Origin of the sequence: Halomicrobium zhouii (assembly GCF_900114435.1) — an archaeon.
Taxonomy (GTDB): domain Archaea; phylum Halobacteriota; class Halobacteria; order Halobacteriales; family Haloarculaceae; genus Halomicrobium; species Halomicrobium zhouii.
This window is the reverse complement of record NZ_FOZK01000001.1, coordinates 1,415,962-1,458,677: the sequence shown is the minus strand read 5'-3', so window position 1 is coordinate 1,458,677 and position 42,716 is coordinate 1,415,962. Positions and strand designations below refer to the sequence as shown.

At 66.5% G+C, this 42,716-nt stretch carries 57 protein-coding genes, 1 tRNA gene and 1 pseudogene (1 of these 59 running past the window's edge); 26 read left to right on the top strand and 33 right to left on the bottom strand.

The features are described 5' to 3' along the window. Window positions 1-654: pseudogene (locus tag BM337_RS06820) on the top strand (hypothetical protein); the annotation flags it as partial. 584 nt (window positions 655-1,238) lie between these two features. Beyond that, a complete protein-coding gene (locus tag BM337_RS06815; RefSeq protein ID WP_089815182.1) occupies window positions 1,239-1,808 on the top strand; it encodes a DUF7344 domain-containing protein in 570 nt (189 codons plus the stop codon). Between the two features lie 177 nt (window positions 1,809-1,985). Here the strand turns inward: BM337_RS06815 and secY are convergent, their stop codons facing one another. The 25 genes from secY to BM337_RS06690 form a co-directional block, all read right to left on the bottom strand. After that, window positions 1,986-3,476, bottom strand: coding sequence for a preprotein translocase subunit SecY (gene secY / locus BM337_RS06810; protein WP_089815180.1), 1,491 nt, complete (start codon window positions 3,474-3,476; stop codon window positions 1,986-1,988). A 1-nt stretch (window position 3,477) separates the two neighbouring features. Further along, window positions 3,478-3,975, bottom strand: coding sequence for an uL15m family ribosomal protein (locus BM337_RS06805; RefSeq protein ID WP_089815178.1), 498 nt, complete (start codon window positions 3,973-3,975; stop codon window positions 3,478-3,480). Further along, entirely contained in the window at window positions 3,975-4,439 is a 465-nt protein-coding gene (gene rpmD, locus BM337_RS06800) for a 50S ribosomal protein L30 (RefSeq protein ID WP_089815176.1), read from the bottom strand. The genes BM337_RS06805 and rpmD overlap by 1 nt, the downstream gene beginning before the upstream one ends. Further along, entirely contained in the window at window positions 4,439-5,071 is a 633-nt protein-coding gene (locus tag BM337_RS06795; RefSeq protein WP_089815174.1) for a 30S ribosomal protein S5, read from the bottom strand. The genes rpmD and BM337_RS06795 overlap by 1 nt, the downstream gene beginning before the upstream one ends. Beyond that, a complete protein-coding gene (locus BM337_RS06790; protein WP_089815172.1) occupies window positions 5,068-5,628 on the bottom strand; it encodes a 50S ribosomal protein L18 in 561 nt (186 codons plus the stop codon). The genes BM337_RS06795 and BM337_RS06790 overlap by 4 nt, the downstream gene beginning before the upstream one ends. Beyond that, window positions 5,628-6,077, bottom strand: a complete 450-nt coding sequence (locus BM337_RS06785) for a 50S ribosomal protein L19e (protein WP_089815170.1) — start codon at window positions 6,075-6,077, stop codon at window positions 5,628-5,630. Before BM337_RS06785 ends, BM337_RS06790 begins: the two co-directional genes overlap by 1 nt. Continuing rightward, the gene (locus BM337_RS06780) at window positions 6,077-6,829 is read right to left on the bottom strand and encodes a 50S ribosomal protein L32e (RefSeq protein ID WP_089815168.1); all 753 of its coding nucleotides are present in this window, start codon (window positions 6,827-6,829) and stop codon (window positions 6,077-6,079) included. The genes BM337_RS06785 and BM337_RS06780 overlap by 1 nt, the downstream gene beginning before the upstream one ends. Then, window positions 6,829-7,365, bottom strand: coding sequence for a 50S ribosomal protein L6 (locus tag BM337_RS06775; RefSeq protein ID WP_089815166.1), 537 nt, complete (start codon window positions 7,363-7,365; stop codon window positions 6,829-6,831). The genes BM337_RS06780 and BM337_RS06775 overlap by 1 nt, the downstream gene beginning before the upstream one ends. Window positions 7,366-7,367: 2 nt before the next feature. Beyond that, the gene (locus tag BM337_RS06770; protein WP_089815164.1) at window positions 7,368-7,760 is read right to left on the bottom strand and encodes a 30S ribosomal protein S8; all 393 of its coding nucleotides are present in this window, start codon (window positions 7,758-7,760) and stop codon (window positions 7,368-7,370) included. A 2-nt stretch (window positions 7,761-7,762) separates the two neighbouring features. After that, window positions 7,763-7,957: a 30S ribosomal protein S14 gene (locus BM337_RS06765; protein WP_089815162.1), complete on the bottom strand. Its 195-nt coding sequence runs from the start codon at window positions 7,955-7,957 to the stop codon at window positions 7,763-7,765. Beyond that, complete coding sequence (locus tag BM337_RS06760) at window positions 7,954-8,487, bottom strand: 50S ribosomal protein L5 (protein ID WP_089815160.1); 534 nt, start codon at window positions 8,485-8,487, stop codon at window positions 7,954-7,956. Before BM337_RS06760 ends, BM337_RS06765 begins: the two co-directional genes overlap by 4 nt. Beyond that, entirely contained in the window at window positions 8,480-9,187 is a 708-nt protein-coding gene (locus BM337_RS06755; protein WP_089815158.1) for a 30S ribosomal protein S4e, read from the bottom strand. Before BM337_RS06755 ends, BM337_RS06760 begins: the two co-directional genes overlap by 8 nt. Continuing rightward, window positions 9,184-9,546 carry a 50S ribosomal protein L24 gene (gene rplX, locus BM337_RS06750; RefSeq protein WP_089815156.1) on the bottom strand — a complete coding sequence of 121 codons (363 nt, stop codon included), beginning with the start codon at window positions 9,544-9,546 and terminating at the stop codon, window positions 9,184-9,186. Before rplX ends, BM337_RS06755 begins: the two co-directional genes overlap by 4 nt. Further along, window positions 9,543-9,941: a 50S ribosomal protein L14 gene (locus BM337_RS06745; protein WP_089815154.1), complete on the bottom strand. Its 399-nt coding sequence runs from the start codon at window positions 9,939-9,941 to the stop codon at window positions 9,543-9,545. The genes rplX and BM337_RS06745 overlap by 4 nt, the downstream gene beginning before the upstream one ends. Continuing rightward, the gene (locus tag BM337_RS06740) at window positions 9,941-10,267 is read right to left on the bottom strand and encodes a 30S ribosomal protein S17 (RefSeq protein WP_089815152.1); all 327 of its coding nucleotides are present in this window, start codon (window positions 10,265-10,267) and stop codon (window positions 9,941-9,943) included. The genes BM337_RS06745 and BM337_RS06740 overlap by 1 nt, the downstream gene beginning before the upstream one ends. Next, a complete protein-coding gene (locus tag BM337_RS06735; RefSeq protein WP_089815150.1) occupies window positions 10,258-10,545 on the bottom strand; it encodes a ribonuclease P protein component 1 in 288 nt (95 codons plus the stop codon). The genes BM337_RS06740 and BM337_RS06735 overlap by 10 nt, the downstream gene beginning before the upstream one ends. A gap of 73 nt (window positions 10,546-10,618) precedes the next feature. Continuing rightward, window positions 10,619-10,825: a 50S ribosomal protein L29 gene (gene rpmC, locus BM337_RS06730; RefSeq protein WP_089815148.1), complete on the bottom strand. Its 207-nt coding sequence runs from the start codon at window positions 10,823-10,825 to the stop codon at window positions 10,619-10,621. Next, window positions 10,822-11,748 carry a 30S ribosomal protein S3 gene (locus BM337_RS06725; protein WP_089815146.1) on the bottom strand — a complete coding sequence of 309 codons (927 nt, stop codon included), beginning with the start codon at window positions 11,746-11,748 and terminating at the stop codon, window positions 10,822-10,824. The genes rpmC and BM337_RS06725 overlap by 4 nt, the downstream gene beginning before the upstream one ends. Beyond that, window positions 11,748-12,215, bottom strand: coding sequence for a 50S ribosomal protein L22 (locus tag BM337_RS06720; RefSeq protein ID WP_089815144.1), 468 nt, complete (start codon window positions 12,213-12,215; stop codon window positions 11,748-11,750). Before BM337_RS06720 ends, BM337_RS06725 begins: the two co-directional genes overlap by 1 nt. 3 nt (window positions 12,216-12,218) lie before the next feature. Continuing rightward, complete coding sequence (locus BM337_RS06715) at window positions 12,219-12,641, bottom strand: 30S ribosomal protein S19 (RefSeq protein WP_089815142.1); 423 nt, start codon at window positions 12,639-12,641, stop codon at window positions 12,219-12,221. Further along, a complete protein-coding gene (locus tag BM337_RS06710; RefSeq protein WP_089815139.1) occupies window positions 12,638-13,360 on the bottom strand; it encodes a 50S ribosomal protein L2 in 723 nt (240 codons plus the stop codon). The genes BM337_RS06715 and BM337_RS06710 overlap by 4 nt, the downstream gene beginning before the upstream one ends. Window positions 13,361-13,362: 2 nt before the next feature. Beyond that, window positions 13,363-13,620, bottom strand: coding sequence for a 50S ribosomal protein L23 (locus BM337_RS06705; RefSeq protein WP_089815138.1), 258 nt, complete (start codon window positions 13,618-13,620; stop codon window positions 13,363-13,365). After that, the gene (gene rpl4p, locus BM337_RS06700) at window positions 13,617-14,360 is read right to left on the bottom strand and encodes a 50S ribosomal protein L4 (RefSeq protein ID WP_089815136.1); all 744 of its coding nucleotides are present in this window, start codon (window positions 14,358-14,360) and stop codon (window positions 13,617-13,619) included. Before rpl4p ends, BM337_RS06705 begins: the two co-directional genes overlap by 4 nt. A gap of 3 nt (window positions 14,361-14,363) precedes the next feature. Continuing rightward, window positions 14,364-15,380, bottom strand: a complete 1,017-nt coding sequence (gene rpl3p, locus BM337_RS06695) for a 50S ribosomal protein L3 (RefSeq protein ID WP_089815134.1) — start codon at window positions 15,378-15,380, stop codon at window positions 14,364-14,366. Between the two features lie 7 nt (window positions 15,381-15,387). After that, the gene (locus BM337_RS06690) at window positions 15,388-16,230 is read right to left on the bottom strand and encodes a putative RNA uridine N3 methyltransferase (RefSeq protein ID WP_089815132.1); all 843 of its coding nucleotides are present in this window, start codon (window positions 16,228-16,230) and stop codon (window positions 15,388-15,390) included. 286 nt (window positions 16,231-16,516) lie between these two features. Here BM337_RS06690 and BM337_RS06685 point away from each other — a divergent pair. The 7 genes from BM337_RS06685 to BM337_RS06655 all read left to right on the top strand — a co-directional run bounded on the left by BM337_RS06685 (window position 16,517) and on the right by BM337_RS06655 (window position 21,441). Then, window positions 16,517-16,587: transfer RNA gene (locus tag BM337_RS06685), tRNA-Gly, on the top strand. A gap of 472 nt (window positions 16,588-17,059) precedes the next feature. Continuing rightward, entirely contained in the window at window positions 17,060-18,211 is a 1,152-nt protein-coding gene (locus BM337_RS06680; RefSeq protein ID WP_394327762.1) for an ABC transporter substrate-binding protein, read from the top strand. 62 nt (window positions 18,212-18,273) lie between these two features. After that, complete coding sequence (locus BM337_RS06675; protein ID WP_089815128.1) at window positions 18,274-18,600, top strand: MTH1187 family thiamine-binding protein; 327 nt, start codon at window positions 18,274-18,276, stop codon at window positions 18,598-18,600. A 75-nt stretch (window positions 18,601-18,675) separates the two neighbouring features. After that, window positions 18,676-18,900: a DUF6199 family natural product biosynthesis protein gene (locus BM337_RS06670; RefSeq protein WP_089815126.1), complete on the top strand. Its 225-nt coding sequence runs from the start codon at window positions 18,676-18,678 to the stop codon at window positions 18,898-18,900. A gap of 98 nt (window positions 18,901-18,998) precedes the next feature. After that, a complete protein-coding gene (mch, locus tag BM337_RS06665) occupies window positions 18,999-19,931 on the top strand; it encodes a methenyltetrahydromethanopterin cyclohydrolase (RefSeq protein ID WP_089815123.1) in 933 nt (310 codons plus the stop codon). A 26-nt stretch (window positions 19,932-19,957) separates the two neighbouring features. Beyond that, window positions 19,958-20,446 (top strand): double winged helix-containing putative transcriptional regulator, encoded by a 489-nt coding sequence (locus BM337_RS06660; protein WP_089815121.1) that lies wholly within the window; start codon window positions 19,958-19,960, stop codon window positions 20,444-20,446. A 317-nt stretch (window positions 20,447-20,763) separates the two neighbouring features. Further along, on the top strand, window positions 20,764-21,441 hold the full coding sequence (locus tag BM337_RS06655) for an HAD family hydrolase (protein WP_089815119.1): 678 nt from the start codon (window positions 20,764-20,766) through the stop codon (window positions 21,439-21,441). Window positions 21,442-21,465: 24 nt separating this feature from the next. Here BM337_RS06655 and BM337_RS06650 read toward each other — a convergent pair whose 3' ends face one another. Further along, window positions 21,466-22,482, bottom strand: coding sequence for an NAD-dependent epimerase/dehydratase family protein (locus tag BM337_RS06650; RefSeq protein WP_089815117.1), 1,017 nt, complete (start codon window positions 22,480-22,482; stop codon window positions 21,466-21,468). Between the two features lie 88 nt (window positions 22,483-22,570). On the opposite strand from BM337_RS06650, the gene BM337_RS06645 reads away from it, so the two are divergent. The 3 genes from BM337_RS06645 (at window position 22,571) to BM337_RS06635 (ending at window position 24,158) form a co-directional block, all read left to right on the top strand. Continuing rightward, a complete protein-coding gene (locus BM337_RS06645; protein WP_089815115.1) occupies window positions 22,571-23,227 on the top strand; it encodes a helix-turn-helix domain-containing protein in 657 nt (218 codons plus the stop codon). Window positions 23,228-23,318: 91 nt separating this feature from the next. After that, window positions 23,319-23,591 (top strand): hypothetical protein, encoded by a 273-nt coding sequence (locus BM337_RS06640; protein WP_089815113.1) that lies wholly within the window; start codon window positions 23,319-23,321, stop codon window positions 23,589-23,591. Between the two features lie 132 nt (window positions 23,592-23,723). Then, on the top strand, window positions 23,724-24,158 hold the full coding sequence (locus BM337_RS06635; protein ID WP_089815111.1) for a hypothetical protein: 435 nt from the start codon (window positions 23,724-23,726) through the stop codon (window positions 24,156-24,158). Here BM337_RS06635 and BM337_RS06630 read toward each other — a convergent pair. Then, window positions 24,142-25,794: a GTPBP1 family GTP-binding protein gene (locus BM337_RS06630; protein WP_089815109.1), complete on the bottom strand. Its 1,653-nt coding sequence runs from the start codon at window positions 25,792-25,794 to the stop codon at window positions 24,142-24,144. The two genes, BM337_RS06635 and BM337_RS06630, sit on opposite strands and share 17 nt — an antisense overlap. A gap of 268 nt (window positions 25,795-26,062) precedes the next feature. On the opposite strand from BM337_RS06630, the gene BM337_RS06625 reads away from it, so the two are divergent. Genes BM337_RS06625 through BM337_RS06615 form a run of 3 tightly spaced genes read left to right on the top strand, consistent with a single transcriptional unit; the run spans window position 26,063 to window position 28,955 of the window. After that, entirely contained in the window at window positions 26,063-27,133 is a 1,071-nt protein-coding gene (locus BM337_RS06625) for a metal ABC transporter substrate-binding protein (protein ID WP_089815107.1), read from the top strand. Then, window positions 27,130-27,939: a metal ABC transporter ATP-binding protein gene (locus tag BM337_RS06620; protein ID WP_089815105.1), complete on the top strand. Its 810-nt coding sequence runs from the start codon at window positions 27,130-27,132 to the stop codon at window positions 27,937-27,939. The genes BM337_RS06625 and BM337_RS06620 overlap by 4 nt, the downstream gene beginning before the upstream one ends. Continuing rightward, window positions 27,936-28,955, top strand: a complete 1,020-nt coding sequence (locus tag BM337_RS06615; protein WP_089815103.1) for a metal ABC transporter permease — start codon at window positions 27,936-27,938, stop codon at window positions 28,953-28,955. The genes BM337_RS06620 and BM337_RS06615 overlap by 4 nt, the downstream gene beginning before the upstream one ends. A 15-nt stretch (window positions 28,956-28,970) precedes the next feature. Here the strand turns inward: BM337_RS06615 and BM337_RS06610 are convergent, their stop codons facing one another. Together BM337_RS06610 and BM337_RS06605 are read right to left on the bottom strand one after the other, a co-directional pair. Beyond that, the gene (locus BM337_RS06610; protein WP_089815101.1) at window positions 28,971-29,651 is read right to left on the bottom strand and encodes a phosphoglycolate phosphatase; all 681 of its coding nucleotides are present in this window, start codon (window positions 29,649-29,651) and stop codon (window positions 28,971-28,973) included. Between the two features lie 76 nt (window positions 29,652-29,727). Next, window positions 29,728-30,363, bottom strand: a complete 636-nt coding sequence (locus BM337_RS06605) for a J domain-containing protein (protein WP_089815099.1) — start codon at window positions 30,361-30,363, stop codon at window positions 29,728-29,730. 106 nt (window positions 30,364-30,469) lie between these two features. Between BM337_RS06605 and BM337_RS06600 the strand changes: the two genes are divergently transcribed. Further along, window positions 30,470-30,673 (top strand): hypothetical protein, encoded by a 204-nt coding sequence (locus BM337_RS06600; protein ID WP_089815097.1) that lies wholly within the window; start codon window positions 30,470-30,472, stop codon window positions 30,671-30,673. Window positions 30,674-30,706: 33 nt separating this feature from the next. Here BM337_RS06600 and pyrF read toward each other — a convergent pair whose 3' ends face one another. After that, complete coding sequence (gene pyrF, locus BM337_RS06595; RefSeq protein ID WP_089815608.1) at window positions 30,707-31,525, bottom strand: orotidine-5'-phosphate decarboxylase; 819 nt, start codon at window positions 31,523-31,525, stop codon at window positions 30,707-30,709. 239 nt (window positions 31,526-31,764) lie between these two features. Here pyrF and BM337_RS06590 point away from each other — a divergent pair, with 239 nt between their 5' ends. Beyond that, window positions 31,765-32,247: a hypothetical protein gene (locus tag BM337_RS06590; RefSeq protein WP_089815095.1), complete on the top strand. Its 483-nt coding sequence runs from the start codon at window positions 31,765-31,767 to the stop codon at window positions 32,245-32,247. Between the two features lie 21 nt (window positions 32,248-32,268). Here BM337_RS06590 and BM337_RS06585 read toward each other — a convergent pair whose 3' ends face one another. Next, on the bottom strand, window positions 32,269-32,658 hold the full coding sequence (locus tag BM337_RS06585) for a DUF7993 family protein (RefSeq protein WP_089815093.1): 390 nt from the start codon (window positions 32,656-32,658) through the stop codon (window positions 32,269-32,271). Beyond that, window positions 32,658-33,098: a DUF2240 family protein gene (locus BM337_RS06580; protein WP_089815091.1), complete on the bottom strand. Its 441-nt coding sequence runs from the start codon at window positions 33,096-33,098 to the stop codon at window positions 32,658-32,660. The genes BM337_RS06585 and BM337_RS06580 overlap by 1 nt, the downstream gene beginning before the upstream one ends. A 356-nt stretch (window positions 33,099-33,454) precedes the next feature. On the opposite strand from BM337_RS06580, the gene BM337_RS06575 reads away from it, so the two are divergent. After that, window positions 33,455-33,826, top strand: a complete 372-nt coding sequence (locus BM337_RS06575) for a 30S ribosomal protein S8e (RefSeq protein ID WP_089815089.1) — start codon at window positions 33,455-33,457, stop codon at window positions 33,824-33,826. Window positions 33,827-33,969: 143 nt separating this feature from the next. Next, window positions 33,970-34,635: an HD domain-containing protein gene (locus BM337_RS06570; RefSeq protein WP_089815087.1), complete on the top strand. Its 666-nt coding sequence runs from the start codon at window positions 33,970-33,972 to the stop codon at window positions 34,633-34,635. Between the two features lie 36 nt (window positions 34,636-34,671). On the opposite strand, the gene BM337_RS06565 is transcribed toward BM337_RS06570, so the two are convergent. Further along, complete coding sequence (locus BM337_RS06565; protein WP_089815085.1) at window positions 34,672-35,670, bottom strand: phosphate signaling complex PhoU family protein; 999 nt, start codon at window positions 35,668-35,670, stop codon at window positions 34,672-34,674. 326 nt (window positions 35,671-35,996) lie between these two features. On the opposite strand from BM337_RS06565, the gene BM337_RS06560 reads away from it, so the two are divergent. From BM337_RS06560 to phoU, 7 genes are all read left to right on the top strand, one after another. Then, the gene (locus BM337_RS06560; RefSeq protein ID WP_089815083.1) at window positions 35,997-37,031 is read left to right on the top strand and encodes a PstS family phosphate ABC transporter substrate-binding protein; all 1,035 of its coding nucleotides are present in this window, start codon (window positions 35,997-35,999) and stop codon (window positions 37,029-37,031) included. 90 nt (window positions 37,032-37,121) lie between these two features. Continuing rightward, window positions 37,122-38,093 carry a phosphate ABC transporter permease subunit PstC gene (pstC, locus tag BM337_RS06555; RefSeq protein ID WP_089815081.1) on the top strand — a complete coding sequence of 324 codons (972 nt, stop codon included), beginning with the start codon at window positions 37,122-37,124 and terminating at the stop codon, window positions 38,091-38,093. A gap of 1 nt (window position 38,094) precedes the next feature. Continuing rightward, window positions 38,095-39,765, top strand: coding sequence for a phosphate ABC transporter permease PstA (gene pstA, locus BM337_RS06550; RefSeq protein ID WP_089815080.1), 1,671 nt, complete (start codon window positions 38,095-38,097; stop codon window positions 39,763-39,765). Window positions 39,766-39,767: 2 nt separating this feature from the next. Beyond that, window positions 39,768-40,625 carry a phosphate ABC transporter ATP-binding protein PstB gene (pstB, locus tag BM337_RS06545; protein WP_089815077.1) on the top strand — a complete coding sequence of 286 codons (858 nt, stop codon included), beginning with the start codon at window positions 39,768-39,770 and terminating at the stop codon, window positions 40,623-40,625. Between the two features lie 200 nt (window positions 40,626-40,825). After that, window positions 40,826-41,233 carry a hypothetical protein gene (locus BM337_RS06540; RefSeq protein ID WP_177227225.1) on the top strand — a complete coding sequence of 136 codons (408 nt, stop codon included), beginning with the start codon at window positions 40,826-40,828 and terminating at the stop codon, window positions 41,231-41,233. A 162-nt stretch (window positions 41,234-41,395) separates the two neighbouring features. After that, window positions 41,396-42,076 (top strand): HAD family hydrolase, encoded by a 681-nt coding sequence (locus tag BM337_RS06535; RefSeq protein WP_177227222.1) that lies wholly within the window; start codon window positions 41,396-41,398, stop codon window positions 42,074-42,076. A 58-nt stretch (window positions 42,077-42,134) separates the two neighbouring features. Further along, a protein-coding gene (gene phoU / locus BM337_RS06530) for a phosphate signaling complex protein PhoU (RefSeq protein WP_089815074.1) crosses the window boundary here: on the top strand, window positions 42,135-42,716 show its 5' portion. The gene runs 99 nt beyond the window's last position; the window shows 582 of its 681 coding nt (coding positions 1-582); its start codon is at window positions 42,135-42,137; its stop codon lies beyond the right edge, outside the window.

Sequence of the window (42,716 nt, the reverse complement as noted above, 5' to 3'; positions counted from 1 at the left end):
GAGAACGAGCAGGAGCAGAAAGTCGACGACGGTGACGACAACGAGCAAGAGGCAGAGAACGAGCAAGAGGCTGAACAGGACTCTGACCAGGACTCCGACGGCATCGCCAACGACCAGGAGGCAGACCAGGAGGCAGAACAGGAGAACGAGCAAGAACAGGACGCCGGTGACGGTGACGACAACGAGCAAGAGGCAGAGAACGAACAGGACGTGGACCAGGAGTCGGACCAGGACGCTGACGGCGCCCTGAACGACCAGGGCGCGGAGCAGGACGCTGAACAGGATAGCGAGCAGGAACAGGAAGTCGAGGGCGACGGTGAGGACAACGAACAGGACGCCGAACAGAGCAGCGACATCGAGCAGGACAGTGAACAGGACGCCGACGGCGTCGACAACGAGCAGGAGTCCGACCAGGACGCAGAGACGAACCAGGAGCAGAGCCAGGAGACCGACGGTGACGACAACGACCAGGACAGCGAACAGAGCATCAGTATCGACCAGGACAGCGAACAGGACGCCGACGGTGACGAGGAGCAGTCACAGTCCTCGGACGTGTCGGTAGACCAGTCCCAGGACCAGGAGACCAGCGGCGACGACAACGAGCAGGACCAGAGCCAGTCGACGACGCTCACGACGAGCCAGACCCAGGACTGAACGAGAGACCGCGCCGGGTCGTTCCCGGCCAGCGTTCCGCGGCCCGCTTTCTTTTCGCTGTCTGAGGAATCAGGCGTGCCCAGGCCCGCCGTCACGTCGAGTTTCCGGACCGCATTGCACGTCCGCCGACACCGACGAGGGACGCGTCCCGTCGCACCACGCCGCCACCACCGACTGGGGCCGCACAAACAACCCGTTAACGTAGTGTGTGTACAGTCCCGGTACACCGGTACTCGACGCCGATATCGAGGAGGACAGCCCTGCAGACGCCGTAAGATATCCCATACGGTATCGCACGGACGTTTGGCGTCCGCTTCTGCGAGATTAGTTGACAGTTTGTTGTTATTTTTTGCTCTCGAGACCCAGAGCGTCGACGAGGAGATGACGGTGGACTACGTGGTGCAGTTTCGACGCCGGAGAGAAGCCATCTGCCGAAGTAATACACCCTTGTCGCGAATTTCTATCTAGAGAAATATGCTTTTTGAGTTAATGGTCTTCAACCTATATACGACACACGCGCCGTGAGGGAAACATGGGAACGTCACGTATCAGTACCCAGATAGTGGAGAGTGGAGTGTCGAACGATGGCGTCGAATGACCCACCCGAGCAGCGTCGTTCGGGCGACGACCTCTACGCAGTTTTGAGCAACATCCGACGGCGATACGTCCTGTACTACGTCAAGCGGATGGACGTCCCGATTCTACTCGACGAACTGGTCGAACAGATCGCGGCGTGGGAGCGCCCACGAGGTACCGACGGCGTGACGCAGAGCCACCGCAAGTCCGTCCACAACGCCCTGCGGCAGACGCACCTCCCGAAACTCCAGGCCGCCGGGCTGATCGATCACGACCCCGAGGCGAACGTCGTCACGCCGACCGAGGAAGCGGAGCGAGTCAGGCTCTATCCGTCCGCCGAGACGTCCGTCTGGGGCCACGGGTACAGTCTCCTGAGCGTCGTCATCGTCGTCTTCGTCGGTCTCGACCAGCTCGGAGCGATCCTCCTCACGCCGCAGACGGGAACCCCGTTGGTCGAAGGGCTGTTGCTCGCGTGCGTCCTCCTGACTGTCGGCTACAACTACGACCGGCTCCGACGGTGCCGCCGGTGCCAGCGCTGCGGACCCGACGTCATCGTCGAAGAGCGAGAGGCGCGGTGACCGACGGCGACGGCCGCGAAACCCGCCACAGCCGGCCGTCCCGACGGCAGGTGAGTAGCGGAGCCGCGTTCGCAGCGCTGTGACTCGATCGATAGCTCGTACCAGCGCCGAGTCGCACCGCTCACCGTCGCGCGTCGGTCGAAAAATGAGTCGATACCGGAACGACGGTCGAGGTGATCAGTCGCCGAACATCCGGCGCATCGCCGGGTGCATCTCCATGAGCTGCTCCTCGGCGATCTCCTCGTACAGTTTGTACGTGATGGAGACCGTCAGCAGCAGGCCAGTTCCAGACACCTGTCCGATGGTGCCGAGCATGTTGGCCATGACAGCCAGCAGGCCGACGAGCGCACCGCCGATGACGGTCACCTGCGGGATGTAGCGCTCGAGCACCTTCTCGATGACGCCGACGTTCTGGCGGAACCCGGGGATCTGCATCCCCGAGTTGTGGATCTGCTGGGCCGTCGCCTCCGGGCCCATGTCGGTCGTCTCGACCCAGAAGACGGCGAAGATGGCGCCGCCGATCACCATGAAGGTGAGGTCGACGCCGATGCGGATGAAGATCTGCCAGATCTCCTGGCTCGCACCGGCCCACCACATCCACTGTTCGGGCGACTGTATCGGTGCCATGTAGTAGAACAGCCCGCCCGTCGGCTGGGTCGGGTTGCCGCCCCGCGTCGCGTACGTCCCCAGCCACGGCGGGAGTCCGCCCAGCTGGGAGTACAGGATCCGGCCCAGGAACTGGATGTTGGCCTGGAGCGCGCGAACGAGGATCATCGGCAGGACGCTCGCGTAGATGAGCTTCACGGGGAAGCGACCACGCGCGCCCTTGACCCGCGCGTTCGACAGCGGGATCTCGACGCGGACGGACTCCGCGTAGACGACCACGACGAAGATGAGCACCGTCGTGATCAGCGGGAGGATCATCCCGCCCTCGTTGCTGAAGACGAACTGGAGTCCGTCAGCGGCCAGGATCGGCCCGGTGGGGATATCGCCGAGGATTATCCCGATCCAGGTGGCGAAGAATCCCCGGGTCTGGCCGCCGATGGCCGGGAAGGTAAAGAGCCCGCCGATCAGTCGCTGGCTCACGCCGGCGATGATGAACAGGCCGATACCGCTGCCGACCCCCCACTTGGAGATGACCTCGTCCATGAACAGGATGAGGACGCCGCCGACGAAGATCTGGGCGAAGATGAGCCACTGGACGACGCCGACGCCGAGCTGTGCGCCGAACAGATTGACGCTCTGTGCCGGCAGGAAGTTCCCCGCGAACACCATCGGCAACCCGGTCAGGCAGATCATCACGAGCACCAGCAGCTTCTGGAGCCCCTGGTAGAGGATCTGGTCGCGTGGGTTGTTCTGCGTGTCCAGTCCGAGCAGGTCGGCACCGCCGAGCAGTTGCAGGACGATGCTCGCCGTGACGATGGGACCGATCCCGAGTTGCATGATCGACCCCTGGTTCGCGCCGAGGATCGAACTGAACTGACCGTAGATCGACCCCTGGTTGGGGTCGAAGTTCAGCCCGAACAGCAGGATGTTCGAGAGGTAAAAGTACAGTACCAGCACTCCGCCCGTCCACATGAGCTTCCGCTTGAAGGGGACGTGCCCCTCCGGACGGCGGACTGCGGGCATGCGGACGAGGACCGGTTCGGCGGTGTCCTTCCAGCTCATGTTATTCGTCGTCTTCGTCTGCGTCGGGTTCGTCTTCCAGTTCGGCCTGGCGCTCCTCGCCGAACTCGGTCAGTTCCGCGGCGCCGCCTGCGTCCTCGACCTTCTCGCGAGCGCTCTCGGAGAAGTCGTCGGCGGTCAGGACCAGTTCGTTACGGACCTGGCCGCCGCCGAGCACCTTCACGACGTCGGCCGTGTCGGCGTCGTCGACGACGTCGCGGACGTCGATGTGGAACGCGCCACCCTCGACGGTCGCCAGATCCTCGGCCGCCAGCAGCGTGGCGTCCTCGTCCAGTTCGCGGACGTCGATCTCGACGACCTCCTCCTGGACCTTCTGGGGACGCTTGAAGCCGCTCTTGCCCAGCGGTTCGTGGTTGTGGAACTCGTGCTTGTCGCGCCCGGCGTTCCCGCGACCACCGCGGTGGCCGGCACCGCGCCGGTTCTTGTGGGTGCCACCGCCGTGGGTTCGCGAGCCGCGCTGTCGTCGTTTCTTGCTCGTCATTATCGCATCGCCTCCAGGAGCGCGTCGATTTGCTCTGTCTCGTGCTTGCCGAGCTGGCCACCTTCCTTGGTGGGGTGTTTGACGCCGTCGTGGCCGCCACGGGGCGGGTGCAGACGGAGCGTCGGCGAGAGACCCTGCTCGCGCAGCGTGGTCTCCTCGTCGACGAGCGCCTCGGCGAGCGCTTCGAGATCGGAGTAGTCAGTGTTCTCGTCGATCCAGTCGTCGTCGACGTCGGCGTCGCCCTCGAGGGGCTCCCCGCGCTTGGCGACGAGCTGCTCGACCGTCTCGACGCTCGGTTCGCCGAAGGCGACGTAGTCGTTGACCTTCGTGACCATCCCGCGGTAGGTGTCCTCCTCGGGAATGAGCGTGCAGTGGTTGACGTGGTGGACGTTGAGCATCCCCAGCGTGTCCTGGACGTCACCGTCCATGTTCACGTCGCCACGGAGCTGAACGAGCGCTTGCATCACTCGATCACCTCGCGCTTCTCGAAGGTTCGCTCGGGCACGCGCGCCTCGGCGGTGTTGCGCAGGGCGTTGAACGTCGCCTTCGCGAAGTTCACCGTCGTGCGCGTGTTGCCGCTACTGCGCGTCCAGATGTCCTCGATGCCGGCGAGTTCGAGCACGTGGCGGACGGTCTCTCCGCCCGCCAGGCCCAGACCGCGCGGTGCGGGCTGGAGCTCGACCTCGACGCTGCCGGCCTTGCCGGTGGTGCGCAGCGCGACCGTGTGCGGTCGGCCACAGCCACACTCCCAGGACCCGCAGCCCCGGGAGACGTCGATGAGGTTGAGCTTCCCGATTTCGATGGCCTTCTGGATCGCTCCGCCGACCTGGTCGTCCCGCCCCTCGGCGTAGCCGACGAGGCCGTCGCGGTTACCGACCGCGACGACACAGCGGAACTTGACCCGGCGACCCGAGTCCGTCATGCGCTGGACCATGTTGATGTCCAGGACTTCGTCCTCGAGGTCGGGGACGAGTTGGTCGACGATCTCCGGTTCCTTGAGCGGGAGGCCCGAGTTGAGGGCCTCCTGCATCGTCTCTATCTCCCCGTCGACGACCTTCTTGCCCAGTCGCGTGCGGGGTTCCCATCCGTTACTCATAGTTCATCTGCCTCCAGTAGTGTCTCCCGGGTCTCCGTGAAGTGGTCCGGGAGGTCAGTGGCGTCGAAGTCCCCGCTGTACAGCGGTTCGTCGAGAGATTCTGCGTACTCGGCGATGTGGTCGCCGCGCGTCCGCTCCCACTCGGCGAGCACGTCGTCGTTGTGGGGGATCTCGACACCTGCGTCGATTGCGCCTTCCTGTACCGCGAACACCTTGCTGCCCGGCGTCGGGCTGTTGAGACCGATGTCGAGGACTGCCTCCTCGACGCCGTTCTCGACGGCCCGGAGGCCGGCGAGCAGACCGGTGAGGTACGCCGCCGGCAGGTTGCCGGTCGGGGCCTCCCAGCCGTACTCTCGCAGGTCGTTCGACGCTGCTGCCGCGTGTGTTCGGTCACCGTCTGGCCCGGTGGTCACCAGCTGCGCCCTGACCTGGTTGTTACTCTTGCGAGCAACGAGTCGTGGCTTGCCTGATTTCAACAGGCGCAACCGCTGATGGTAGTCCGTTCGGGCCTCGCGGCGACGCCGCATCGGCACCTTGTATCGTGGTCCTGTCGCCATTATTGTTCACCGTAGTTGTTGTCGATGTACCGCTGGAGGTCGGCGACCGAGTCGAACTCGCCGCCGCCCGCCTTGTCGTACAGCTCGCGGTACTGGGAACTCGACAGGTCGCCCTCGTCGCGGAGCTCGCGCAGCGTCTCGCGCTGTGCGCGGATGCGGGAACTCCAGTCCTCCTTGGGGTCCTGTCGTGCGCCGGCCTTGCCCTTCCGGGACCCAGCGCCCTGCTGGTGACCGTACGCCTGCTTCGCCTTGCGTTCTCGCGCGCGACCGCGCGAGTTACCCTGTGCCTCTTTCGCCTGGATGGCGCCCTCGTCGATCATCTCGCGAACGTCCTCGCGAGTGATGGCGTCGGCCAGGTCCTCCTGGCGCTCGGGGTCGAACCAGACGCGGTTCTTCCCGACGTCGAGCACTTCCGAGGCGAGTCGCTTCTGTGCGGAGAGGTCCGTCATCACTCACTCACCTCCACTTCGACGTAGGTGGGATTGAGCACGCGGATGCCCTCGTCTTCCGCGACCTCCTCGATGCGCTCGCGCTTGCGAGCGCCGACCTTGGAGGCGATGCGGACGGCGTGGGTGTCCCCGTCGACGCCGTCGAGGTCGTCCACGTTGTGGACGTGGACCTCCTCGAAGCCGGAGGGGTGCTTGCCGCGGACGGCCGTCGGCGTGCGGTAGCCCGCCTCGACTTTGTCGCCCTTGCCCTTGACGCCGCGGCGCTGCTTCGAGAGCTGGCCGCGCGGGCGTCGCCAGGCGGTCGGGACGCGCTTTTTCTTGTGGTAGTCCTGCTGGTTGAACTGCGGCTTGCCGACGCGCCGGCGCTGGGTCAGCAGTTCGGACTCCTTCTCGGAGAGGTCGGGCGTCTTGTCGACGAGCCCGCGAGGCTGGAGTTCCGTCTCCACGTCTTCCTCGGGCTCTGCCTCTTCGGCGCCTTCCTCTTCGACTTCGGCCTCGGTCTCCGTATCCACTTCGAGGCCACCGACGTCGGCCTTGATACGGGCGGCGAGCGCGTTGCCCACGCCCTCGGCCTCGGCCAGTTCGGACTGGTCGGCCGCGCGGACGTCTTCGACCGTCTCGAAGCCGGCCTCGCGCAGCGCGTCGGCCTTGGAGCCACCGACGCCGCTGATGTCGGTGAGTTCCTGCGGTTCGTCGGAGTCGTTCTGGACTTCCTCTTCGACGTCGTTGTTTGCTTCCTCGTCTTCTGCCATCAGGCGTCACCTCTACTCGGTTTCGTCGTGATGTAGACGCCGTCCTGGAACACACGGACGTCCTTGTCGTTGACGCGCGTGAGCTGTTCGATGTCGGCGGCGGTCTGGCCCACGGCCTCGATGTCCGGGCCGGAGAGGGTCAGTTCCTCGCCGTCGACGGAGACGTCGGTGTCGCCGTGGATGGGGGCGCGCCGCGGTGCCCGCTCGCCGAGGAAGTTCTCGATGACGACCTCGCCGCCTTCCACGTCGACCTGCATCGGAAAGTGAGAGTAGAAGAGCTCCATCTCGTACTCCCACCCTTCGGTGACGCCGTGGTACATGTTCTCGACGTGACTCTCGAACGTGCCGAGCGTCGACATCGTCTTCGCGTCGTCCTCGTCGGACTCGATGACTACGGCCCCGTCGTCGACGGAGACCGTGATGTCGGGATACCAGAGGCGCCGCGTTACGCTACCGTTCGGACCGGAGACCGTCAGCTCGAGGTGGTCGACCTCGGCGTCGACGTCCTCCGGGGTTTCGAGTTCTATTCGTGGCATTGTCAGTATACGTAGGCGATGACCTGGCCACCGATGCCCTCCTCGCGGGCGTCGTAGTGGCTCATGATGCCGTGGCTCGTCGTGACGACGAGGGTCCCGTAGTCACGGGCAGGGAGGTATCGCTTCTCCCACTTCTCGTAGCCGTCCGCGCCCACGCTGTAGCGGGGCTTGACCGAGCCGCATTCGTTGATGGCACCTTTCAGTTCGACCTCGAACTTGCCGGCTTTGCCGTCGTCGACGAACTGGAAGCCGTCGATGTACCCGCGGTCGTAGAAGACCTCGAGTACGCTGCCGATCGTGTTCGAAGCGGGCTGTAGCGTCTGGTCCAGGTGGCCGACGCTCTCGGCGTTGTCGACGGCCGAAAGCGCGCTGGCGAGTGGATCGTTTCCTGTCATGGTTAGCTGTACTTCTTGAAGCCCATACCCCGGGAGATCTCCCGGAAGCACTGGCGACATAGCCAGATGTTGTACTTGCCGACGAGTCCCTGCTCGCGGCCACAGCGCTGGCACTCCTCGAGCTGTCCCGTGGGGACGGACTCCTCGGTGGCCTCGTCGTCGGCCGCCTGGTCTTGTTCTGTTTCGCTCTCGCTCATTCGCTCACCTCCACGTCGTAGGTCGACTCGACGAACGCCACTGCGTCCTCGGCGTTGAGTCGGTGGTTCGACGGGATCGAACGCGACGCCTTGTCCCGCTTGGCGACGCGGTAGCCGGGGCGGACGAGGTTGACCGTCACGTCCATGCCGTAGATCCCGATGCTCGGGTCGTACTCCTGGCTCGGGAAGTCGGTGTGCTCCTCGACGCCGAAGCTGAAGTTGCCGGTGTCGTCGAACTGCGTGGCCGACAGGCTCACGTTCTCGAGCGCCCTGTCCAGGAACTCGTGTGCGTCGTCGGCTCGCAGCGTGACCTTCGTCCCGATCGGGTCGCCCTCGCGGATGTTGAACTCCGCGACGGTCCCGCGGGCGACGGTCCGAACCGGCTCCTGCCCGGCGACTTCCGCCAGGATCTCCTCGGCGTTCGCGAGCTCGCGACCGCCCTGCCCGACGCCCATGTGGACGACGACCTTCTCGACGCTGGGTTCCCGCATCTCGTGGAACTCACCGCCGGATTCGGATTCGCTACTCATCGTCACCACCCGTGAAGTTCTCGTCGATGACGACGACGTACTCTTCGACCGTCTCGAAGCCCTCGCCGTCCTCTTGCTCGACGATCACGTTGTTCGACGAGCTGCCAGGGGTGACCTGGATCTCGTCGATACTGCCGATCTCGCCGGCGTGTGCGCCGTCGACGGCGGTGACGAGCGCGCCCTCCTCGTAGGTGAAGTGGGCGACGACCTCGCCGTCCTCGTTGTCGACGACCAGCGAGTCGTTCGGGGTGTACTCGTCGTCGTCTTCGACCAGCAGCGTCTCGCCGTCGTGGAGCGTCAACTGGACGTCCCCACCGGAGACGTACTGCTTGCCGACGATCTTGCCGAGCTTCGAGTCCGCGGCGTCGGGGTCGATGGCCGTCAGGGCCAGGCGACCGCCTTCACCGGGGAAGACGCGGTAGTACTCGTCGCGTTCCGTGAACGCGAGGATGTCGAACATCCCGACGGGGCGTTCCTCGTCGGAGACTGCCTTCCCGTTGATCTCGACGCTGTCCTCGTTGAGCGCGTAGCGCGCTTCCTTGCGGCTGTCGGCGTAGCCGAGCACGTCCCGCAGGACGATGAGCAGGGGAACCCCTGCCTCGCCGTGGGGGCCGGCGTCGGCCTTGACGGTGAACGTCTCCGTCTTCCGCTCGACGGGCCAGCTCTTCGGTACCGAGAGTCGTTTCTGGTGTTTCGTCATGCGCTATCCTCCTCCGATTCGAGACGCGCCTCGCGACGGTCGTCGTCGAGGGTCAGGCCGATGACGCGAAGGTTGCTCGCGTCGACCGGGCGAGGTACTTCCTCGCCGTCTGCGGCCTCGACCGTGACGCCCTCCACGTGGATGGTGGCGTCGTCCAGGTTCACGGCCGCGACTTCGCCGTCTTCGCCGGCGTAGTCGCCGCGCATGACCTCGACGGTGTCGCCCGCGTTGACGCGGACGTTTCGCTGTCCGTACTCCTCGCGGAGGTCGTCGGACAGCGTCGCCCGCACCTGCTTTTGCTTCTCGTGCAGCGGGGCGCGCCGTTGGTTCGTTCGCTGTTTGCTCGGTTGTCGAGTCATACTATCATCGTCGCGGTGGACGCGACACTACCGAACCGCTCGGCGACCTCGCGGGCGATCGGGCCCTTGATCTCGGTCCCCTGCGGTTCCTCGTTTTCGTTGATGATGACGGCGGCGTTGTCCTCGAACTTCACGCGGGTCCCGTCCGGTCGTCGGATGGGCTTTCGCTGTCGGACGATGACTGCCTCGAGGACCTGCCGGCGCATTTCCGGCGTCCCCTTCGTCACCGAGACCGTGATCTTGTCGCCAAGGCCCGCCTTCGGGTGGCGGTTCTTCGTCCCGGAGTAACCCGAGACGCTGATGACCTTGAGCTCTCGCGCGCCGGTGTTGTCGGCACACGTGATCAGCGAGCCCTTCTCCAGGCCCTGCGTGACGTCGGCTTTCAGCGCCTCCATCACTCTTCACCTCCCGAGCGAGCCACGACGACGTGGCTCTTCGTCTTCGAGAGTGGTCGACACTCTGCAATCGTGACCGCGTCGCCGACCGCGAGGTCGAGACAGTCTGGTGCGTGTGCCGGGATGCGGCTCCGCCGCTTCATCTGGCGGTCGTATTTCGGCACCTTGACGTCGTACTCGCGCTCGACGACGACGGTCTTCTCCATGTCTGTGGACGCGACGTCCGCCTCGATGGTCTGTCCTCGCACGGAGAGGTCTCCGTGGAAGGGACAGTCTGCATCGGAGCAGGTCTCGTCCGGTTCTGCTACGTTCAGTCCTATCGCCATTGTGAATCACCTGTCGTTTCCGTGCGTCGAGCGGGTCGGGCGACGAGCTTCGACCCCGCCGTTCGGACGCGCTCGCCCGAGGGTAGGTCGAAGGTAAACGTCGCGCCGTCCTTCGGCACGTGCCACACCCGGTCTGCTCCCTCGATGCCGAGAGTCCGCGTCGTCTCGGTGACGACCCGGCCCTCGATGCCGATGGCGTCCGGGTTGGACGCGGCGACGACCTCGACGTCGAGGCCGACGAGTTCGTGACGCGGGAGCGTCTCGGGCGTGAGAGGCATCAGGTAGCCTCCTCAGCGGCTTCGTCTTCGAAGCCGCCTGTCTCGCGGTACATACCGCTCGCTTTTTCGGACCTCATTCGAGGTCCCCCTCCTCGTTCTGGATCGTCTTGATCCGCGCGATCGCCTTCTTCAGCTCCTTGATGCGGCCGGGGTTCTCCGGCGCACCGCCCGCCGCCTTCACGGCGCGGGTGTTGAGCAGCTCCGTCTCGAGGTCGTCGAGCTCCGCCTCGCGTTCGGCGGGCGTCATGTCGCGGACCTCCTCGACGTGGATGACAGTCATTCGTCGTCACCCTCCTCGTCGTCCTCAGCTTCCATCTCTTCCATCAGTTCGGCCGCCTCTTCGGCGGTCTCCTCGTCGAGGTCCTCCTCGACGATGTCGTCGACGTCGTCGGCGTCGGCCTCGGCGGTCTCCTCGACCGGATCCTCGGACTCGTCGACGTCCTCGACTTCTTCGACCTCCTCGAACTCCTCGTCGGCCGCGGAGTCGTCCGCCTCGGCCTCGTCGGCCGCTGCGTCCTCGTCCGTGTCGTCGGCTTCCTCGGGTTCGCCCTCGAGGAGCTCCTCGACGGACTCGCCGTCCGTGTCGGCGACGTAGTCCTCGACCTCGGCGTCCTCGTAGACCTCGAAGTCGTCGGGCAGTTCGGCGTTCGGCGGGATGATCTTCACCTGGACACCGATGGTGCCCAGCTTCATCACCGCGGTGCCGACGGCAGCGTCGACGATGGTCTCGGCGGGTTCACCGTTGTGCTTGATGTAGCCACGGTTGAACTTCTCCACGCGTGAGCGTGCGCCCGTGACCTTCCCGGAGAGGACGATCTCGGCGCCGAGTGCGCCGGACTCCATGATCCGGTCGATCGTCGTGTGACCGGCCTTCCGGAAGTACCAGCCGCGCTCGAGCGCGTTGGCCAGGCGGTCGGCGACGATGGCGGCGTTGAGGTCCGGCTCGTCGACCTCCTGGACGTCGATCTGCGGGTCGTCCAGGTTGAATCGCTCTTCGAGCGTGGTCGTGATCTTCCGGATGTTCTTCCCGCCCTTGCCGATGACCATCCCTGGCTTCTCGGCCTTGAGCACGATCTGGGTACCCATCGGCGTCTTGGCGACGTCCATGCCGCCGTAGCCGGCGCGACCCAGTTCGTCCTGGAAGAACTCGTCGATCTGCGTCCGCTGGAGTCCGTCCTCGATGAACTGCTGTTCGTCCGCCATTACTGTTCACCCTCCGGCTCTTCCAGGATGAGTTCGACGTCGACCTGCATCGTGTTCCAGGCCGAGGCCCGCCCCATCGCGCGGGGCTTGCGGCCCGGGGACTCGCCGACCTTGTGGGCGGCGACGTGCATTATCTCCATGTTCTCGCCGTCGAGACCCTGGTGGTCGGCGTTGCCGATGGCGTTCTCGAGCAGGTCCTGGAAGGCCTTGCTGGCCTTCTCGGGGAAGCGGCCGGCGTCCCAGCCCTCGATATCCTTCCGGTGGCCGACGCCCGAGTTGTGGGACTTGAAGGGGACGGACCGCTCGCCCTCGATGACCGCGTCGAGGTACGAGACGGCGTCGTCGGCCTTCATGCCCTTGATCTCGCGGGCGATGGCCTTGCTGTGCTTGTGGCTCATCTGACGCTCCCGGAGCATCGCTTTCGCCGTGGTGTCCGGGTCCGCGTCGACTGAGTAGCTGATTCCCATGATTTACTTGAGCGGTACGAACTTCGAGGACCGCGTCGCCCCGATACCGGCCTGTCCGTGTTCGACGGACGTGCGGGTGAGCTGGAACTCACCGAGGTAGTGGCCGATCATCTCCGGTTCGACGCTGACGCGCTCGAAGCTCTGCCCGTTGTGGACGGCGAACGTGAGGTCCACGAACTCCGGGACCACCGGCATGTCGCGCAGGTGGGTCCGGATCGGGTTGTTCGCCGTCTCTTCGGGCTCTGCGTCGCGGGCCTTCTCGAGGAGCTTGTGTTTCTCCTCGCTCAGGCCGCGTTCGATACTTCGCCGCTGCCGTGCGGGGAGCAGTTCCGCGACCTCGTCCAGCGACAGGTCCTGCAACTCCTCGAGCGTGTGACCACGGTAGGAGAACTCCCCCTCGTGGCCGATTTGGTACTCTGAACTCATTCGTCACCACCTCGTCCGGTCCGCTTCGAGGAGATGTCCCCGACCTTGCGGCCCGGCGGTGCGTTTCGCGAGATGGACTTGGGCTTGCCCGGGTGCTGGCGGCCGCCGCCACCGAAGGGGTGGTCGACGGCGTTCATCGCGACACCGCGGACGTTGGGCCACTTCGTCCCTCGCGCCTTCATCTTGTGGTGCTTGTTGCCGGCCTTGACGAACGGCTTCTCCGTCCGTCCACCGCCGGCGACGACACCGATGGTGGCTCGACACTGCGGGTCGAGCCGCTTGATCTCCCCGGAGGGGAGCTTGACGACCGCGACGTTGCGGTCGTGGGTCATCAGCTGCGCGCTGACGCCGGAGGCCCGGGCGAACCGACCGCCGTCGCCCTGGTTGGCCTCGACGTTGCACACCGGGACCCCTTCCGGAATCTCGGCGAGCGGGAGCGTGTTACCCGGTTCGATCTCGGCGGAGACGCCAACCTGGAGGTTGTCGCCCACGCCCACGCCCTCGGGCGCGAGGACGAGGCGCTGGTCGCCGTCCTCGAACTCGACGGCCGCGAGCGGCGCCGAGCGTGCCGGGTCGTGTTCGATGTCGACGACCGTCCCGTTGACGACGTCGCCGTCTTCGACGTTTCGGTGCGACAGGTCCGCCTTGTAGCGGTGCGAGGGGGCCCGGAACGTGGGCGTCCCGCGACCGCGGCGTTGTCCCTGAATGCGTCGTCCCATGGTTAGAACACCCCGATCCTGGAGGCGACTTCCTGGGCGTCGTCGTCGTCGGAGAGACGAACGACCGCCTTCTTCTCGCCGTCCATCGTGTTCTGCGTGGTGATTCCCTCGACCGAGACGTCGTACTGGTCCTCGATGGCCTCGGAGATCTCGGGCTTAGCGGCGTCGGAGTCGACGATGAACTGGAGCTTGTTGTGGAAGTCCATGTCGTTCATCGCTTTCTCCGTGACGTGGGGGTGTTTGAGAATGTCCCACGTCATCGCTCTGCCACCTCCGAGAGCGCGCTCTGGGTCCAGACGGTGAGTCGGCCCGGGAGCGCACCCGGTGCGAGGTCTTCTGCGTTGACCTCGCGGGCCGTCGTCACGTCCGCACCGGCGAGGTTGCGCGCCGCCGTCGACGGCTCCTCGCTGGTGACGAACAGGATGGAGCTGGGCCGGCGGTACTTGCGTCCGCGCGACTTGCCCTGTCCGGCCTTGATCTTCGTCTCGTCCGCGCGCTCGATGTCGGCGTCGACGCCGAGGGCTTCGAGCACGTCGACGACTTCCTGGGTCTTCTCCAGGTCTTCGAAGTCGTCGGAGACGACGAGCGGCAGGTCGAGACCGTCGTCGAACTGGTGACCACGGTCGGCCACGAGTTCGGCGTCGGCCGTCGCGGCGATGGCCGAGCGGGTCGCGAGCTGGCGCTCCTTCGTGTTGAGGTCGAGCGACTGGTCCTTCTCGGCTTTCGGCGGGTGTGCGCGGCGGCCCGACACTGCCTGCGGGACGCGCCGTGCCTGCCCGTTCTCGCGAGGGACGTGGGCCATACCACGGCCGCTGCCGTGGGACTCGGCCGGGGTCCGGAGACCCGCGTACTCGTCGCTCCCGTAGTCCTGTTTCCGGTTTGCCTGGGCTGCGCGAACGGCGCGGCCGATGAGGTCCGGTCGTACCGTGGTCTCGAAGACCTCCGGTACGTCCACATCGTCCACGTCGTCCCCGTCCAGGTCGTAGATAGTTGCCTGCATAGATTATCCCTGGTTCGATGCGGTGGAGACGAAGCGCACCTCGGGGTCGAGGCGCGGCTGGTCGTTCGGACGCACCGCCGGCCGGAAGCGCACGACGCGCTGGTCCGGACCGGGCACCGAGCCCTTGACGAGCGTGTACGGCCCGTCGACCTCGCCGTAGTTGACGAAGCCGCCGTCGACGGAGGCGTCGTCGCCCTCGCCGATGTCGATGATGCGCTTGTTGAGCTCGGTACGCTGGTGGTAGCCAGTCTGGCCCTGCTGGGGGACCGTCGAGCGGACCCGCGAGGGGTTCCACGGGCCGAGGTTGCCGATACGTCGGCGCCAGCCCTGGCGGGCGTGCTTGCCCTTCCGCTTCTGGACGCCCCATCGCTTGACGGGGCCCTGGGTCCCTTTACCCTTGGTGACGGCCGCGATGTCGGTGTACTCACCGGCGCGGAACACGTCGTTCATCGAGTGGTCGCCGCCATCGGCGAGCAGGTCGAGGGCGTGGTCGAGGCGGTCCTCGACCGATCCACCGCCGACGCGAGTCTCCATCACGTCGGGCTTCTTCTTGGGCACGTTGGCCAGTTCGTCGGGGACGGTGTGCGTGATGACGCGCACGTCTCCGAGGTTGCCGGCGTCGAGTGCGTCTCTGATCTGTTCCTCTGCGGCGTCAGCGTCGTTGTTCTCGGGAACGTCCAGAGCGCGATCGAGTTCCGAGTGGAACTCGTCGGCCCAGACTTCCGTGAGCGGACGCTGGCCGTACGGCGTGTCTTCGTAGGCTCGGACTGCGACTGCACGCACAGGCGGCGTCTCGACGACCGTCACCGGGACGGTCTCCTCCATCCCTTCGCGGGCGGAGTTGGGTTCGTCGTTGACGAGCGTGACGTGTGTCATGCCCGCCTTGTAGCCGGCGAACCCCTGGACGCCTGGCTGGCCGTCGTCGTCGGGCCAGCTGTTGAAGCGCGGCGTTTCGCTTTCCGCGCGCTTGCGTGGGCCGAAGCCCAGCGAGCCTTTTCGTGGTCTGCTTGGTTGTGGCATCGGATTCTCACTCCGTGAGGGTCAGCGGGGCGAGGGAGGCGAACATCGCTTCTTCGGTTCGCACGACCTCGCTCCCCTGGTTTGGAACCGTATTCAGCCAGAGGTCGAACCCTGTGTCGTCGTCCGCGTGGTCTCCGCAGACGTCGTCCGGGTCCAATCCGAGTATGGGGGGCAACCCGCGCTCGGGTGCCCCGAAGGCGACAGTCATGTCGCCGTCGGCCTCGCGCTGCTCGACCAGATCGCCGAGCCGTGTGACGGTCAGGTGCTCACCGTACCGCGAAGCGGCGATAGTGAGCCCTGCATCGTCACGCGCGAGCGCCGTAGAGAGGTCCGAAGCGTCGACGGCGTATCCCGGTGGGGACACGTCGACGAGTTTCGCCCGGACTGGCCGTCGCGAAGAGACCCTGACGGTGACGCGCTCCCCCTCGCCCACGTCCATACCGTCTGGAACGGGGAGGGAGGCTGGGTGTTGCAGTCCGCAATTGACCCGAACGCGCCCATCAGCTCCGACCTCGGTCACGATTCCCTGTCTTAACGACCCCGAACCCTCAGATCCGGAGCCGGTCTGTGAGCGGACGCGGAGCGGCGGCAGGACGCCGACGTACTCCAGTTCGTCCCGCTTGCCCCAGGCCTCCTTTCGGAGGTACGGGGGCGTCGCGGCGTACCGCAGCACGGTACGAACGAACCCGTCTTCCCACTTCCCGACCCCGTCAGGGTCCGGGAAGACCGTTAGCCGATCGACGTCGAATATCGTGGCCGCGCGGGCAACGTATCCGATTTTGCGAGTCGCCTCGCGTCTGTCCTCGGCTTCCCGTACGAGGGAAGACGGCACGAGTACGCTGGTCGTCATGCCGTGACGCTTCCACGTCACGCCACTAGACTGTAGCGATAACACATCTTGCCTACCTTAAAAAGAGCCCGCTTCACGCACGCGATGAGAACCGTTCACACGGCGCTAGATGGCCAGTATTCGGGAAATTCGGCCGTCGATTTTCGGCCCGACCGGAGGAGCTGGTGCAGAAGTTATCGGCGAGGAAGAATCTGTGATCCGTTATCCCGGGGAGCCGTACCACGGTTTGGCTCCCGATTCGGAACGCTTTTATCCCTCTCCCCCGCCACAATTGAATGCAGACAGGGCGACGGTAGTGTAGTGGTATCACGTGACCTTGCCATGGTCACAACAGGGGTTCAAATCCCCTCCGTCGCACTTCTTCCGAACGCTACTCGATGAGCGACCAGCTTGCTGTGTCGCTCACTCCGCGTGAGGAGAAGTCGAAAAGAGTGGATTTGAAGTAGACCAGACGCGCGCAGCGTAAGCGAGCACGTCTGGGCGTGGTTCAAATTCCGAAAGACGCCTGCGGCGTCTTTCGACCCTCGCGAAACCTCCGGTTTCGCTCAGTCCCCTCCGTCGCACTTCTTCCGAACGCTACTCGATGAGCGACCAGCTTGCTGTGTCGCTCACTCCGCGTGTACACGAGGTTGCGATGCACGTCCCAGAAAGAGATGACTGATTTGCGTGGATGGCCTATGTCCGCGTGACAGATATGGGATCACCGCCAGGACGTCGGGTGACCCGGCGACGGTTCGTCGAGACAGCGGGCCTGGGAGCGACGACTTCGCTCGCGGGGTGCGTCGACCAGGCGAGCGAGCTGGTCCCCGATTCGACCCGGTCGCTCGAAGTGCTCCACGGGTGGGACGAAGGCGACGGTGCGGTCGCAGTCCGCGCGCTCGTCGACGCGTTCGAGGAGCAGGCCCCGGACGTCCCGACGGAGTTCACGGCCATCGAAGGAGGCGGGAACGAGAACCTCAACACGGTCGTCGACTACCGCCTCTACGACGACGATCCCCCGAGCGCGTTCGCGAACTGGCCCGGGAAGAACCTCCAGCGATACGAGGGGTCGCTGGGGTCGGTAGACGACGTCTGGGCGGAGAACGACTTCGCGGCCGTCCACGTCGAGGAGGCCGTCGACCTGCACCGCCAGAACGGCTCGTTCCGCGCGGTGCCGATCGGATCCCACCGCCTCAACAACCTGTTCTACAGCGTCGCGGTCCTGGAGGAAGCCGGCGTCGACCCGGCAGGGATCACCAGCCTGGACGCGCTCTTCGACGCGATGGACGCCGTCGCCGCCGAAACGGACGCGGCGCCGATGACCCACGCGATGGCGGCCCCGTGGCCGACGACGCAGCTCTGGGTCGCCGTCTTCCTCGGACAGGAGGGTCACGAGCCCTACGTGGACTTCATCGAGGGAAGACGGCCCGAGGCGGCGGTCCGAGCGAGCTTCGAGACGACCGCCAGGATTCTGGAAACGTACGTCACGTACGACGCGGCGTCGCTGGACCTGCCCGCCTCGAACCAGAACGTCGTCGACGGCGACGCTGCGTTCATCCACCAGGGGAACTGGACCGCCGGCGCCTTCGCCAACGCCACCGACTTCGAGTACGGGGACGACTGGGGTGCCAACGCGTTCCCGGGGACGGAGAACAGGTACACACTCCACTTCGACTCGTTTCTCTATCCCGGGGACAATCCCACGCCGGAGTACTCGAGACGCTGGCTGGCGTTCGTCGGCAGCGAGACCGCGCAGGTGGCGTTCAACCAGCACAAGGGCTCGATTCCGACCCGGACGGACGTCGACGTGAGCGAGTTCCACCCGTATCTCCAGGCGGTCGCCGAGGACTTCGAGAACGCCGAGTATCGGCCGCCGACGCTGCAACACGGCCTCGCGCTGGCCCCGGAGAAGGTGACGGCGCTCAACCGCATCGTCGCCAACACGTTCATGGGACCCTACGATGTCGACGCGGCGACGGCCGGTTTTCTGGACGTCGTCTGAACAGCGCGCTGAAGAGAGCGCAGTCCCCCGACGATTATGGGCTGGGGCCCGTAGCGACGGGTATGACCTGTATCGGATTCCTCTCCGTCGCACCGGTCGTCGAAGGGAGCATGGCCGAGTACGTCGCCGACGCCGTCGACGCCCTGGAAGACTTCGACGTCTCCTACGAGACGACGCCGATGGGCACCATCGTCGAAGCAGAAGACAGCCGGGATCTGTTCGACGCGGCCCACGCCGCCCACGAGGCGGTCGACGCCGACCGGGTCGAGACGTTCCTGAAGATAGACGACAAGCGGACGGTCGACCAGTCTGCCGCGGAGAAGGTCGACGCCGTCGAGGACGTGCTCGGACGCGAGGCGCGGTCCGGGCGGGCGGACCCGGGCGAGTGACCAGAACGGAAGTGGCGCGCGACAGAGCGCCAGGCGACCGAAAGTGACGTATTGCAGGGTCGACGAACGGTCGTCATGCCAACTACGGTCGAACTCGTCGCCGGAATTCTCGGCATCGTCGTGGGCGTGGCGTGGGCCATCTGGCCGACGCGGATGCGAGATCTGCAGGCGAAGTACCTCTACATGGGGATGGCCGAGACGAACGACGAGCAGTCGGCGACCGAGGTACTGATCGGCCGAATTACCGGCGTGGTGCTGGCCGCGCTCGGAGTGGTTCTCGTCCTCGGTCTCGTTCCCTGACGGCTCGGTCCCTGACTGCTCGGCACGTGCGCCCCGAGTCGTCGACCGCTGCCGGCCACAGCAAACAGCCTAAAAGGGAGGCCGGTCGAATCACCGGTATGGAGAGTCTCAACCGGATGGCGACCGAGCTCGTCGACGAGGCGATCGACTTCGCCGACGAACTCACGATCGGCGTCCACCAGCAGGAGGGGGACGCCGCCGTCCTCGACTTCGGGGTCGAGGTCCCCGGCGCGGTCGAGGCCGGGCTACTGCTCGCCGAGATACAGACCAGCGGCCTCGCGACCGTCCAGACGGCGATGGACGAGGTCGCCGGCGCGCCGCTGACCCACGTCGAGCTGTCGACCGACCACCCCGCCCTGGGGCTGCTGTGCTCGCAGAAAGGCGGCTGGGAGCTCAGCGTCGACGACTTCGAGGGCCTCGGCAGCGGCCCGGCCCGCGCGCTCGTCGCCGAGGAAGAGGAGTTCAACCGCGTCGGCTACCACGACGCCTCGGACTTCGCCGTCCTCGTCGTCGAGAGCGAGGAACTCCCCGACGAGAACGTCGCCGCCCACGTCGCCGAACGGACCGGCGTCCCAGAATCGGCAGTCTTCTTCCCCACCTTCTCGACGGCGAGCGTCACCGGGAGCGTCGTCGCCGCGGCCCGCGCCGCGGAACTGGCCACCTTCCGGCTCTCTGAACTGGGCTACGACCCCATCGAGATCCTCTCGGTGACGGGCAAGGCGCCGGTCGCCCCCGTCGCTGGAGACGAAGAGGCCGCCATCGCCCGGACGACGGACGCGCTGGCCTACGGCGCCCAGGTCCACATCACCGTCGAGGAGGAGTTCGACCGCTTCGAGGAGGTCGTCTCCACCGCGGCCGAGGAGTACGGCACGCCGCTCGGCGAGACGTTCGACGACGCCGACTGGGACTTTTCCGAGGTCCCCGTCGACGTGTTCGCCCCCGCCCAGGTCACCGTCGACGTCCTCGGCGGCGAGACGTACGTCTTCGGCGACACGCACGAGGACGTCCTGGCCGAGAGCTTCGGGCTCTGAACCGGAGGTTCGAGAGTCCCGCAGCCATGCGTTACAAGGTCGTTCCCGAAGCCAGGTCCGTCGCCTTTCTGCGAGACGTCCAGGCAGCGCTGCCGCTCGTCCCCGGGACCGTCGAGGACTGTTGTAGCCGCATCCGGGACCGGACCGGACTTCCGTCCCGCGACGTCGCGCGCGAGTACCTGACCTTCGCGCAGGCGCTCGGACTCGCCGCGGAGGGTGACCGCGGATTCCACCGGACGCGGGAGGACCCCTCTGAGGACGATCTTGCCGACCGGTTTCTGGAGCACGTCTTCGGCGCTCGGGAGGTCGTGGACGCGCTGGACGAGGGGTCGAAAACCGTCGCGGAAACCTTCGAGGCGATGCGAGACGTGGTTCCCCGGTGGGAGCGCGACCGCCACACCGACTGGGAGGCCGAGTGGCTCGACCGCACCGAACGCCTGCTGGAGTGGGCCGTCGAATTCGGTCTGGTCGAGCGTTCTGAGGACGGTTATCGGCGTGTGACTGACGAGTCCTGACAGTAACCAACAACAGCAAGAAAGCCCCCGGTCGCTCGTGGGCTGCGACCGCACCTGCGCGCGCCTTCGGCGTGCTTGGCGGGTCTCGCTCGACGAAGTACGGCGATGTAAGCACCGCAGGCGAAGCCGAGGAGCGTGGTTCGAGAGAGCGAAGCTCTCTCGTCATCACGAAAATCTCCGGTTTTCGGACGACAGCGAGCCCCACGAGTCGAGCATCCGGGGGCTTTCGTGCTGTTCGCGGAACCAGTCACCACGGTGCTCTCTGCGGTGAGAAATCCGCCAGATCATTGAAGCTCGATCGGACAACACACTCACACATGAACGAACCGGTGGAGGCCCTCCTCTTCGACCTCGACGACACGATTTGCGAGTACTGCCGTCCTGGGTCCGAAATCCTCGACCTCGCGTTCGAGGACGTGGGCATCGAACCCGTCTTCACGGCCGATGACTACTACGCCGTCTTCGAAGACCACGTCGAGGACAGCGAAGACGTGGTCGAGAACCGGGAGCGCTGTTTCGCGGCGCTGGCCGAGGAAGCGGGCCACGACCCCGACGTTGGACTCGCCGTCGCCGACGCGTACGAGGCCGAGCGCGACCAGACCAACGTCCAGTGGCTCCCCGGCGCCCAGGAGGCCCTCGATACACTTCGCGAGCGGTACGCGGTCGCGGCGGTGACCAATGGCGGGCCGAAGATGCAGCGAGCGAAGATGCGCGGACTGGGTATCGACGACCACTTCGAGACCGTCGTGTTCGCGGGCTACGACGTGGCCGCGAAGCCCGACCCGGAGCCGTTCGAGATGGCGCTCGACGCGGTCGGCGTGGGTCCGGAGCGGGCGGTCAAGGTCGGGAACTCGCTGAAAAACGACGTCGCCGGGGCGCACAACGCTGGGCTGCGGTCGGTCTGGATCGATCGGGAGGGGGTACCGAATCCGGACCCCGAGCCCCATCACCGGATCGAGGCGATGGACGAGTTGCTGGACGAGCCCTGGGCGTGACGACCGGGCGTCGGCCAATCGCCGTCACGCCGCTTTTTCGACTGTCGTTTCCGCGTCGCTGTCGCCGGCCCTCTCTCCAGAGTTGAGTTGGGCCAGCGTCCCGTCCGCCTCCCACGTCTCGACGACCTGGTCCAACCCCTCGCGGTACGTCGGGTACTCGGGCTCCCAGCCGACGTCGGCCCTGAACGCCTCCGCCGTGGTGGGCATGGGTTTGCTCAGCATGTTCACGGCCTCCTTGCCGACGAAGAATCGGGCGAGCCAGCCCGGAATTCGGCCAGGTTCGGGCGCGTCCAGCAGGTCGGCGAAGTGCGTGAGGTAGTCCGCGAGGGTCACCGACTCTTCGTCGACGACGTGGTAGAGCCCAGTCACCTCTGCTTCGATGGCGTCGGCGAAGGCCCGCGCCGCGTCGTCGGCGTGGATCAGACTCAGTTCGACGTCACGGCGACCCAGCAGGCCACCGCCGATGATGGGCATATCCCCCTCCAGCAGGTTCTCGGCGAACGTTCGTGTGTAGGCCCCGTCGGGTTCGTAGAACATCCCGTTGCGGAGGATCAGCACGTCGAAGCCGTGTTCGTCACCGGCCTCGCGCAGGTAGTCCTCCGTCTCGGCGGCCGAGCGGGTAGCCCGGTCGGGGTGACGCTCGGCGGACTCGTCGAACTTGGAGCCGTCGTGCTGGCGGGCCACCCAGACGACGCTGGGGAAGACGAATCGGTCGGCGCTCCTGCCGGCGGTCGCGACCAAGTTCTTCGCGCCCTCGATCCGGACGCGGTCGTTCAGTTCCCACTCCTCGTTCGACGGCTTGTCCGACGTCGGGATGGCCGTCGCCGCGTGGACGACGACGTCGACGTCGTCCGGAACGGCGCCTCCGAGCGAGGCGGCATCGAGAACGTCGCCTCGGCGGGGTTCACCACCGCGGCGTTCCACCGTTCGCTCCCCGTCCTCGTCACGGACAAGGCCAGACACGTCGTGGCCGCGGTCGGCGAGTAGTTCGACGAGACGTTTGCCGAGGACGCCCGTGGCGCCCGAGACGAAGACGTTCATCACAGTCGACGGTTCGCGTGGACGGACCGAACCGCTGCTGCCGGAGTGGCGCGGGGGGTTTAAGTCGTCGCCGCGGGAGTGACCGCGCATGAAACACGTCCGCCTGCGACTGACCGCGGACGGCCGCGAAGGCGAACTCCACCCGATGTACGGCGTGATGGCCAATGCCGACTTCGTCGAGTACGCGGCAGCGCTCAACTGGAACGTCACCGACGCCGAACTCAGCGTCCTCCACTACGTCGAGGGCGACGTCGAGGCGTTCGAAGCTGCCGTCCAGGAAATCGACTTCGTGCGCGAGTACGAACTGAAACCCGCCGGCGAGGGCGAATTCTACGCCTACCTCCACGACGACCTGACTGACGCGGTCCTCGACCTCTGGGCTGTCGGCGACAGGAGCGGCGTGGTCGTCGTTCCGCCGATCGAGTGGCACCGGGACGGCACGGCGACCATCTCCGTGTTCGGGCCGAGCGAGATGATCCAGACAGCCATCGACGCAGTCCCCGACACGGTCTCCGTCACCGTCGAGGAGATAGCGGGGATGGGAGCCATCCCCCAGGCGGTCGCGACCTCGGTCACCGACCGCCAGCGAGAGGCGATCGAAGCGGCCCTCGACGTCGGGTACTACGACGTCCCGCGGACCGGGAGCCAGGACGACGTAGCGGCGCGACTCGACTGCGCGCCGTCGACGGCAGCCGAACACCTGCAAAAGGCCGAGTCGAAGGTGCTGCGGTCGCTGTTCGGGTAACAGAGACGGCACGACGATTCGGCCGCTCTGGAACCGGACCCTTGCGACTGCCGGCACGCCGAACTTACGCCCGAGAGCCCAACGAACGGGTATGCCCCAGATATCCGCGCAAGGCGTCGAACAGGGCGACGACTACTACCACGTCACGTACCGCGACCCGGACGAGTTCGACGAGATACGGACGCCGGACTGGGCGGCGAACGTCGCGGGTTCGGTCGTCGAGGGCGGCGAGGTCCGCACCGGCGACGAGCACGGCAACGAGGACTGGACGGCACAGAGCGTACTGATCCCCATCGACGGCGTCGCCGACGAGGACGAGGCCAGGGACAAGGCCGACCAGATAATCGAGAAGATGGAGTCCTGAGGCCGGTCGTCCCGGTCGAGCGGTCGAACCGACGCGGCCGGTCCGCCGAGTGGATGCCGGTTGCGACCGGTTCCAGCGCCCCATCGCCATCGATCTGCAACGGTTTTGTCGTCGCGTTTCGATGACAGGACCATGCGACAGCGATGCGTGGTCGGGGTGCTCGTACTGGTAGCCGCGTCGCTCGCGGGCTGTGGCGGTCTCGGGGACCTCGCCAGCGACGTCACGATATACGAGAACGTCACCTACGAAGACGACGAGTTACGGGTCAGTATCGAGGCGGATCCGACGATTTTCGGGATGACGCCGGAGTGGCTGGCGGTGAACGGCCCCGACGATCGCCGCTACCAGTGGCCCTACACCGGAGCCCGGAACTACAGCGTCGACGAGAGCGACCTCGGCCGTCCGTTCGTCACCGGCGAGTACGAACTCGTCGCACACGCGAGCGACGGGAGCACGAGCGGGAACCACACCAGGTCGTTCGAACTCGCCGAGAGTGAGACGGGCGACGGGCTCGAAGTGACGGCGGCTGCCCGGGAGACCGAGACGGCGACTACTCGACCCCGGTAACGTCCGTCACCGTCCCGACGCCCTTCGAGCGGCCCTCGCGGAAGACGAACCGCTGGCCTTCCTCGACGAGGTACGGCCGGAACTTGAACCGGACGCGGGTGTAGCCCGAGTCGCCGGGCAAGAGCTGGCCGCCGTCGGGGAAGAACTGGGCGGCCTCGCTGATGGTTTCGAGGTGGACGACGGGCTCGTAGCCGTCGCCGATGCGGGTCGGGTGGTTGAGCACCATCACCTCGGCCTCGAACTCTCGGACGGGTTGCGGGTCGGCGTCTCTCGGCAGGAGCACCATCCCGCGTTCGACGTCGGCCTCCTGGACGCCCTTCAGCGCGATGCCGACGATGCGACCCGAGCGGGCCTCGTCGACGCGGTGGTAGTGCATCTCGATGGAGCGCACGGTGACCTCGCGGAAGGAGCCGTCCTGCATCGGGCCGAGCAGGAGTTCGTCGCCGGCCTCGACGGTGCCCGATTTGATGGTGCCCGAGGCGACGGCGCCGACGCCCTGGACGTTGTAGCTCCGGTCGACGTACATCCTGAACTCGCCGTCCTCGCCGGCGACCTTGGGGAGGCGCTCGAACAGCTCGTCGAGCTGGGCCATGCCGTCCATGGTGACGGCGCTGGTCGTGACGACGGGGACCACGGTCTCGGAGATCTCCTCGACGGCGACGTCGACGCCGTGGCGGTCCACCCTGAGGGGCGTCTTGTCGGCCTCGCGGAGTGCCGCCTCGACCTCCCGTTCGACCTCGGCGACGCGCTGGTCGCTCACCAGGTCGGTCTTCGTGATGGCGACGATGGTCGGCAGGTCGGTCGCCAGCAGGATCCCCAGGTGTTCGCGCGTGGTCTGGGTGGGTCCGTCGTCGGCCGCGACGGTGAGCAGGCCGTAGTCGAGCTTCTGGCCGACGAGGCCGCGGATCGTAGTACGGAGCCAGGGTTCGTGGCCCACGGTGTCGACGAAGCTCACGAGCCGGTCGGCCTCCTCGACGACCGCCGCGCGGTCGGTCTTCCGGTCGGGGTTGTCCATCCTGACGGGGCCGTCCTCGTCGAAGCCGTAGACGCCGTAGGAGAGGTCCGCGGAGAGGCCGCGTTCGACCTCGTGGGGCTGGACGTCGAGGAAGGAACGGGTCCCGCCTTCGCCATCGTCGGCGGTGCCGGTGACGAGGGTACCGACCAGCGTACTCTTCCCGTGGTCGACGTGGCCGGCGGTACCGACGACGATGTGGTCGTCGTCCTCGAGAACGGCGCCCTCCCTGATCGTGGCGACGCCGACGATGCCGTGGTCGGCGTCCGCCGTCGCGTCGTCGGCCACGTGGTGGTCCGCGTCGCGGACGTCGTTGATGCCCCAGGTCTGGACCTCCTCGATGTGGGCGCCGGCCTCGTCGGCGATCAGCGAGAGGACGTCCATCGACTCCGAGAACTCCTCGGGCGGGATGCCCGCGAGGCCGCCGGCGTCGGTGACGCCGACGACGTAGGTCGCTTCGCCCTCGCCGGAGAGGACGCGGTGGCGAAGCTGGGCAGCGAGGCTCTCCAGTCGACCGTCTGCGAGGTGGAGGTCTTCGGTGAGCCGCTCCTTGAACTCGACGCTCCCGCCCTCCTGCTCGCCGCGCTCGAGGGCGCGGTCGAGGACGGCCCGGTCAGGGCTCATGGGGGAGGGTATCACGCGGCGCACCAAAAGCCTTCCCCGGTCGTGTGACAGAATCGCAGGATAGCGCTCCGGATCGACCGGAGACACACCCGAAAGGGACAGACTGAAACCGGGCGTTCGGGTGCGATAAATATAAGGTTTAGACGAGTCTAATTCTTCGCATGAACGGTACGTCGACCGCGGTTCGAACGGGACCCGACGATAGGGCCGAACGAACGAGGCGACCCCGGCGAGATAGCCGGGGCGCCGGCCGGTCCGGGGGAGTCCCATGACCGACGGAGAGGGCGTATCTCCGGGCCGGTTCCAGACCCGGCGCGCGTTCCTCGGCTCCGTCGTCGGCATCGGAGCCTCCGTCGGGCTCGCGGGTTGTGGCGGGGTCGGCGGAGCCGGCAGCGGGACCGACGGGGGCGACGACGGCCCCGTCGCGGTCGCCTCCTTCTTCAGCTTCTACGACTTCGCCCGGAAGATCGCCAGCGAGACACCCGTTACGGTGAAGAACCTCGTCCCGACGGGGCTGCACGGCCACGGGTGGGAACCGGACGCGAGCGTCACGCGCGACATCATCGACGCCGACGCGTTCGTCCACGTCGGGGAGGACTTCCAGCCCTGGGCAGATCGCGCCATCCGAACGATCGAGGACGACGACGTCGACACCCAGTTGATCAACGTCCGCGAGGGGATCGAACTGGTCGACCTGGCAGCCAGCCTGGACCGCGACGAGGAGGGCGTCGGGCAGAACCGGGGGAAGGACCCCCATTTCTGGCTCGACCCCCAGCGGGCGAAACAGTCCGTCGACAACATCACCGAGGGGCTGGTCGAGCTGGCACCGGACCACGAGGAGTCCCTCCGCGAGAATGCCGAGGCGTACAAGACCGACGTCCTCGACCGAATCGACGCGGACTACCAGTCGATCTTCGACCGCGCCGAGCGCGACGTCGTGCAGCTGGCGGCTCACAACGCCTTCCAGTACATCGGCGTGCGCTACGGCGTCCGGATGCGCCCGCTCGTCGTCAACCTCGCGGCCAGCGGCGACGTCAAACCCTCCGATATCACCGAGGCCAAGCAGGTCATCGCGGACAACGACATCAGGTACGTCGGCGCCGGCGTCTTCGAGACGCGGAAACCGGCCAAGCAGCTGATCGCCGAGACCGCCGTCGAGGCGTACTTCCCCGTCACGCCCTACGCCGGCGTCCGGGAGGAGTGGGTCGAGGAGGAGTGGGGGTACGAGGAGATCGCGTACAACGTCAACATGCCGACGTTCGAGGTCGTGCTCGGCAACGAAGCGCCCGAAGACGTCGGCCCCGACGGCTGGGCAGAGCAGTGGAGGAACTTCGAATGAGCAGAATCACGGGAGACGGGACCGCCAGCGACGCGACTGCCGAAGACGGAACCACCGACTCCGCCCCGGACGATCCGGTGATCGAACTGGCGGACGTGACGTTCGGCTACACCGCGACGCCGGTCGTCGACGACGTCTCGCTCAGCATCGACCCCGGCGAGTACGTCGCGGTCGTGGGGCCGAACGGCTCGGGGAAGTCCACGCTGTTGCAACTCACACTGGGCCTGCGCCGCCCCGACGAGGGGACCGCACGCCTGTTCGGCGAACCGGCCCACCGGTTCGACGACGGGGACCGGATCGGCTTCGTCGCCCAGCAGGCGAGCGCCGCCAAGGACATGCCCATCACCGTCCGCGAGGTGGTCGAGATGGGGCGGTACCCCCACGTCGGCTTCGGCCGGCTCTGGCGTGACGACCGTGAAATCGTCGATGCGGCACTGGAGACGGTCGGCATGGCCGCGCTCGCCGACCGACGGATCGCCAACCTCTCCGGCGGGCAGCGCCAGCGTGCCTTCATCGCACGCGCGCTCGCGGGAGAAGCGGACCTGCTCGTCCTCGACGAACCGACGGTCGGTGTCGACGCCGAATCCGTCGCGGCGTTCTACGACCTGCTCGAGTCGCTCAACGAGGACGGGATCACCGTCGTTCTCGTCGAACACGACATCGGCGCGGTCACCGACCACGCCGAGCGCGTCGTCTGTCTCGACCGGTCCGTCCAGTTCGACGGCCCGACGGCCGAGTTCGTCGAGAGCGACGCCATCCGCCGGGCGTTCGGGACGGCGGCCGCGCTGGCCGGTGATGCCCGATGACGGGCGCCGGCGGCGGGTTCACCGCGCTCCAGACCGGACCGCTCGACGCCCTGCTCGCGCCCATCTACTGGTTCCTCTCGCTCTGGTCCGAGTTCATGTTCTGGGTCGCCGCGGGGACTGGCCTCGAACTGCTCCAGTACCAGTTCATGCACCGGGCGATCCTCGTGGGACTCTGCATCGGCGTGATGGCGCCGCTGGTGGGGACCTTCCTCGTGCACCGACAGCTCGCGCTCATCGGCGACGCTCTGGCCCACACCGCCTTCGCCGGAGTCGCCGTTGGCCTCTTTCTGAACGCGGTACTGGAACTCGGCGTCTCGCCGTACCTGACCGCCGTCGTCGTCTCGGTGCTGGCGGCGCTGGCGATCGAGCTGATCTCGGAGGCGACCGACGCCTACAACGACGTCTCGATGGCCATCGTCCTCTCGACCGGGTTCGCGCTGGGGACGACGCTCATCAGCGTCAACGCCGGCGGCCTCGCGGTCGGCATCAACCAGTACCTGTTCGGCAACCTCTCGACAGTCTCGGCGGAGAACGCGGCGATACTGCTCGTCCTCTTCCTGGTCATCGTCGCGACGGTCGCGATCACCCGGAACCAGCTCCTGTACGTCACCTTCGACGAGACCGCGGCGGAGGTCTCGGGGATCCCGGTGGACTGGTACAACCGCGTCCTCGTGATGTTGACCGCGCTGGTCGTCGTCGGCGCGATGCAGATCATGGGCGTCATCCTCGTCGCCGCGATGCTGGTCGTGCCAGTCGCTGCGGCGACCCAGATTTCCCGGAGCTTCTCGGAGTCGCTGCTCGTCTCGGTCGTCCTGGCTGAGCTGGCCGTCATCCTGGGAATCGGCGTCTCGTACTACGGCGGCGCGACTGCCGGCGGCGTCATCGTCCTTGTCGCGGTCGCCATCTACGTCACCGCCGTGGTCGCCGGGAAACTCCAGACCGCGCTGGGCGAGGAGCGCCACGCCGAGGTCGACAGCATCGGCACGGCCGAGACGGACGGCGGGGGCGCCGACTGACGGCCGACTGCCGCTTCAGTCCACGTAGGGTCCGATAGCTTCCAGAAAGCCGTCGGCGTAGGCGACGTCGGTCACCCGGTCTGCGGCCGCTTTCGCCGTGTCGTCGGCGTTGACAACTGCGACCGACTCGCCGGCGAGTTCGAACGTCGGCGCGTCGTTCTCCGAGTCGCCGACGGCGAGGAACGCCTCGGGCGACAGGTCGAGTTCGTCGGCGACGATTCGGAGGCCGGTTCCTTTGTCGACGTCGGGCGCCTTCACGTGGTAGGCGAAGCCGGTGTCGACGACGACCAGGTCGTGTTCCACCGCGAGTTCCTGCAGGGGTTCCAGCGGCTGGTCGCGACTGACCGCCAGTTCCGTCTCGCGCCAGCGGTTGGCGAAGTCCAGCGGGCCCCAGCCCAGGTCGTACCCCATCTCGCGGTAGGCATCGGCGACGGCGTTCGCCGCCTCGGGGTCACCCGCCATCGTCAGCGCGTCAGTCTGCCCGACGAACACGACGCCGCCGTTCTCGGCGACGACGCAGAGTTCGATACCCAGGAAGTCACAGAGCGCGACGGGGAACGGGAACGCCTTCCCGGTCGCGACGACGACCGGAGCGGCCCAGTCCCGCAGAATCGGGAACACGCGCGGGTCGACGGCGCGGTCCGGGCCGGTGAGCGTCCCGTCCACGTCGACGACTAGCGGCGGTACGGCGTCCATGGACTCGCTCGCGCGCGGGTGACTATCGGCGTTGCGGTCGGTGCGTCCGGCCGCGTCGTCGCCTCGCGGTGGAAAATCAGTCCGTCAACCGCTCGTAGGCCGCGGTGACCGCCTTGAACGCCTCCTCGTCGCCGCCGTCAGTGTCCGGGTGGACCTGCTTGACCTTCTCGCGGTAGGCCTGCTTGACCGAGGACTCGTCGGCGCCGGGGTCGAGCCCGAGCGTCCGGTAGGCCTCCGCCGCGGTCGGACCGCTGTTCGCGTTCGGTGGGCGCTGGCGCTGTCGCGTTCCGCGCCGCTGCTGACGCCGCCCCTGACCGCGCTGACTGGCCTGTCGCTGGCCAGACCGGCCCGAGTGAGTCGCTCCCTCGCGACCCCCCGCCCCTGCGGCGGCCGCTTCCCGGGCCGTCCGTCCGTCGCGCGGCGGCGTCCAGTCCTCTCGCGGGCCGGCCCCGGCGTCTCTGCGGCCCCGGCGACCAGTTCGCTGGCGACGGCGGCCCCGCGACGGGTCGACGGCCGCCTGCCGCTCGACGGTCTGATACACGCGTGCCGCCATCCGGCCGCTCGTGTGGAAGTAGACGAGGTACGTCGCGGCGCCGAAGGTGAGCGCGACGAACAGGATGGGGGGCTCGAAGAGGAGCCCCAGCACCGTCATGACGACGGTGATACCACCCAGCACCCCCGCGAGTCCCGTGACGAGACGGTCGTACTGCACAGGGGCGCTTCGCACGGGAGGACTGTAAGCCTCTCGCAAGACACCGCGCGGGTGAAGCGGCGGGGACGACAGCAAGTTCAAACCGCTGGACGTGCTACGCTGTGACATGAGTGTCTCGGGCCTGTGTGAGATCTGTGAGCAACGGGACGTCGCCCACACCTGCGACCGCTGTGGCAAACTCGTCTGCGAACGCCACTGGGACGAGAGCCACGGCGTCTGCGTCGAGTGTGCCGTCCAGCTGGGCGAGCGCGACCCCGACACGCTCGACCCCGACGACCTGCCGGACGGCGTCGATACCTACGAGTTCTAGCGGCGGACGGACCGGGCCGGCGAACGCGTTCGACTACCGGAACTCGTTGAGTCGCCGCTTGAGTCGCTTCGCCGCGCGACCCGCAGCGCCGAAGTACTCCTCCTCCGGCGGTTCGCCGCCGCGAGCCCCGTTCTCGCCGGCGAAGATGATGCCCCGTGAGGAGTTGACCAGGCCGACGCCGTCGGCGAGGCCGAACTCGACGGCGGCTTCCGCGTCGCCACCCTGGGCGCCGACGCCGGGGACGAGGAACGGGATGTCGGGCACGATTTCGCGTATCTCTTCGAGTTCGTCGGGGTTCGTCGCGCCGACGACGAGGCCGACGTTGCCGTACTCGTTCCAGCCGGCGGCGAGCCCCGCCACGCGCTCGTACAGCGTCCCACCGTCGTCGAGTTCCAGGTCCTGCAGGTCCGACCCGCCGGGGTTCGAGGTCCGACAGAGGACGAACACGCCTTTGTCGGTCCGCTGGAGAAAAGGCGCGAGCGAGTCCTGGCCCATGTAGGGGTTCGCGGTGATGGCGTCGGCCATATCGAGAATCTCCGCGTACTGACGTGCAGTGTTGCCGATGTCGCCGCGCTTGGCGTCGAGGAGGACGGGGACGTCCTTCCCGTGCGCGTACGCGATGGTCTCCTCAAGGGCGCGCCAGCCGTCCGCGTCCTCGTAGAACGCCGCGTTGGGCTTGTAACAGGCCGCGTATTCGTGGGTGGCGTCGATGATTCGGCGGTTGAACGACCAGCGCGGGAGGTCCGCGTCGGCGACGCTCGGCGGGAGCCGGTCCGGGTCGGGGTCGAGGCCGACCGAGACGACGCTGTCGACCGCCTCGATCCGCTCGCCCAGCCGCGCGAAGAAGTGCATAGCGTTGGTCGGGTCGCCGACCGACACAAGCTTTTCTCATCGACGTGGGCGAGGCGACACGCGGCCGTCCGGGCCGCCCCACTGGAGAATCAATCCCGACGAGAATCAATCCTGATATGCATACTGCGTCCAATCACCGGAACGACGCCAGTTCTTCGAGAGTCGTTCCGCCTCCCCCGAGATCGAACGATAATAACTGGCCCGGAGAGTATATGTTTCTTGGTATCAACGGCGATAGTATGGCCCGTTCGCTCGACGTCGGACACGTCTCCGAGACGCTGCCCGACCTGAACACGTTCCTCGCCGACCCGCGGCTCCGACCCACCGGACTGGTCGGCGGATCCTCGCTCGTCGTCGTCGGTGTACTGCTACAGATCTCCCCCTGGAACTCCTTCTGGTCGTCCGTCGTCGCCGGCGTCCTCGTCTTCGTCGGGGTCCCGCTGTTCTGCGTCGGTCTGGCAGCGCCGGAGCCGGAGAAACCCGACGGCCTGTTCACCCTCGGTATCGAGCTCACGCCGGACCAGCGACGCGCCGTCGCAACTGGGTCGCTGCTCGTCCTCGTCTCACCCATCACCGTGGCGACGCTCGGTCCGCTGTTCGACTTCGCGACAGGCGTCTGGCTCACGGCGGCGCTCCTGGCACTGACCGGTTCGGTGCTCATCCTGACGGGGTTCCTCGCGTGGACGTCCCGCCGGCTCGGGGAATCGACGCCGTCGCGGTAGAATCGGGATCCGGTCGAGGTTTTATCGGCACTGCTCGTCCAGCACGTCGACCAGCAGGTCGACGGCCCGTTTGACGGCCGCCCCGTACTCGACGTGAATGCGGAGGTGGTCCTCGCCGGTCGTCGAAAGGGAGAGTCCGTCGGTGGTCGTCCCCGCGAGTTCGGATTCATCTGCCACCCCATCACCGACCGAGAGGTCCACGCGTGCGGTCTCCTCGTGGACGAACACCGACCCGACGCGCCGGTCGTCCAGAACGATATCGTAGGCGAAGCTCCCCTCGGGCGACGGTTCGGCGTCCGGGTCAGCGTCGTCGACGCCGAGGCGTTCGACGGGACCGGTCGAGAGGCCGGTCAGTTCCGACGCGAGCAACTGGGCGATCCGTTTGCCGTCGGTGATCCGGTCCTCGACCATCAGAGGTCACCTCGCGCGCGCTCGGCGAACTCCGCCACGTCGACGCCGCGTCGCCGGGCGTAGACGACCGCCGCGGCCTCCAGCGTCACGCCGAGTGTGCTCTGGAGGCGGTTGATCTCCGCCACCGCCTCCTGTTTCTCGATGCCCGTCTCGACGACGGCGTCGAGCACGCGCTCGAACGTCGAGCGCTCCCGCAGGACGTCCTCCTTGGGGACGAAACCCTCCGGAATCTGCACCTCGTCGGCCGCGAACTCGACCACGAGTTCGTCGCCGTCGCGTTCCAGCAACCCCTCGCTCGCCGCGACGTCGACGAGACGCTTGGCCTGGTCGGGCGAGAACCAGTCCCGGTCCAGCGACAGCGCCACCACGAACTCGCTTTCCCCCATGCGGTCGCTGCCCCGCGTCCGGAACGGCGCGGCGACAGCGGTGCGCAAACTCATCGACTGTGGGTGGTTCCGGGCCCGGCATGAGGATTTCGACTAGCAACAGTAGATGTCGGTGTGACTGGAACTCGGTGCGCCGTCAACGACGTCACAGTCACTACCGCAAACAGCCAGAAAGTCCCACCCGCTCGGATGATCAACAGGGCGGGACTGAAAGGGGCCGGGCGCTGAACGAGCGAGGACCTCCAAGCACGGCCGGAGGCCGCGCGCAGGGCGGTCCGCAGCCGTTCAGCGCCCGGGGGCTTTCTGGCTGTTTGCGGTATTGGTAGTCTCCTTTCCTCCATCCACACCGACCACCCGTGATCGAACTCGCATCGAACGGTTCAAGTATCGCCTGGCCAATTCACACGCATATGAAAGACCACGGACGCTCGACGCGGAAGCGAACAGGTGGGCGACTGCGACCGTTCCGAAAGAAGAAGAAGTACGAACTCGGCAACGAATCCACGGAGACGCAGGTCGGCGAACAGAAGCTGAAGGTCGTCGACACGCAGGGGAACACGACCAAGTTCCGCGCCGTCACCACCGACGTCGCGAGCGTCGCCGACGGCGGCGAAGTGGTCGAGGCCACCATCGACAACGTCGCGGAGAACCCCTCGAACCCCAACTACGCGCGGCGAAACATCATCACCAAGGGCGCGGTGCTGGAGACGAGCGAAGGGCGCGCCCGTGTGACCTCGCGACCGGGCCAGGACGGACAGGTCAACGCCGTCGCGGTCGAATAGAGCGAGACACTTTCTCCGCCGATTCCACGATTCGCGAGCGAAAGCTGCGCCGCGGCGTGGTCGATATTCGGTCCGCCGGTCCGGTCGGCCGAGCGACAGTTCCACAACCACTTTGAGTTCCGGACTGGCAGTTCCGGGCCCTCATGACCGAAGCGCTTGGTCCCCTGGCCCGGACGCTCTCGCTGCCGTACTACGAAGACGCCCTCCCGGCACACGACCAGTTCCACGCGAAGCGGGTGCGCGACCTGGGGTTACGACTGGCCGAGGAGTGCCAGCGGACCGTCGACCGAGACGTCCTCTCGGCGGCGGCCTGGTTCCACGATATCGGCCGGCCGCGCGAGCGAACCGGAGAGATCGACGACCACGGCGAGTGGGCCGCCGTCGAAGCGGCAGCCCAGCTCGAAGCCGAGGGAGTGGCGACCGACCAGATCGAGGCCATCCAGCACTGCCTTCGCTCGCACAGCATCCGCGCCAGTTCGCCGGAGCCGGCGACGCCCGAGGCCGAGTTGCTGTTCGACGCGGACAAGCTGGACGCCAGCGGGGCGACCGGAATCGTCAGGTTGGCGTGTATCGTCGGCGAGCGGTCGGGGAGAACGGGGGAAGCGTACGCCGCGATCGACGACGCGTCGATTCACGAAGTGGAGACGACGGACCGGCCGGACGTGTCGATCCTCCGCAAGTGGGCCACGGAGCGGGTAGCAGCGCTGTACACGGAACCCGGGCGACGGCTCGGCGAGGAGCGACGCCGATTTATGGACGACTTCTTCGACAGGTTCGAACGCGAAATCGGCGCGGGTGCAGATCGATAACGAGTCCTCTCGCGACCGGACCCGCTCCGCAGCGGCTCAGGGACTCGGTGCGGCCTGCTGCAGCGCGCTCTCGGCGATGTTACCGCCGTAGTCGGCGGTCCGGGACAGCGAGTCGACGACGAGGCCGAGCACCTGCGCGCTCTGGGGGTCGGACTCGCGGACCTCCTTGTCCACCTCGCGGGCGGTGTCGTCGAGGTCGCGAATACTCCGGCGGGCCTCGTTGGCCAGTTCGACGGCCTCGTCCGAGTCCTCGGCCAGGAGCGCGTCCATCGCCGTCTCGGGGACGTACACTGCTTCTTCGCGGAGTTCCCGGAGGAGACTGGCCGTCTCGCCGGTGATCTCGTCGAGTTCGAGCGCGAGGTTCGCGATCTTGGTCGCGTGGTCGGCGATGCGTTCGAGCTGGCGGGCGCTGGACTGGTAGTCGAAGACGGTCTCGCGGGGGAAGCCGATCTCGTTGGCGGCGGTGGGGTTCCGGAGGACCGTCCGGAACACGCGCGAGACCATGTACCAGAGGCGGTCGACGTCGTCGTCGCGCTGGATGACGTCGTTGGCGAGTTCGTCGTCGTCCTCGATGAGGGCCTCGACGGCGTCGTCGAGCATCGTCAGCGCGACCAGGCGCATGCGCGTGATGGCGTTGTGGACCGACAGCTCGGAGGAGTCGAGCAGGTCCTGGAGGACGACGTGGTCGGCAGTCTCCTCGATGACCTCCAGGCCGACGAGCCCCTGGGTCGCGTCGCGGATGACGCGGCGCTGGGTCGGCGTGATCCGCGTGGTTTCGAGCCTGATGACGTCGAAGCCGCTGACGTACATCGTCATCACGGCCCTGGTCAGTTCGTGTTCCTCGTCCAGCCCCGAGATGTCGAGGGTCCCCTCCACGTGGTCGTCGTCCCGCTGCGGCGAGAGCAGGAGGAGGTCCGCCTCGTCGTGGAACTCCACGATGCTCCCGGCACTGACGTCGTTCTCCGTCGCCCACTCCTTCGGGAGTGAGACGGTGTACGTCGAACCACCCGTCACCTGGACCTTGCGGGTCTCCATGTCGGAGTGTGACGCACAGGAGACCATAAATCCACCTGAATCTATATACACAAAGCCACTCTCGGTATCCCCCGGTACGACGACCCCGTTCGGGCGAGAAACGGCCGGAAGTGGTACGAAGTCCCGGGACGTTACTCGAACATTTGATCCGTACGCCTAAGCCGACCACAGCCCTCCTTCCGACCTGTTGTGGCGGTATCAGCCAGAATGGACGGATTCGTACCGAACGGTGATTACCAGTCACAAACGTTGATCTATATAGTCTTCGTATCTCTTCATAGAAGTCATAGTAGGGTATTTACTTACCCGAAAGTACGGATCGGACGATGACACAGGACGATTCAGACGCGCTGTCGCGCCGTTCGTTCATCGCCGGTGCCGGTGCCGCGGGCGCCGTGGCCATCGCCGGCTGTACCGAGCAAGCCGACTCCGGCGGGGAGAACGCAAACGGCGGTGGCGGTAGCGGCGGTTCGACGGGCGGCGGGTCGGGGAGCGACGAGCTCTCCGGGAACATCTCCATCTCCGGGTCCAGCACCGTCTATCCGGTGGCCGAGGCGGTCGCGGAGGACTTCATGGAGCAACACGGCGACGTCCAGATCAGCGTCCAGTCCACGGGTTCGGGCGGCGGCTTCAGCAATTTCTTCTGTACCGGCGACACCCAGTTCAACAACGCTTCGCGGCCGATCAAGGAGTCCGAAACGGAACTCTGCGAGGAAAACGGCGTCGAGTGGCACGAGGTCAAGGTCGCGACGGACGCGCTCACCGTCATCGTGAACAACGAGAACGACTGGGTCGACTGCATAACGCCGGACCAACTCGAACAGATCTGGGGGCCCGACGCCGCGACCACGTGGAGCGACGTCAACTCCGACTGGCCCGACGAGAACATCGAACGCTATGGTCCCGCCGACACCTCGGGCACCTTCGATTACTTCAGCGAGGTGATCATGGGGGAAGCGGGCTCGCACACGAGCGACTACCAGCCGACGGAGAAGGACAACGTCATCGTCCAGGGCGTCACCGGGAGCGAGTACGCCATCGGCTACTTCGGCTTCTCGTACTACTACAGCAACCCCGACCAGGTCAAGGCGCTGTCCATCGACAGCGGCGACGGCTGCGTCGAACCGTCGCTGGAGACCGCCAAGAGCGGGGAGTACGCGCCGCTGGCGCGTCCGCTGTTCACCTATCCCTCGAAGTCGGCCCTCCAGGAGGAACACGTCGCAGAGTTCGCACGATACTTCGTCGAGCAGAGCGCCAACCAGGAACTCATCGCAGAGACCGTCGGCTACGTCCCGAACAGCGAGGAGGAGATGCAGACGCAACTCGACCAGCTCAACGAGTTCATCGAATCGAGCGAGTAGCCCGGTCCAGCACGGTTTCGCCCACACTATGTACCCGGAACGTAACGAACCCGAGCCATTTTTCAAACAGTGCGTGAAAGAGCCAGCAAGATGAGTGACGAGGCACAGACGCCGGACCTGTCGGGCGGCCGGGGATTCCAGACCGTCCGTGAACGCCTCTATCACGCGCTGTTTTTCGTCTGTGCACTCCTGTCGGTCCTGACCACGATCGCGATCGTCCTCGCGCTCCTGACCGAGGCGGTGAGCTTCTTCGCCGAGGTGCCGCTCCTCGACTTCCTCACGGGAACCCGCTGGAGCCCGACCATCCGGCCGGTCGAGTTCGGCGTGCTCCCGCTCGTGTTCGGGACGGTGATGGTGACCATCGGCGCCGCCGCGCTCGCGCTCCCGGTCGGCCTCCTGACCGCTATCTACCTCTCCGAGTACGCCAGCCCGCGCGTGCGGTCGATACTCAAACCCGCGCTGGAAGTGCTGGCCGGCATCCCGACGGTCGTCTACGGCTTCCTCGGTCTCGTCTACCTGACCCCCGCCCTCTCCGTCATCTTCCCCTCCATCTCGACGTTCAACATCCTCTCGGGGTCGATCATCGTCGGCATCATGATCATCCCCATGGTCTCCTCCATCAGCGAGGACGCGATGAGTTCCGTGCCGGACTCGCTGCGCAACGCGGGGTACGGCCTCGGTGCCACGAAGTTCGAGGTGTCCACGTCCGTCGTGGTTCCCTCCGCCGTCTCGGGCATCGTCTCCTCGTTCATCCTCGCCATCTCGCGGGCCATCGGCGAGACGATGGCCGTCGTCATCATCGTGGGGGCGAAGGCGAACCTGCCGGAGACCAGTTCCATCGGCGGTCTCCCCTTCGTCTCCCCGACGGAGCTGTTCGACCAGTTCCTCGAACCCGGGATGACGATGACCGTCGCCATCGTCAACCTGGCGGTGGGCGACGTCGCCACCCAGTCGCTCGCCTACCGCAGCCTCTTCGCCATCGGACTGACGCTGTTCGCCATCACCCTGATCATGAACCTCATCAGCGACCTCGTCGCACAGCGCTACAGGGAGGAGTACTGAGATGGCCACCGACACCGCGACCGACGACGGGTTCGGACAGGTCAGCCGGGTCAAGGGCGTCGTCTTCGAGTACCTCACGCTGGCCGCCTCGCTGCTCGGCATCGTCTCGCTGGCCATCCTGCTCGCCTACGTCAGCTACGACGCCTTCGGCCTCGACGCGGCGGCCCCCGCCTGGTACGTCGTCTTCCTGCTCACGCTGGTGGCCCCCACGGCCGGGTTCCTCTGGTACGTCAGCGGCCGACCGGCGGCGCGTTCGACGATAAGTGGCGTCCTGTCGGTGATACTCGGCGGGACGCTCGTCGCGCTGGCGCTCGTCGTCGTGCTCTCGATCATCGTGGGCTCCGACGTCTGGTTCGCCCACTCGCTGTTCATCCTCGGCCCGACGCTCGCGCTGCTGGGCTACGCCCGGTACGTCGACGACACCGCTGCCTGGGCCGGGACGACTGCCGGCGCGTGGCTGTTCGTCGGTGCGTTCCTGACGGCCCTCGACGACCTGCTGCTGGTGATCGGCCAGCAACTCGCGAGTCCGTTCGACGTCCTCACGATGCCCGAAGAACTCCTCCTCCAGACCGCGACCCTGCTGGGGACGCCGGGGGTCTACTTCCTCACCGTTCTGGTGCCCGCCGTCGTCCTGGCGGACAGGTACGTCGCGTCGCGGACGACCGACCGCCGGGGCCACTCGCTCGCCGCCGCCCTCGTCCTGGTCGCGTTCGCCGCCGTCCCCGTCGTCGACGGACTCCCGGCCGTCTCGCGTGGGTCCTGGCTCTTGGTCGTCGTCGGATTCCTCACCCCGCTCGGCGCCTACGTCGCCCTCAACGCCGGGGATTCGGACCGCCGGCTCGGACTCGCCTTCCCGCTCGTCGTCCTCGCCGGCCTGTTCGCCGGCCGGCTCGTCGTCGACGTCCTCGGGGTGGCCCAACCGGAGCCCTGGTTCGACTGGCAGCTCCTGACGAGCCCGGCCTCCGCGACGCCGGCGGACGCGGGCCTCTACCCCGCGATAATCGGGTCGGTGTTCATCATCGTGCTCGTCGCGCTGTTCACCGTCGTCTTCGGTGTCGGCGCGGCGGTCTTCCTCGAGGAGTACGCCGCGTCGAGCGGGCCGGTGGGGAAGCTGACCCGCTTCATCCAGGTGAACATCTCGAACCTCGCCGGCGTCCCGTCGGTCGTCTACGGGCTCCTCGGGCTGGCCCTGTTCCTGCGGTTGATAGGGATGGGGGCCGGGACGGTCATCGTCGCCGCGCTGACGCTGTCGCTGCTCATCCTCCCCATCGTCATCATCTCCGCCCAGGAGGCGCTCCGGTCGGTGCCGGACGACATGCGGCAGGCGTCCTACGGCATGGGGGCGACGCGGTGGCAGGTGATCAAGACGGTCGTCCTGCCGGAAGCCCTGCCAGGGATCCTGACGGGGACGATACTGGCACTCGGCCGGGCCATCGGCGAGACGGCGCCGCTGATCCTGATCGGCATCGCGAGTTTCGTCACCTGGGCGCCCGACGGGATCTTCAGCCGCGTGACGGCGATGCCCATGCAGATCTACAGCTGGGCGTTCTACCCGGACCCGGGCTTCCGCCACGGCGTCGTCCCCGCCGGCGTCATCACGCTGCTGGCGGTGTTGCTCGCCATGAACTCGGTCGCGATTTTCGTGCGCAACCGCTACGAACGGAGTACCTAACCATGTCCAAGGACGTGACCCAAGACCCCGAGACGGACAGCGAGAAACTGATTTCGACCGACGTGTCCACCGGCGACGCCGCCGACGACGCCCCGGACGGGGGCCAGGCCCGCACCGTCATCGAATCGAAGGACCTGGACGTCTTCTATGGCGACACGCAGGCGCTCCAGTCGATCGATCTGGCGATTCCCGCGCGCCAGGTCACGGCGATGATCGGCCCCTCCGGCTGTGGCAAGTCGACGTTCCTGCGGTGTATCAACCGCATGAACGACCTCATCGACATCGCCCGCGTCGACGGCGAGTTGCTGTTCGAGGGGAAGAACGTCTACGATGGCGACGTCGACCCGGTCGCGCTCCGCCGCCGCATCGGCATGGTGTTCCAGCACCCCAACCCCTTCCCCAAGAGCATCTACGACAACGTCGCCTACGGACTGCGGATCCAGGACAAGACCGAGAACCTGGACCAGAAGGTCGAACAGGCCCTGAAGCGGGCGGCGCTGTGGGACGAGGTGAAAGACCGCCTCGACGAGTCCGCCCTCGACCTCTCGGGCGGGCAACAGCAGCGACTCTGCATCGCCCGCGCCATCGCCGTCGACCCAGAGGTCATCCTGATGGACGAACCCGCGAGCGCACTGGACCCCATCGCCACCTCACAGATCGAGGACCTCATCGAGGAACTGGCCGAGGAGTTCACCGTCGTCATCGTCACCCACAACATGCAGCAGGCCGCGCGCATCTCGGACAAGACGGCCGTCTTCCTCACCGGCGGCGAACTCGTCGAGTTCGGGAACACGAACGAGATCTTCGAGAACCCCGAAAACGACCGCGTCGAGGACTACATCACCGGCAAGTTCGGCTAACGACGAAGGAGGAGGGTTCCGAAGGGACCGGCTGCGTTTGGAAATCCGCTACCGGATTGTCTGATTTTCGCTATCGTGCCCCGAACCGCCAGTTACGAAGCGGATCGTCGAATCCATCACAAATAATTAGACACCCGTGGTATCAAATTTGATTGTTCGTCCAGAACGTATAATGGATCGGTCTAGAGATAGCCAGACGTATGTCGACCGAAACAGTCGAGCAAACGGACGATTACACGGCGGAGATCGACGGCACGCACGGGATTCCCATCTTCACGTACAACAAGTACGTGTCGGGAGAGGAACTTCGAGCGGTCGCCCGAAGATGGGCCGAAATCGTCGAGGAAGAGAACGCCGACCGCTACCTCGTCAACACCGAAGAGATCGCCGCACACAACGACGAGGACAAGCAGTGGCTCGGAAAGACGTGGGTCCCGAACCTGATCGACCAGGGAGTCCGGGCTGGAGCCGGCGTCTACGCCGATTCAGTCATCTCCAAGGGCGATATGGAACGGATCGAAGAGAAGCTGAACGCGATCGATCCTGACTACGAGTACCGCACGTTCGGTTCGCAATCGAAGGCAGTCGAGTGGCTGGCGGAGCAGTAGCCCACCCTGCCGTATCGGCCGGAACGACACGGACGCGGTTGCAATACCGTTCTCGAAACGGTTTCACCACGGGAGAGAAACCAGTTCGCAACTCCGGAGAAGGTTTGAGCGTCGAGAACGATGGGTTCGACGGTAACGAGAGTCGCATTCGAATCGAATTCCATGATTTCGACTGACTACGACGCCATCGTATTCGACAACGACGGGGTACTGATCGAGCCGACCGACCGCGAGCGGCTGTACGACGCGGTCCACCGGAGCTTCGAGCACTTCGACGTCGTCGCCGAGGAGGCCCTCGTTCGGCGGGCCGTCGAGGAGGACGACCTGCCGTTCGACGACGTTCGGGAGACCCACGGACTCGACCCGGGAGAGTGGTGGGCGCGCCGGGAGGCCGCCGCCGTCGAGATCCAGCGCGAGGAGATCCGGTCGGGGACGAAGGCCCTCTACGAGGACGTCGAGGCGCTGTTCGAACTGGACCACGCGCTCGCCATCGTCAGCAACAACCAGCACGAGACCATCGAGTTCATCGTCGAGCACCACGGACTCCGCGAGCACTTCGAGACCTATTACGGCCGGGACCCGACGGTCGAAGGGGCCGAACGGAAGAAGCCGGATCCCCACTACGTCGAGCGGGCGCTCGACGAACTCGGCACGACCGACGCGCTGTACGTCGGCGACAGCGAGAAGGACGTCGTCGCCGCCGAGCGCGCGGGGATCGATTCGGCGTTCCTCCGGCGCGAGCACCGCCGGGACCTGACGCTGGCCGCCGACCCGACCTACGAGTTCGCCGACCTGCGGGGCCTCGTCGACGCGGTGGCGAGCGCCCGCATGGTGGAGGAATAATAGAGGGGAAACTTGGGGCCAGGGAAAGGCTGATACGGCCGTCAGTCGCATTTCAGGTATGCCACGCGAATCGTACCAGGACAAACTGGACGACCTCCGCGAGGACGTCCTCTACATGTCGGAAGTCGTCCTCGAACGGCTCCGACTGGGGCTGGACGCCCTCGAACAGAAAGACGAAGAGCTCGCCCAGGAGGTCATCGAGGGCGACCACGAGGTCAACCAGATGTACCTCGAACTCGAACAGGACTGCATCGACCTCCTGGCCCTCCAGCAACCCGTCGCGAGCGACCTGCGCTTCATCGCGGCGTCGTTCAAGATCATCACCGACCTCGAACGCATCGCCGACCTGGCGACCAACCTCGGCGACTACTCGCTGGAGGCCGAAGAGGACGTCTTCCCGGAAGTGGACATCCAGACCGTCGCCGACGTCACCATCGAGATGGTCGAGGCCGCGATGGACGGGTACGCGAACCAGGACGCCGACACCTGTTACGAGATCTCCGAGACCGACGACGAGGTCGACGCGCTCTGCGAGCGGGCCTCCGAGGCCGTCGTCCGGGACCTCATCGAGCGGGAGGTCACCGACGAGGCCACCGAGGAGGAGGTCGAGCGGCTGATGGGCGACGTCTCCAGATTGCTC

Bases quoted from the DNA above. Each gene is read 5' to 3' on its own strand.
- BM337_RS06815 (WP_089815182.1), top strand. From the start codon at position 1,239: ATGGCGTCGAATGACCCACCCGAGCAGCGTCGTTCGGGCGACGACCTC.
- secY (WP_089815180.1), bottom strand. From the start codon at position 3,476: ATGAGCTGGAAGGACACCGCCGAACCGGTCCTCGTCCGCATGCCCGCA.
- BM337_RS06805 (WP_089815178.1), bottom strand. From the start codon at position 3,975: ATGACGAGCAAGAAACGACGACAGCGCGGCTCGCGAACCCACGGCGGT.
- rpmD (WP_089815176.1), bottom strand. From the start codon at position 4,439: ATGCAAGCGCTCGTTCAGCTCCGTGGCGACGTGAACATGGACGGTGAC.
- BM337_RS06795 (WP_089815174.1), bottom strand. From the start codon at position 5,071: ATGAGTAACGGATGGGAACCCCGCACGCGACTGGGCAAGAAGGTCGTC.
- BM337_RS06790 (WP_089815172.1), bottom strand. From the start codon at position 5,628: ATGGCGACAGGACCACGATACAAGGTGCCGATGCGGCGTCGCCGCGAG.
- BM337_RS06785 (WP_089815170.1), bottom strand. From the start codon at position 6,077: ATGACGGACCTCTCCGCACAGAAGCGACTCGCCTCGGAAGTGCTCGAC.
- BM337_RS06780 (WP_089815168.1), bottom strand. From the start codon at position 6,829: ATGGCAGAAGACGAGGAAGCAAACAACGACGTCGAAGAGGAAGTCCAG.
- BM337_RS06775 (WP_089815166.1), bottom strand. From the start codon at position 7,365: ATGCCACGAATAGAACTCGAAACCCCGGAGGACGTCGACGCCGAGGTC.
- BM337_RS06770 (WP_089815164.1), bottom strand. From the start codon at position 7,760: ATGACAGGAAACGATCCACTCGCCAGCGCGCTTTCGGCCGTCGACAAC.
- BM337_RS06765 (WP_089815162.1), bottom strand. From the start codon at position 7,957: ATGAGCGAGAGCGAAACAGAACAAGACCAGGCGGCCGACGACGAGGCC.
- BM337_RS06760 (WP_089815160.1), bottom strand. From the start codon at position 8,487: ATGAGTAGCGAATCCGAATCCGGCGGTGAGTTCCACGAGATGCGGGAA.
- BM337_RS06755 (WP_089815158.1), bottom strand. From the start codon at position 9,187: ATGACGAAACACCAGAAACGACTCTCGGTACCGAAGAGCTGGCCCGTC.
- rplX (WP_089815156.1), bottom strand. From the start codon at position 9,546: ATGACTCGACAACCGAGCAAACAGCGAACGAACCAACGGCGCGCCCCG.
- BM337_RS06745 (WP_089815154.1), bottom strand. From the start codon at position 9,941: ATGGAGGCGCTGAAAGCCGACGTCACGCAGGGCCTGGAGAAGGGCTCG.
- BM337_RS06740 (WP_089815152.1), bottom strand. From the start codon at position 10,267: ATGGCGATAGGACTGAACGTAGCAGAACCGGACGAGACCTGCTCCGAT.
- BM337_RS06735 (WP_089815150.1), bottom strand. From the start codon at position 10,545: ATGCCTCTCACGCCCGAGACGCTCCCGCGTCACGAACTCGTCGGCCTC.
- rpmC (WP_089815148.1), bottom strand. From the start codon at position 10,825: ATGACTGTCATCCACGTCGAGGAGGTCCGCGACATGACGCCCGCCGAA.
- BM337_RS06725 (WP_089815146.1), bottom strand. From the start codon at position 11,748: ATGGCGGACGAACAGCAGTTCATCGAGGACGGACTCCAGCGGACGCAG.
- BM337_RS06720 (WP_089815144.1), bottom strand. From the start codon at position 12,215: ATGGGAATCAGCTACTCAGTCGACGCGGACCCGGACACCACGGCGAAA.
- BM337_RS06715 (WP_089815142.1), bottom strand. From the start codon at position 12,641: ATGAGTTCAGAGTACCAAATCGGCCACGAGGGGGAGTTCTCCTACCGT.
- BM337_RS06710 (WP_089815139.1), bottom strand. From the start codon at position 13,360: ATGGGACGACGCATTCAGGGACAACGCCGCGGTCGCGGGACGCCCACG.
- BM337_RS06705 (WP_089815138.1), bottom strand. From the start codon at position 13,620: ATGACGTGGGACATTCTCAAACACCCCCACGTCACGGAGAAAGCGATG.
- rpl4p (WP_089815136.1), bottom strand. From the start codon at position 14,360: ATGCAGGCAACTATCTACGACCTGGACGGGGACGACGTGGACGATGTG.
- rpl3p (WP_089815134.1), bottom strand. From the start codon at position 15,380: ATGCCACAACCAAGCAGACCACGAAAAGGCTCGCTGGGCTTCGGCCCA.
- BM337_RS06690 (WP_089815132.1), bottom strand. From the start codon at position 16,230: ATGACGACCAGCGTACTCGTGCCGTCTTCCCTCGTACGGGAAGCCGAG.
- BM337_RS06675 (WP_089815128.1), top strand. From the start codon at position 18,274: ATGACCTGTATCGGATTCCTCTCCGTCGCACCGGTCGTCGAAGGGAGC.
- BM337_RS06670 (WP_089815126.1), top strand. From the start codon at position 18,676: ATGCCAACTACGGTCGAACTCGTCGCCGGAATTCTCGGCATCGTCGTG.
- mch (WP_089815123.1), top strand. From the start codon at position 18,999: ATGGAGAGTCTCAACCGGATGGCGACCGAGCTCGTCGACGAGGCGATC.
- BM337_RS06660 (WP_089815121.1), top strand. From the start codon at position 19,958: ATGCGTTACAAGGTCGTTCCCGAAGCCAGGTCCGTCGCCTTTCTGCGA.
- BM337_RS06655 (WP_089815119.1), top strand. From the start codon at position 20,764: ATGAACGAACCGGTGGAGGCCCTCCTCTTCGACCTCGACGACACGATT.
- BM337_RS06650 (WP_089815117.1), bottom strand. From the start codon at position 22,482: ATGAACGTCTTCGTCTCGGGCGCCACGGGCGTCCTCGGCAAACGTCTC.
- BM337_RS06645 (WP_089815115.1), top strand. From the start codon at position 22,571: ATGAAACACGTCCGCCTGCGACTGACCGCGGACGGCCGCGAAGGCGAA.
- BM337_RS06640 (WP_089815113.1), top strand. From the start codon at position 23,319: ATGCCCCAGATATCCGCGCAAGGCGTCGAACAGGGCGACGACTACTAC.
- BM337_RS06635 (WP_089815111.1), top strand. From the start codon at position 23,724: ATGCGACAGCGATGCGTGGTCGGGGTGCTCGTACTGGTAGCCGCGTCG.
- BM337_RS06630 (WP_089815109.1), bottom strand. From the start codon at position 25,794: ATGAGCCCTGACCGGGCCGTCCTCGACCGCGCCCTCGAGCGCGGCGAG.
- BM337_RS06625 (WP_089815107.1), top strand. From the start codon at position 26,063: ATGACCGACGGAGAGGGCGTATCTCCGGGCCGGTTCCAGACCCGGCGC.
- BM337_RS06620 (WP_089815105.1), top strand. From the start codon at position 27,130: ATGAGCAGAATCACGGGAGACGGGACCGCCAGCGACGCGACTGCCGAA.
- BM337_RS06615 (WP_089815103.1), top strand. From the start codon at position 27,936: ATGACGGGCGCCGGCGGCGGGTTCACCGCGCTCCAGACCGGACCGCTC.
- BM337_RS06610 (WP_089815101.1), bottom strand. From the start codon at position 29,651: ATGGACGCCGTACCGCCGCTAGTCGTCGACGTGGACGGGACGCTCACC.
- BM337_RS06600 (WP_089815097.1), top strand. From the start codon at position 30,470: ATGAGTGTCTCGGGCCTGTGTGAGATCTGTGAGCAACGGGACGTCGCC.
- pyrF (WP_089815608.1), bottom strand. From the start codon at position 31,525: ATGCACTTCTTCGCGCGGCTGGGCGAGCGGATCGAGGCGGTCGACAGC.
- BM337_RS06590 (WP_089815095.1), top strand. From the start codon at position 31,765: ATGGCCCGTTCGCTCGACGTCGGACACGTCTCCGAGACGCTGCCCGAC.
- BM337_RS06585 (WP_089815093.1), bottom strand. From the start codon at position 32,658: ATGGTCGAGGACCGGATCACCGACGGCAAACGGATCGCCCAGTTGCTC.
- BM337_RS06580 (WP_089815091.1), bottom strand. From the start codon at position 33,098: ATGAGTTTGCGCACCGCTGTCGCCGCGCCGTTCCGGACGCGGGGCAGC.
- BM337_RS06575 (WP_089815089.1), top strand. From the start codon at position 33,455: ATGAAAGACCACGGACGCTCGACGCGGAAGCGAACAGGTGGGCGACTG.
- BM337_RS06570 (WP_089815087.1), top strand. From the start codon at position 33,970: ATGACCGAAGCGCTTGGTCCCCTGGCCCGGACGCTCTCGCTGCCGTAC.
- BM337_RS06565 (WP_089815085.1), bottom strand. From the start codon at position 35,670: ATGGAGACCCGCAAGGTCCAGGTGACGGGTGGTTCGACGTACACCGTC.
- BM337_RS06560 (WP_089815083.1), top strand. From the start codon at position 35,997: ATGACACAGGACGATTCAGACGCGCTGTCGCGCCGTTCGTTCATCGCC.
- pstC (WP_089815081.1), top strand. From the start codon at position 37,122: ATGAGTGACGAGGCACAGACGCCGGACCTGTCGGGCGGCCGGGGATTC.
- pstA (WP_089815080.1), top strand. From the start codon at position 38,095: ATGGCCACCGACACCGCGACCGACGACGGGTTCGGACAGGTCAGCCGG.
- pstB (WP_089815077.1), top strand. From the start codon at position 39,768: ATGTCCAAGGACGTGACCCAAGACCCCGAGACGGACAGCGAGAAACTG.
- BM337_RS06540 (WP_177227225.1), top strand. From the start codon at position 40,826: ATGTCGACCGAAACAGTCGAGCAAACGGACGATTACACGGCGGAGATC.
- BM337_RS06535 (WP_177227222.1), top strand. From the start codon at position 41,396: ATGATTTCGACTGACTACGACGCCATCGTATTCGACAACGACGGGGTA.